Origin of the sequence: Planococcus salinus (assembly GCF_003719725.1) — a bacterium.
Taxonomy (GTDB): domain Bacteria; phylum Bacillota; class Bacilli; order Bacillales_A; family Planococcaceae; genus Planococcus; species Planococcus salinus.
In genome coordinates this window covers 57,672-115,342 of sequence record NZ_RIAX01000006.1, presented here as the reverse complement: position 1 = coordinate 115,342, position 57,671 = coordinate 57,672, and the positions used below count along the sequence as shown (strand labels likewise).

Here is a 57,671-nt window from a genome sequence, read left to right as displayed (position 1 = left end):
AACGTCTATGTGGATGAATGGCGAAAACGGAAACGCCGTCAGGCCATTCCACTGCTGAATTTACTGCATTCAAAAGAAGACATGATCAGTCCTTATGGGTTGCCGGAAGAAGCCGCGCTGAACCAGGAGTTATCGAGTGATTTAGCGGAACTGATCGGCTTTCTGCCGGAACATTACCGGACCATCCTCTATTTGAGGGAGTTTGAGCAATTCAGTTACAAGGAAATTCAGGAGACGCTGGACTTAACAGAAGACCAGGTAAAAGTGAATTTATACAGAGCCAGAAAGAAGTTGGAGGCATTGGCGGAAAAGAAAGGGTGGCATGACGATGGAGTGGAATAAAGAAATGGAAGAGAAAATCCTGAAAAAATCCCGTTTTACGTTAACTGTCCGGATTCTTCGGCTTTTGCTGATTGGCGTTCTGGTTTACGGAGCGTATATGGCAGTACTCAGCATCAGCTCGGAATGGCGGAATGTGGCAGAAGAAAATGATTTCTACACGAAGCTCGCTCTTGACTGGAAAATCCCGAACGTCCGCGGATCGTTTGATTTTGAGCAGGAAGAAATTACTGTTTTCGGTACGAAGAACTTGTCGTATCCGTTGGTGAAAAAAGTGGGGCGTGCGGATGTCGTGATCGGAGAAGCGGATGTCACAAAACATGTGTTCAATAGCCGTTCCTACGTGGACTATCAACTTCCGGGCAGGGAACAAATCAATGAATTTTCTTTTTCGTTGCCGGAAGATCCGCGGAGCGGCAATCAAATGACTGCCAACCCTTGGCCGAATGTATGGGAAACGCTCGAAATGCTCCATGAAGGAACCGTGGCGGAACTGGCATTTTCAACCGATCGCTTCCTTACGCCGGAAGAACTCATCGAGGCAATGCAGCCGTACGAAGTGGATGTTCTTTGGATGCCGCTTTATACAGGGGAATTTGTCGATTTTACACCGAACAGCTGGGGCGGCTCGGGGAATAACTTGACGCTCAACGGTGGCCTCGGTTTGGCGGGAGCCCGTACATCATCCGAAGATTTTCAGTCGAGTTCTTTGACGTATCGCCTGGATACGGCAACTATTGCTGATAGTGAAAAAGCAATGCTGCAAAATATGGGTGCGTTGCTGGCGGAAAAACCTTCTTCTTATTATGAAGGATTTTTGGGGCTGGGGCATCTGCCTGAACGTTATGAATACCTGCAGGAAAACGGCTTTACCGCTTACGGGGCGGTGGTGACAGGGCCGGTCAAGGAATTGTTGAAACTAGAAGGGGAAGAACTGGTCCACGGGGAACAGCTTGGAGAAGTGGAGCTTTGGGACTGGGAGTAGTTTTTTGATTTTGTACGGAAAATAGAGCAAGCTTTTCATGGGTTAGCTTCCATGATGATTCAGGTAAATATCTTATTCCTTTAAGAACGTTCGTGTTCTCCCGGTATATGTGGAAGCGGTTCGTAAAAGTATGTGTGAAATGTTGAACGTTCGTAAAGTGTTTTAGGACATTTACGAACGGTGTCTTTAGAGGCAAACTACAAAAGCTAATTTATAATAAGGGGTAAAGTAATTGAAGGGAAAGGATCGACTGTATGGAAAATAAATTTTCAATTGGCGAGATGGCGAGACTTCACAATACAACAATCAAGACGCTTCACTATTATCATAAAATTAATCTATTGAACCCTATCCATACGGATCAGAGCAATGGCTATCGCTATTATTCGACTGATCAATTCGAACAGCTAAATACCATCAATTATCTGAAAGAGTTAGGCTTCTCATTAGAAGAGATTAAGAAGCACTTAGAACGTAGAGATATAGATGGTTTTCTGCTTTTGTTGGAGGAACAAAAACGGTTTACAGAACAAAAAATAAAAGACCTTGAACGGATCAATCGAAGATTTCAAAATCGAATTTCGAATATTCGACTAGCAAGAAGATTAGAAGAGCGGATGATTCCATTTACTAAGAGCATGGAAAAGAGAAGAATTATCAGGCTTACTGAAAAAATCACTTCAGAACCGGACTTGGAAATAAACTTGCGGCAGTTGGAAAACCAGGCAAATTTACGTTCTTCCCTATTCATTGGAGGTGTAGGGCTTACGGTAAGTATGCACGATATTGTTAATCACAAATATGATGAATACAGCTCCATCTTTATTTTGGATGAAGATAACAGTGTCAATGTTCCTTTAGCTGATAGTTTACCGGAAGGCACATATGCTTGTATTTATTACAATGGCGGCCACAGCGATTCACTGCAACCTTATACACGGCTGCTCAACTACATTCATGAGAATGGCTTCAAAATCACTGGAGATTCCATAGAGAGAACCATCATCAATCAGTACATTTCCTCTCGAGAAGAAGACTACTTGACAGAGATCCAGATACCCATAAAAAGTTGACCCTCCTCTAGCAGGAGGGTCTATATTTTTAGTAAGAAAGCTAACTTAAAGGAGTAGTGCTTATGTTTGGAACCGTGTTTAATGCAGGGATGATTCTGATGGGATGTTTAATCGGAAGTATGTTGAAGAAGGGATTGAAGGAGGAGTACCATCAAATTCTCATGCAGGCCATGGGACTTGTAGCGCTTGGCTTGGGAATTGATGCGCTCGTCCAACACTTGCCCGATAGTAAATACCCCGTGCTGTTTATCGTGAGTTTAGCTGCAGGAGGGATAATTGGACAAAAACTGAGGCTGGAATCGAGGTTTAATAATTTAGTGAATAAATACTCAACAGGCAACTTAGCCGAAGGATTGGCTACAGCTATCTTGTTATTCTGTATTGGAACATTGTCCATTTTAGGCCCGATCGAGGCCGCTTTGAAAGGAGACTATACGTATCTTCTGGCAAACGGCATGCTGGACGGCATCACTTCCATTGTCTTAGCGTCCACATTTGGAATCGGCATTGCCATTTCAGCAATTATCTTATTTGCCTGGCAAGGGTCCATTTACGTTATGGCTACTATCATCGGGAATGCGCTCAATCCGGACCTCTTAAACGAAATCACCATTATCGGAGGGATGCTGATCATGGCATCGGGTTTAAGTATTCTAGGAATCAAAAAATTCAACACATTAAATCTTCTTCCCTCTCTGTTGATACCCGTTACGGTGTTTGGATTTATTCATGTATTTCACTTGTAGACAGGAAGTTAGACAAGCGTGCTTCAGAGAAAATAAGCTAGTTGACATATGAGGGCTTATCGGAAGCGAGAGTAGAAGTAGAAAAGAGTGGGAAAAATAAACTGCCCTTCAAATTATTAGAGCTGTGCCGTTGATTTACGGCACAGCTCTTCTCTGTATTCTTAAAAGAATTTCCAAGCTTTTTTATGGTTTTTATGCCTTCTTCGATCTGTTCGAAAGTCAAGTTGCTAAAGCATAATTGCAGCAACGGTTCTCTGGCGGAAGAGAAAAAGTAAGGGCTTGTGGGGTAAACTTTCACACCATTTCTAGCCGCTCCATCCATCAGCCATTGTTCAGTGTGCCTAGTGTAGACACGCACCAATACGTATAACCCGGATTGTTCTCCAATAATCGTGATTTTAGAGCCGATGATGGGCATGCAACAAGAAGAAATGCTTCACTTCTCTAAGTATTGGCAATAGTAGTGAACAGTGGGGTGTGGAAAGCATTTAACAGTAATGTTCTAATGAATTTTTACCGATAAAAATTTCAGAATTTTCAGTTGACTAGTTTTCATCTCCCTATTATGATAAAAGAAATGAACGAAGGAGGTGGGTATGATGAATCGAACTGGTAAACGCATGACAGAATGTCAGAAGTATCTTTATATTCTGCATGGCGTTACTTTCACTTCAGCAGCTGTACAGGATAAGTCTGTCTTTTTTCGGACAACTGCATCGAGTGAAATAAACCAGTGAGAGACATCTGCCTGCAATCGGATTTTGCAAAAAGGCATGCGTCTTCGCATGTCTTTTTGTGTTGTGTGCGTCTCTCGGAAGGAAAGGGAGAGAACGATGATTATCAGCCAGTTCCAACACATCATGTGCCACTTTGCGACACAAAAATTATTTAATCACATTAAAGGGGATATAGCGGAAGGCCAGCGGATCGGGTTGGTTGGACGAAACGGAGAAGGCAAAACCACTTTGTTAAATGTATTAGCCGGGGAGTTGCAGCCGACAGAGGGCACGGTGACGTGGAAAAAGGGCTGTCAGGTTGGCTTGTTAAAACAATCACCGGAAGAACAAAATGAATGGACGGTAGCCGAACTCTTAAAGACGGCTTTTTCCGAACTTGTGCTGATTCAGGAACAGCTGTCAGACATGGAAGAGAAAATGGCATCAGCTGCTCCGGAAGAGATGGAGCGTCTATTATCCCGTTATGGAGCGATGCAGGAAGATTTTATCCAACGCGGAGGGTATGAGATTGAATCACGCATCGACCAAGTTTTGAACGGGTTGAAAATCAAGTCTTTGAAATTTGAGGAATGGGGTCATTTAAGCGGAGGAGAACGTACAAAAGTCGGCCTGGCAAAATTATTGCTGCAAGAACCTGACCTTCTGCTGCTTGATGAGCCGACAAACCATTTGGATCTGGAAGCGATTGAATGGCTCGGTTCTTTTATTAGCCACTCCAAAGGGACAATTGTTCTGGTATCTCACGACCGGTATTTTTTGGATGAAGCGGTGACTCATATATGGGAGTTGGACCAAGGCGACTTGATTCAATACAAAGGGAATTATTCCACTTACGTCAAAGAGCGGGAAACCCGACTATTGATTGAGTTTCAGCAGTACCAGGACCAGCAGAAAAAGATAAAGAAAATGAAAGAAACGATCAAGCGGCTGAAGGAATGGGCCAACCGTGCCAATCCGCCGAATTCCGGCATGCACAGACAAGCCAAAAGCATTGAAAAAGCGGTAGCGCGAATTGAAATGCTCGACCGTCCTGTGCTGGCGAAAAAACAGATGGCGCTGGAATTTCAATTAGCTGAGAGAAGCGGCAAAGATGTGGTGCGCCTGCAAGAGGTATGGAAGGAATTCGGGGAAAGAACGCTTTTCCAAGACGTGAATATGCACGTCCGTTTTGGAGAAAGAGTGGCGATTGTCGGCTCAAATGGAACGGGGAAGACCACCTTATTGAACATGATTCTCGGAAATGAAGAACTGGATGCCGGTGAAATCAAGCTTGGCAGCAATGTGTCGATCGGCTACCTGTCACAGCAAACCCTTGAAATGGACAATAGCCGTACAGTGATCGAAGAGTTTCGAGATGCGATTGCCGTCTCTGAATATGATGCACGACCGATGCTGGCGAAGTTTTTGTTTTTCGGCAATATGGTCTTCCAGCCTGTCAGCCAATTGAGCGGCGGAGAAAAAATGCGGCTTAGACTGGCACAGCTTATGCACATGAACCATAATCTATTGATTTTGGATGAACCCACCAATCATTTAGACCTGGAAGCAAAAGAAGTAATGGAAGAAGCGCTGAAAGATTTTCCAGGGACCATCGTCTCGGTATCCCACGACCGCTATTTCCTGGATAAACTTTTCCCCATCACTTATTGGATCCATGATCTGACAATGGAGAGGTTTGACGGGAATTACTCATTTGCAAGGGAAAAAAGGAGTGCAGTGAGTATGTCCGGGAATAAAATGTAAAGCAAGCAAGTAACATTAAATAAAGCAGCTTATCCTTGCAGGGGATAATCTGCTTTATTCTGTTTCAATGCAATAACCGTGCCCTGTGCTGAAAGAAATTTAAGACTCTCAGAGAGAATTATTAAGTTACAATAGATGAAGGCAAGGAAAAAAGGAAATGGGAAGAGTTGTGTAATGTGAACCAGGGCTATAAAGCTATGAATGAAAACATACAGAGGCATGCCGTGAAAATAGATTGAACTGGAGATGAACAGTTCACTGACTGCGCGTATGAAAGAGCCAATTCAGGCAATCAAATTGTTTGTGCACAGTGGCAAGGTTTTGGTTAATTTATTCTGCTGAAGATGAAAAAGAAATTTGATACGAAAGGGATTGAGGATGTTGAAAATCGAACCGACATTTCCAAATACAGTAGAGACAGTGGAGGAACTTCGGGAAATTACCGGAAAGCCGAGCGAACTTGTGAATAATAAAGTCATTACATACTTGGATGAACATTGCAGGGATTTTATCACGAAGTCGCCGTTTCTGACGATATCAACAGCTGATGAATCCGGGTTTTGCGACGTGTCACCACGGGGAGATACTGCCGGTTTTGTGTATGTGAAAAATGAAAAGCAGTTGATCATTCCGGAGAGGCCCGGGAATAAGCGGATGGATTCCATGCGGAATATCTTATCGAATCCGAATATCGGGTTACTGTTCCTGATTCCGGGACTGGGCGAGACCTTACGTATTAACGGAAAAGCCAGCGTGATCCGCGACGAAGAATTGTTAGAGAAGATGGCGGTTAACGGAAAAAGGCCACTCCTTGGAATCGGCGTGGATGTGGAGGAATGCTTTATCCATTGCGCCAAGGCGTTCCGGCGGTCCGGACTGTGGAATCCTGAGACATGGACGGAGAAAGAGGAACTGCCGAAAGGTGCGAAGATCTTAGCAGCCCACGCGAAATTGCCGAATGTAGACGAAGAGGCGGTCGGAAAGCTTCTGGAAAAGAGTTACCGGGAAAAATTGTATTAAAAATGGTAGGGACAAGGGGAAGTTCAACAGTAAGTTAAATTCAATAGAAGTACAAAAAGAATTCAGAAAAGAAACTTGGCGGGAGTTTCTGTTTGCATATCGCGGCTTATCAGAAGCTGTTTTAATACGACGGGGGAGAAGAGGCTAACTAAAGCGCATCTTCTCCCCCGTTTTGTCTGCAAAACTGAATAAAAAGTAAAGATTTCTTTACATATTAGCTTTGTCCTTTTATAATTTATGTAAAGATATGTTTACATATTGATTTCCCAGAAAGAAGGGATAGGCATGCCGGTTAAGAACAATATTCAAAAAATCCGGAAAGAGAGAGGCATTAAGCAAATTACGATGGCTGAAGATCTGCAGGTTACACGGCAGACATTTACGGCCATCGAAAAAAACAAATACAACCCAAGTTTGGAATTGGCGTTGAAAATCATCAAGTATTTCGATCTGCCGATTGAGGAAGTATTTATACTCGAAGAGGAGGAGAAAGAGAAATGAAAAAGAAAAAATACGCACAGTGGAACATTACAATCGCATCTACAGGCGGGTTGGCCGGCGTAATCATCGGCACACTTATTTTCAGTGGGGTCGACTGGTCAGCTATTCTTGGGGCGCTCAGTGGTTTTTTACTTATTTTTATCGGAAACCTGATCTACGTTAAATCGAAGAAAGATAAAACGCCCGAAGTCGATGAACGGACCATCAATAATATGCGCAAGTATTATGCGATTATTGCCAATGTGTTCCTGGGCGTTCTCTTTCTGGCGCTGGCAGCAATTACATATATGGGACATGATCAGGTTTCAATTTCTTATCTTTGGATTTTTGTAATAGCTTATATGCTGATCAGTGGCGTTGGTGCGCTTATTGTCAGTCGGAGGTAAGGGCTTGAAGATATTGGTTTGACGATTGGCTTAAAGAATATATTTTGATGTGCTGGAATATGAAAGCAACTTAAAATGACCTATGGTACGTTCAAAAGCCTTCCATTGCTGGAAGGCTTTCTTGTGGGTTCCTGCTTTTTAAACCTTTAAAATCGAATCTTCGAATGAGTATAGATGCACATATCATGAGTTATAGAATTGAGAAGGAACTTCAGTTAAAGACCTTTCTCTTTTTGTTCGAAGAAGTGTACTTTTACGAACGTTTTATTTTTCCTTAAGAATAATAGACCCCTTAATTATTCCAACAAGTATTCTATGGCATTAGGTCTAAAAGGAAGGATAGAACGTAAAAAACTCTTTACATAAATTTTCAGTGTATTATAATTTAAATGTAAAAAACTTTTGACAAACAGAAAGGGTGAAAGCATTGGTATCTTGGTTAGTGGCGATAGGAGTATCTTTCTTGCTCTTTCTGGTATTGGGAAAAATAACTGGAAGTGAAGAGCATGGATATAAAACAAATGATGATGAACGAAAAAAGCACATGAAACAACAAGCAATCATAAGAAGTTGGATTATTCTTTTGGTGTTCTTCGCAGTTAACTTTATCAACGACTTTTTCAATTTAAGCGATATGCGATTAACTAATTCTCCCTTACTCTATCCGGAATTGCTGTACTTACTTATTGCAGGTATTAGTTACTGTATTTTTTATGTCATCTATCGCAAAAGACTGGGTGGTTGAAGCGAATGAAAAATCAGATTCAGGAATTGCGTAAACTGCAGGGGTTTTCGCAGGAAGAATTAGCCAAAAGGTGCTCGGTCACAAGACAAACCATCAACGCCATTGAAAACGATAAATACGACCCTACTTTATCGCTGGCATTCAAGTTGTCGAGAAATCTCAATACAACAGTCGATCAGTTGTTTAGCTTTGAGGAAGACAAAACGTGAGAGGGAAAATCAGGCGAGATGAAGAAAATACTTTTTGAAATTAGCCCAGAGTATTTTGTAATACAATGTGACATTTCTGTTGAATAGGCTTACACGAAAGCCGGCGGGAAGATTTTAAAGCATTTATTCTAAACATTTGAGGTGAACTGGCATGGAAAAAACCAAAAGATTTGCGATCGTTATTTCGATTGTAACTTTTTTAGCTATCTTGGGGAAATCTATATACGACTACGTTCGATATGAACAAATTGATGGTGCAGCTATCTTTTTTGGTTTTCTGGCATTGTCCTATATTTTCAATGCTCTTACCTGGGGAGATTTGGAGGGTAAAAAGGATAAGGATGAATTGGAACAGCATATTGAAACGCAGAGTTCTAAGATTGGTTACTATACATTAATGGCGCTGTCTGGATTAATACTCTTTGTATCGGAAGGTGTCGGTAACTTAAGTGAGATCGAGAATTTTCCCTTGCTTTTAGTTGTCGGTCTTACATTTATCGTTCAGCCGATCACTGCTTTTGTTTATTCGAAAAAGTATGTATAATCTGCTAGCTGATTGAAAGTTGCAGATAAGGGCACAATTTATCCTCTCCAGCGGTTAATGACTGATACAACTTTTTATAGAAAGTGAATAAAAAGACACAGGAAGATCAACATGGTCACAACCATTTGGTCTTCCTTTTTATTCCTCTTAACTTGTAATACGATGTACATCGTATTACACTAAATGAAAAGAATCCTAAAAAGAATGAGGCGGATATTATATGGACCGAGAAATGATGAAAGGCAGTATTGACCTGCTGTTGCTGACGCTGCTCGCCAAACGGGACCTGTACGGATACGAAATTACGAAAACGTTGAATCAGCTGAGTGACGGAAGTTATGAAATGAGCGAAGGAACTCTTTATCCCGCTTTAAAGCGCCTGGAGAGGAAACTTTGGCTGACTTCCTACTGGAGCGAAACGGCTGCCGGAAGACGCAAATACTACAAAATTACTGATTTAGGCAAAATGGAGCTTGAAAACAAACAGAAAAATTTCAATCTGATTCAGGACTTGGTCAAAAAAAGTTCGGAGGGATTGGGTGGAAACCAATTTTAGAAGTTATGTAGAGAACATTATGGACCAAACGGAATGCAACCAGCAGGAAAAAGAAGACATGCGGGAAGAGCTGCTGATTCATCTGGAAATGTCAAAAGAAGATCTGATGAGAAAGGGAATGAAAGAAAAAGAAGCGGAGCGGAAAGCAATGGAGCTGTTCGGCCCGGAAAAAGACATCGGCAGCCAAATGCAGCAATCGATTTTTCCGTTTCGCAAAGAGCTCATGCTGACCTTGTCCATTATTTCATTTTTGTACACCATCACCCTGTACTTGCTTCTATTATTTAATGAAGGAAATGCGCACATCGGCTGGCTGCTTTTTTCGATGACAACCAGCACCCTGCTTTTATGCATTGCATTAAATATAGTCGTCGCGTTAAACAGAAGACGGTGGATGAACAGTTTATTGATGGCACATCTCCTTATCTATCTATATGGGTATGCAATAATTTCCGGATTTGAACTTGCCGCTCAATTGCCCTTAACGATTTCGAATTGGATCATTCTTCTGTTATCACTTTTGCTCGTTTATCAGACGACCATTTACGAAATGAACTTCCAAAGCGGAGCCGTTAAAGAAGCGAAAAGGCTCCACCAAGTGAATTTCGTTTCAGGCGTCATCGTTATTGGAGTGTCCCTGTTTTTCCTGTGGGTCGGAATGATGCTGTTCGGCGGGTTTCATCCCGCGATGGCAGTCATGATGGTGCCTTTTGGTTTATGGCTGCTGTTATATGTCGGGCAAATGAAGCTGGTGAAAAAGCACAAACGTGCCGCTTTTGTATTGGCAGGCATCTCACTCCTGGGCACTGCTGTTCTGCTCGTTTTGTTGTTTTTTCCATCTTTATTAACTATATAAGTTGAACTAAAGAACGATCCTTTTACCCATCGCTTCGGTCGCTTTGGGCCTAAACCGGTGCTCCTGCATCGCTTCGCTGCTTCGTCGCAAAGGCATCGGCCAAACTACCTTTGGCCAATACCTTTCCCGCCATAAGCCGAGAAGAGCACTCGTCTTATAGCTCCGCCCAGCCCCTGGACGCGCCGGCGCTGGATAAGTACTCTGTGAGAAAAAGAATTATGCATTTAGCTTATTGATAATTGCCTGCTTCGATATGGAGCAAAACAGCTGCGAAGAAAGTACTGCTCCTGCATCGCTGCACTGCTTCGTCGCAAAGAATTGGCCTTGCAGGCTTCGGCCAATGTCTTTCCTGCGGATCAGCGAGACGGCCGAGACCCCGCAGGAAGCGAAGCGATCGAGGAGGCTTGGACGCGAGCCCGCGGAAAGCGCAGCTGTTTTGCGGAATATCAGCAAGTGCGCAGATCATTAGTTCAATACATATAGCCAGCAAAGGAGTTTTTACATGAAAAGAAAGAAAATCTTGTTGTGGATTGTGGCGATTGTAGCAGTAATAGTAAGTGGCTTGACCGTGCTGGGCATGGTGTTCAGCACAAGCGAAGAGGAAAAGCTGACGGGCATGTCCGGATTTTTTGACATTTCCGCGCAAGGAACCATTGCTTATGTCAGCTATACGGAAGGAAAGCCGGAAATTCAGTTGGTTCACCCTGGACAGTCCGTTCAATCGAAAGCGGTGGAACTGGAAAACGACCAGGTCATTTTAGACCCGACTTTTTCCACAGACGGCTCGTCCCTGGCTTATATTTCGACGAACAAAAACCCGGAAGAAGAACTGAAAAGCACCGTACATCAATTAAACCTACAAACAAAAGAAGATCAGGAGCTGTTTTCGGCCGGTTCTGCCATTACGGAAATCGAATTTTCACCAACAGACGGCTCATTGTTTTATTTGAATGCGGCTGTGTTTACCAACTATTCACCGATTACAGGCAAGCGACCGCATGACTTTGATATCCATGAATACAATTTTGAGCAAAATGAACATATGCAGCATACAGATTTGAAAAAGTATTCCATGGATTCCCTTACAATAGGCGAGGATGGCGAAGTGGTATACGTCCAAATGCCGGATGATGCGGCTGTGGAAACCGCGGAAGACAGTTTTGAAGTGGTCCAGCGGATATTTGAAATTCCGCTTGAAGATCCTGAAAGCCTTCGTCCGATCATCATTGAGCCGGAACGGGAGATGGGTGTATTTGATTTCGCGATTGTCCCAGGCGGAGATGAAATCATTTATCAAGCCGTCAGCAACGCCGATGAAGGCGGAACGTTCCAGTACGAGTTGTATAAATACGATAGAGAAACGCAGGAAGACCAGCAATTGACGGATTTACAGGAATACGCGGATCGTCCCGTGATCCATCCGGAAACAGGCGAGGTTTACTTCATAGTGGACATGAATTTTGCAGGGAGGGCGACTGATTATCATTTGTATAAGATGAATATGGAGGGTAGTGAAGTGGAGGAAGTATCTCTTCCGGAGCGCGGGAGTAGCCAATGATTACAGAGAGACTGGGAATAACGGATGACGGGAGAACCTGAATATAAAAGGAAGGGGGTAGTTGTTTTATGTATGAAGGCGATATGGGCCCGCTTTTATTAGGCGCAGGATCACTGATCATTGTGTATTTTACAATTGATCTCATAGTCTGGAGAACAGAACGAACAATAACATTTCACGCAGACATCCTGGCTCCGATTGCCGTGTTTACAATTGCCGTAATTGGGTCATTTGTAATCAGGGAAATTCAGGATTGGTCTCTTTTCCTGCCATTAATCATGCTGATAACAATTATTCCTACTTCTTTATTGTTAACATTAATTAAAACAGGCGTAGTATTGAATAATAAGAAGAGAAACAGCTCCTAATATAGAAGACAAAAAGAGTGTAAAGAAAATCTTGTTTCTTCAATATGACTCAATGTCATTACCCAACAAAAAGAAGGGGGCAAATGCTCTCATTTAATTTTCCGGTTACGTCGGAGTTCAATCATCCGATAAATACAGCAGGTTGTCAGGAGGGGTTTAGTTGCAACCATACACGTTTTTCTATGTTATGATAGCACTCATTTTTACCATCGTGATTTTCAACAAATACTTGCCTTGGTGGGGCAAGAGCTTGATACTGGCTTATTATGTGGGGGTTTCCTATTTCTTCATCACAGAAAAAAACAGAATCGATGGGGAGTATGAAGATGTTCTTCCCGTTCCGGAAGAGTATTGGGAGAAAAATACGGGGTGGGTTGTAACAATAAGTGATTTCTTGTTTTGGCCTTTGCTTGGGATCTTGCTTTTCATTTACATCCGCTGGTTCATCAGTGTTCAAACCAGGACGGCCAAGACATTCGTTTTGTTGAGCCTGATTCCCGCAGCTTTCCTCTTTCTCTTTTTTCTTTTCTTTTTTAACTTTGTATATGGGTACAGACCTTGATAATTAAGCTCATTGTTGATTTTCCGCTTAAGAGATATTTTGTTTCATACAGAAAAATGAAAAGAACACAAAGAAATTCAGAATGGCGGCTGCTTTGTTCAAAGCAGCCGCCATTCTTTTTGAAATATTAAAAACAAAGATAGGTTTAAGTAAGCGAAATTTCTAACAGCTAAATATAATGCCAGTGCGCAGAGCTTGCTTCAAAGTAAAAGAGAACATATCCTGATTTCCATTTAGCTTAATCTGTCTTCAGCCGTCTTATAAATCTTTTCTTTATCCCGTTTTCCAATGGCAACAATTTGAATCACTTGAATAGAGCCCTGAACTTCTCTGAAAATAATGCGCAATCCCATTTTCCTGTTTTTCAACTTATTGCATTGTGCCAAATTACCATGCAGAGGTTGGCCGGCTTTCATGCCTCTTAACTTGATCCGGTCAAGAGCTTTATTGACAAATATCTTTTGGCTTCCATCAAGATTATCGTAGTCTTCCTTTGAATACTGTGTCCATTCAATTTGATGCAACGGTTATTCCCACCCGTCTTCTTCGTCGATGACAGGTGGTTCGTCCGCGATGATTCCTCGCACTTCCCGGTCCGAAAAAACTGTGACGTTGTCGGCCGCTAAACGCTTTTCGGCCATCAAGTCAGCCAGTTGCCCGTAAAGGTCATCAATTTCTCGATTCAAGGACTCGTATTGCTCTTGCGTCAGCATAACGCCTGCGACTTTTTCACGGTTGAATACATAAACGCCAGCAGCTTCCTTGTCCGCTTTTTGAAAAACTTCCATAGGTGAGCGCTTCACTTCTGAGACAGAAGTTGTAGGAACGTCCAATATTTTCATTGCCATGTTTCATTCACTCCTTTTGTTAATCTCATTATATAATTTTTAAAAGACTTTTAAAAGTCTTTAGTGTTGGCGAAAAAGAAGAAGCTATTGTCTTCAGCAGGAAGTGCGCACTTGCTTAATATACACAAAAAACATACGTTCGCTTTTTGTTAGGGGATTTTTCGGGCATATGATAAAATAGAGGTATTGAAAAACGGGAGGACAACCAATATGAAACAGGAATTCAATCTTCAGGCGCCTTATGAGCCGGCCGGCGATCAGCCTCAGGCAATCTCGCAGCTGACAGAAGGCATCATCAACGGCAAACGTTTCCAGACGTTGCTTGGAGCAACAGGGACAGGGAAGACATATACGATGTCGAATGTCATCCAGCAAGTGAAAAAGCCGACGCTCGTCATGGCGCACAACAAGACATTGGCAGGGCAGTTATACAGCGAGTTCAAGGAATTTTTCCCTGATAACGCGGTCGAATACTTTGTCAGCTACTACGATTACTATCAGCCCGAAGCCTACGTGCCCCAATCGGATACGTACATTGAAAAAGACGCCAGCATCAATGATGAAATCGATAAACTGCGGCATTCCGCCACAAGTTCGCTGTTCGAACGGGACGATGTCATTGTCATCGCTTCTGTGTCGTGCATCTACGGTCTCGGTTCTCCGAAAGAATACCGGGAACTTGTTGTGTCGCTGCGAAAAGGAATGGAAATCGAACGCAATCAATTACTCAGAAAACTGGTCGACGTTCAATATGAACGTAACGACATCAATTTCATCCGCGGAACATTCCGTGTACGCGGGGATGTCGTGGAAATTTTCCCGGCCTCACGCGACGAGAAATGTCTGCGGGTCGAGTTTTTCGGGGATGAAATCGACCGGATCCGCGAAGTGGACGCGCTGACCGGCGAAATTATGGGTGAACGGGAACATGTCGCTATTTTCCCGGCTTCCCACTTTGTTACGCGTGAAGAAAAAATGGTCAAAGCGATTGAGAATATTGAAGCGGAACTGGAACAGCGGTTGAAGGAAATGCGTGCTGAGGATAAGTTGCTTGAAGCTCAGCGTCTGGAACAGCGGACGCGCTACGACCTGGAAATGATGCGGGAAATGGGCTTTTGTTCAGGAATTGAAAACTATTCGCGTCATCTGACACTGCGTCCAGCTGGTGCTCAGCCTTATACACTCATTGATTACTTCCCCGATGATTTTTTGTTGGTGGTGGATGAAAGCCACGTGACATTGCCGCAGGTACGCGGAATGTTCAACGGGGACCAGGCGCGTAAAAAAGTGCTGGTCGATCATGGTTTCCGTCTGCCGTCGGCGATGGATAACCGGCCACTGACATTTGAAGAGTTCGAAAACCACATTAATCAGGCCGTGTTCGTCTCTGCAACTCCAGGTCCATATGAACTTGAACATACACCGGAAATGGTTGAACAGATTATCCGTCCGACAGGTCTGCTCGATCCGGTCATCGAAGTTCGGCCGATCGAAGGGCAAATTGATGATTTGATGGATGAAATCCGACAGCGCACCGAACGCGATGAACGGGTACTGGTGACGACATTGACGAAGAAGATGTCGGAAGATTTGACGGCTTACCTAAAAGAAGCGGGCATCAAAGTCAATTATCTGCATTCGGAAATCAAAACGCTTGAACGGATTGAAATCATCCGGGAACTCCGGATGGGTGTTTACGATGTACTGGTCGGCATTAACCTGCTGAGAGAAGGTCTCGACATTCCTGAAGTGTCGCTCGTCGCCATTCTTGATGCGGATAAGGAAGGTTTCCTTCGTTCTGAGCGATCACTCATCCAGACGATGGGCCGGGCAGCGCGGAACGCCAATGGCCAAGTCGTTATGTATGCGGATAAGATGACCGATTCCATGCAAAAAGCGATTGATGAAACAACGCGCCGCCGTACGATTCAGGAAGAATATAACCGAAAGCATGGCATCACGCCGGTTACCATACAAAAGAAAATCCGCGATGTCATCCGTGCCACAGTGGCGGCGGAAGAAGCGGAAGAGTACGTCTCCAAAGCTGCGGCCGGAAAAAAACTCAACAAAGAAGACCGCATGAAGCTCATTACATTAATGGAGAAAGAAATGAAGGAAGCGGCAAAAGCACTCGATTTCGAACGGGCTGCGGAGCTGCGTGATACGGTTCTCGAATTGAAAGCGGAAGGATGAGATGAAGTGAAGAATCAGGAAATACGAATACAAGGCGCGCGGGCACACAATTTAAAAAACCTCGATGTCGTCATTCCGCGGGATCAGCTCGTCGTCATGACGGGGTTATCGGGCTCAGGAAAATCATCACTGGCATTCGATACGATTTATGCCGAAGGACAGCGCCGCTATATGGAATCGTTGTCGTCTTATGCCCGTCAGTTCCTTGGGCAAATGGATAAACCGGATGTCGATTTGATTGAAGGGTTGTCGCCGGCAATTTCCATCGACCAAAAAACAACGAGCAAAAACCCCCGGTCGACGGTTGCCACGGTAACGGAAATTTACGATTATATGCGTTTGATGTATGCGCGCATCGGAAAGCCGATTTGCCCGAATCACGGCATTGAAATTGCTTCACAGACCATCGAGCAGATGGTGGATCGCTTGCTTGTCTACCCTGAAAGAACAAGAATGCAGATTTTGGCTCCAATCGTTTCCGGCAGAAAAGGGACACACGCTAAAATGCTGGATGAGATCAAAAAGCAGGGGTACGTAAGGGTGCGTGTCAATGGAGAAATCTACGATTTGGATGATGACATCACGCTTGATAAAAATAAAAAACATTCGATTGAAGTGGTCATCGACCGGATCGTCATGAAAGAAGGAATTGCTCCGCGTCTCAGTGATTCACTTGAATCCGCGTTGAATCTCGGAGAAGGGCGTGTGCTTGTCGATGTTATGGAGCAGGAAGAGTTATTGTTCAGTGAGCACCATGCCTGTCCAATCTGTGGGTTTTCCATCGGTGAATTGGAACCCCGCATGTTTTCCTTTAACTCGCCATTCGGTGCCTGCCCGGATTGTGACGGCCTGGGGATGAAGCAGGAAGTGGACCCTGAACTCGTCATTCCGGATGCGACGCTATCACTGAAGGAAGGTGCAGTTGCTCCGTGGCGGCCCACAAGCTCGCAGTACTATCCGCAGCTTCTCGAAGCGGTGTGCAGGCATTACCAAATTGATATGGACATTCCGGTCAGTGAACTGCCGGAAGATCACCTTGATGTCATCATGAATGGATCAGGAACCGAAAAGATTCGTTTCCGTTATGAAAATGATTACGGTCAGCTTCGGGACAATCACATTTATTTTGAAGGGGTTTTGTCGAATGTCGACCGCCGGTTCCGTGACACGACGTCCGAATACATCCGTGAACAAATGGAAAAATATATGGGCGAACAGCCATGTCCGACATGCAAAGGATATCGGCTGAAACCGGAAACGCTCGCTGTCAAAGTAAATGGAGAGCATATCGGCAGTATTTCCGAATTTTCCATTTTTGAAGCGGTCGAGTTTTTTAACAATTTAACGCTGTCGGAAAAGGACGAACAGATTGCCCGTTTGATTTTACGGGAAATCCACGAGCGTTTGGGCTTTCTGATCAATGTTGGTTTGGATTACCTGACATTGAACCGCGCAGCCGGAACCTTGTCCGGGGGAGAAGCGCAGCGTATCCGCCTGGCTACACAAATCGGTTCCCGGCTGACGGGTGTGCTGTATATTTTGGACGAACCGTCCATCGGCCTGCACCAGCGGGACAATGACCGGCTCATTAATACATTGAAAGGTATGCGTGACATCGGCAATACGCTGATTGTGGTTGAACACGATGAAGATACCATGCTGGCAGCAGATTACCTGATTGATGTGGGGCCGGGAGCAGGAGTCCACGGCGGGGAAATCATTGCTGCAGGCCCGCCGGAAAAAGTGATGAAAAGCCGCAAGTCATTAACCGGTCAATATTTGAGCGGTAAAAAGTTTATTCCTTTGCCGGCCGAACGCCGGAAATCGGATGGCCGCAAAATCTCGATCAAAGGAGCAAATGAAAACAACTTGAAAAAAGTGGATGTCGATATTCCGCTTGGATTGTTCAATGCAGTAACAGGTGTATCGGGATCCGGAAAAAGTACGCTGATCAATGAGATCCTCTACAAGACACTGGCGCATAAATTGAACAGAGCCAAAGTAAAGCCTGGTCAGCATACATCGGTGGAAGGAGTCGAAGAACTGGAAAAAGTCATCGACATCGATCAGTCACCGATCGGCCGGACACCGCGTTCCAATCCGGCGACATACACGGGCGTCTTTGATGACATCCGTGATGTCTATGCAACGACAAACGAAGCGAAAGTGCGCGGTTATAAAAAAGGTCGCTTTAGCTTCAATGTCAAGGGCGGACGCTGTGAAGCGTGCCGTGGAGATGGTATTATAAAAATAGAAATGCATTTCCTGCCGGACGTGTATGTGCCTTGCGAAGTATGTCATGGCAAACGTTATAACCGGGAAACACTGGAAGTGAAGTATAAAAATAAAAACATTGCGGATGTCCTTGCGATGACAGTGGAAGACGCGTATGCATTTTTTGAAAACGTTCCAAAGATCAATCGCAAATTGAAGACCATCGTAGACGTTGGCCTGGGGTATATTACGCTTGGCCAACCAGCGACGACTTTGTCGGGCGGTGAAGCGCAGCGTGTCAAACTGGCTTCCGAGCTTCACAAACGCTCAAACGGCAAATCCTTCTATATATTGGATGAACCGACAACAGGACTTCATGCGGATGATATCTCACGTCTGCTGCGTGTATTGCAGCGGCTGGTGGACAACGGCGATACGGTGTTGACCATCGAGCACAACCTCGATGTCATTAAAACAGCGGATCATATCATCGATCTGGGTCCCGAAGGCGGGGACAAAGGCGGCACCATTATCGCCACGGGAACACCGGAAGACATTGCTGCGGTAGATGCGTCTTATACGGGCAACTACTTGAAACCGATTCTGGAGCGCGATCGCAGTCGAATGGAAGCGCTGGTCAACAAAGCATCCCGCAAGAAAAAAACGGCTAAGTGAAACTTTTTCTGACAGAAAACGTATCAAGTAGAAGAACATACCGTCCTGATAAGGGACGAAGAGGAGGCCGCTATACATGCAAAGCGAAAGAGAACGGATATTGGATATGCTGGAAAAAGGAACAATCTCGGCTCGTGAAGCTGTTGAATTGCTGAGAGCAATCGATGGAGGGGAATCTTCACAGGAACCGCCATATGGCCGCAATGAATACAGAGGAAGACGCGGCAAACGTGGATTGTTCAGACCGGAAGATGTCGTCAAGAAATTCTCCAAAGATTTTTCCCGTGATTTCTCAAAGGATTTCTCGAAAAACCTTTCCAAAGACTTTAACCAACTCAGCGATCGCATGATGAACTTTATGCAAAGTTCTGTTGGCAAGTTGAAGACAATGGAATTTGAATCGCCATTTGGCGAAGCTTTTCAGTTCCACCATACATTCACAGAAGATAACAATGAGATCCAGGATATCGTCGTGGATATCGCCAATGGACAATTGGAAATTTTCCCTTCTCAGGACGGTAATATCCGGGCGGAATGCAATGTCAAAGCTTACCGTGCAGAATCGGAAGAACAGGCGAAATTCGAATTCCTTGATAAATTCGTCTTTATCGCAGATGGCCGGAAATTGCGTGTCATCAGCGATTTGAAGACCACTCAAGTCAATGTGGTGTTGTATGTTCCTGAAAAAGACTATGAACAAATTACGACACGCTTATTCAATGGCGGATTTATCTTGAAACGGTTAAATGTGGCGCGCATCAAAGCCAAAACAGCAAACGGCAAAATCGATGTGAAAAACGTTGATTTTGACGATGCTGAGCTGGAAACAGCGAATGGAGCCATCCAGGTCATGGAAGCTGCCGGCAAAGTGCTGGAAACTGAAACGTTGAATGGCCGTATTTATGTGGACGGCGACATTCAGACGATCGAAGCGAAGTCACTGAACGGCAATGTGGTCGTTACGTCAAGATGCACAGAAGGCCGAAAGGTGGAAGCGAAAACTTTGGCGGGCAATGTGGAACTTTACATTCCTTCCCATCTGCCGTTAAAAGGCGAAGTTTCCTCGAATCTTGGCAAAATGGATGTGTTGTTGACTGATATTGACAGCACCCATGAACAAGGGCAGTTTATGCAAAAGTCGATCCGTTTCTCCAAAGAAGGAAAAGTGCCGGCTGCTGCGCCTTTACTGGTTTATGGTGAAACCAAAACAGGTTCTGTCCTGGTCCGTTACTTGACAGTGGAATAATGCAAGAGGAAGCCGGCACAATGTTGTGCCGGCTTTTTTGACTTGAAGTACAAAATACACGTGACTGGTATTTTGAGGCGCTTTATCATACGATTTATGCAGGGCAACGGTTTGAGAGAGCGGGGTGGAACATGGTATCTGCAGTATTGATTGGATTAACCACTATCTTCATGCTGGGACATCTCTATAACTTTTTTGCGAAAAAACAACAAAAAAAGAGTTATTTCCAGTCGTCCTTATTCACAAAACTGTTTTTTTCCATGGTCGCTCTCACATTTGGCTTTGCTTTGATTTATTTTCTCTTATCGATGGATGAACCTGTACTGAGAATCAACGATGAAACAGGGGAAGCAGCTGGTCAAAATTTTCTTGAATATCTTTATTTCAGCGGTGTCACCATGCTGTCAGTAGGATACGGGGATTTAGTGCCGGTAGGAGCGGCACGCTTTTTCTCCCTGATTCAAGCTGCCCTGGGACTCTTATTGCCATCCGCTTATTTCGTCAAAGCTTTCAACGAGAGAGATGACAAGGAGAAAGAAGGACAAGGAAACCGCAGTGATAAAAAGAGCGAAGAAGAGGAAGAGGAAGAGGAAGAGGAAACCCGGAAGAAGGACCGGACTGCCCAACAGACGGACAAAAACTAAGGAGGATGAATATGACGCCTGATACGAACGAAAATAAAGTGAAACAAGGGTTCAGTGATTTAATGAAGCAAGAATCTGTGACGAAAGCATTGGGGTTTATTGAAAAAGATCATGAACGCACTGTGAAAGAACAAATTGCGTTAACTGAAATTCCGGCACCTCCGTTTAAAGAGCAGAAACGCGCGGAAGATTATATGCGCCGACTGCGGGAATTAGGGCTTGAAGATGTACAGATGGATGATGAAGGCAATGTTTTCGGCGTGCGGCGGGGCAAAGGGCAAGGTCCGAAAATTTTCGTGTCGGCTCATTTGGATACCGTTTTTCCAGAAGGGACTGACACAACGGTCCGTGAAGACAAAGACATTCTGTATGCACCTGGAATCGGTGATGATACCCGCGGATTGGCGGAATTATTGGCAGTGGTCCGGGCGTTCAACGAAGCAGATATTCCAAATAGCGGAGACATCATTTTCGGTGGCACCGTCGGAGAAGAAGGGGCAGGAGACCTGCGGGGGGTAAAGGCGTTTTTTAACGAGCATGATGACATAGACGCTTTTATTTCAATGGATGGCCCTGGATTCGATCATATTACGTATTTGGCGACAGGGAGTTTCCGGTACACCATTACATACAACGGCCCTGGCGGCCACAGTTTCGGTGATTTTGGAACACCAAGCGCGACGCATGCACTCGGCAGAGCCATTGCGGACATTGCCGACCTGCAAACAGCCAAAGATCCGAAAACCACTTTCTCGGTAGGGGAAGTGACAGGCGGGACATCGGTCAATGCCATCGCTCAAGAAGCAAGCATGACGGTCGATTTGCGTTCGAACGATGCTGAAGCCTTGTCTGAATTGGAAAGCCGCTTCCTGGAGATTGTCCGCAAAGCGGCAGATGATGAAAACAAAAGGTGGGAAGATGACCGCCTGGTGGTGGAAATTGAACGCTTCGGGAATCGGGCTCCAGCCAGCCAGTCTCCGGATGCTCCTATTGTCCAGATAGCGGCTGCCGCAGTGGAAGCAATCGGTGGGAAGCCGAAACTGGGCGATCCGAGCAGCACAGATTCCAATTACCCAATGAGTCTGGGGATTCCTTCTGTCACAATCGGGCTGGGAGGCGAGTTCGGCGGAGCACACACGCTGGAAGAGTGGCATCATCCAAAAGATGGCCATTTGGCGATCCAAAAAAGTTTTATGACCATTCTGGGCTTATCCGGCATGGAAAATGTCAGCGGCAACCTGCTGAAAAAATAATGAAGAAAGGCCGAAAAGCGGATTGCGCTTTTCGGCCTTCGAATTTACGGCTTATGGCTGTGGATAACGATCCTGCAAAAACGTGATGGACTGTCGGATCAGTTCTTTTAATACTTCCACGTCGATGTCTTCCACTTTGTTGATATAAACACAAGCTTTGCCTGTGGTGTGTTTGCCGAATTTCGCAAGCAGGTTTTCACGGTCTGCATCGCCTGTCGCGAAATACAGGCTGATTTTCGCTTTGCGTGGAGAAAAACCGACGAGCGGTGCGTCCCCTTCATGGCCTGACTCATAGACGTAATGATAAGAACCAAAGCCGATGATGCTTCCGCCCCACATTTTTGGTGGATAGCCGCTTGCTTCTTCAAAGATTGTCAGGAGTCTGTAAGCATCCTGCCGTTTTTTCGGATGATCGACGCTTTCGAGAAACTCGGTTACATCCGCATCGTTTTCCTTGGTTTTTTGTTCGTACATACTGATTCCTCCTTTTAGGGGTTCAATCTGTGCCGGAATTTTGTAACTTCAGTATAGCAGAACCTTTAAGAAATCAGGGAGAATAAAAACCGCTGCAGTGGATTTCACTGCAGCGGTCTTTTATGTGTATGGGTCATAACAGTTGACGCCAAAAGCGATGGCTTTGGCGCACCTTTTTTGATAAGCCGCGGACTTCAACAGCTCTGATTCCTGCCGGTGGGTCATAAAACCGCATTCGACAAGGACAGCCGGCATAACCGTATCACGGAGTACAGCGAAGTTGGCTTGTTTTACACCACGGTCTTGCCGGCCGGTTGCCAGCAGCAGCGAGGAGTGGATGAAACCTGCCACCTTTTTTGTCGCTGCTTGCGGCTTCGTATAAGTAAAGGTTTCAATGCCATTGACTGAGTTGAAGGAAGTGCCGTAAGCATTGGCGTGGATCGACACAAACAGATCGGCTTTCAGGCGGTTTGCCAATCGGGTTCTTTCATGCAATGGAACATCCATTCTTGCCTGGTGGCTGAAGATGACCGTATGGCCGCTGAAAGCCAGTTGTTTTTTCACTTCTTCAGCGACACGTGAAGTGAAGTGGAATTCCTTCAACTTGCCGTCCGGTGATCGTTTGCCGGCTGTTTCCGGACCGTGCCCGGCATCAATTACAATTTTCAATGGGAAAATCCCTCCTTTATTGTCCATATAGTAAGAAGTGGACCGAAAGGCGACATGAAAACCTTCAAATTCCGATTTTCCATGTTAAAATAGGAGCAAACCGTTTCACGGACTAAAAAGAACTTTGGGAAAATTCGGGTATTCCTGCAGAGGGAAGAAATGAGGCGAGAAAATGGGACAAGTTACGACAAAACAAGTGATGGAAATGTTCGATCTAAAATTAATCAGCGGCCAGGAAGGAATTGGCCGTCATATTCCAACCAGTGATATCTCAAGACCGGGTCTTGAAATGGCGGGTTATTTCACACACTATCCGGCAAACCGCGTGCAGCTATTGGGCAAGACCGAGTTATCTTTTTTTGCCATGCTGAAGGCAGGGGAACGAAGAGACCGGATGATGAAATTATGCACGGACGATACGCCGGCAATCATCGTTTCACACGATGTGGAAGTGCCCGTCGAATTGATTGAGGCATCAAGTGAAAATCATGTGCCTGTCTTGAGCACGAAGATGACAACCACACGTTTCTCCAGTTTGTTGACCAATTATTTGGAAAGCAAGCTTGCGCCGACGACGGCTGTTCATGGTGTGCTGGTTGATATTTATGGCGTTGGTGTGCTGATTACTGGGAAAAGCGGCGTCGGGAAAAGTGAGACTGCGCTGGAACTGGTGAAAAAAGGCCATCGACTGGTGGCGGATGATTGCGTGGAAATCCATCAGGAAGGCGAGAATACGCTTGTTGGACATCCGCCGAAACTGATCGAACACTTGCTGGAGATCCGGGGAGTCGGCATTATCGATATCATGACTTTGTTCGGGGCAAGTGCTGTCCGTACATTCAAAAGGATTTCACTGGTCATCGATCTGGAGCTATGGGATGCAGATAAGACGTATGACCGTTTAGGTTTGGAAGAAGAGAAAATGAGAATTATCGACACAGACTTGACGAAATTGACCATTCCGGTGCGGCCTGGTCGAAACTTATCGGTTATCATTGAAGTGGCTGCGATGAATTACCGCTTAAAGCGGATGGGTGTCAATGCGGCTGAAGAGTTTTCAAAACGGCTCGATGACGTCATCGCTCAAGATGTAAATTAAGGAATGGAAGGTGCAGTACATGTATTCAGTAGTAGCTTCAATTGATCCGGTTGCGTTCCAGCTCGGGCCGATTTCCGTTCGCTGGTATGGCGTGATCATTGCGATGGGAATCGTTATCGCTTTTTTGGTCGGCCAACGGGAAATGGTGAAACGGGGTCTTCATCCGGATTTTTTAACAGATCTTCTTATCTGGGCCGTTCCATTATCGATCGTCGGTGCCAGGATTTATTACGTTATTTTTCAATGGGATCATTACCAGGACAATCCCGGGCAGATCATTCAGATATGGAATGGCGGCATTGCCATCCATGGTGCATTGATTGCCGCGGTGATTGTCGCTTATATTTTCACCAAAAGAAGGAACACGCCTTTCTTGAAAATTGCTGATATATTGGCTCCGAGTATTCTCATTGGCCAGGCAGTCGGGCGATGGGGGAATTTCATCAATCAGGAAGCTCATGGCGGTGAAGTATCGCGCGCATTTCTTGAAAACCTATTCATTCCGGAGTGGATCATCAATCAAATGTACATAGACGGGAGCTATTATCATCCCACGTTCTTATATGAGTCGCTATGGAGCCTTGTCGGAATCATCATTCTGCTCCTTCTTCGGCGCGTCAACCTGGTTCGTGGGGAAATGTTCTTTTTCTATATGATCTGGTATTCAATCGGCCGCTTTTTTATAGAGGGAATGCGGACGGACAGTTTATACGTAATTGGTGAACTTCGTGCGGCACAATTGGTTTCCGTGCTGGCGATTATCGTGGGGGTCGGATTGATCATTTATCGGCGTGTTTCGTTGAAGAATCCTCCACATTATAAAGATAAATAGAAAGAAGAGATTAAATGTCGACTTTAAAAAACGGCTTGAAAGCCGGCCTTCATACAACTTGGAGCTTAGGAAAAATCATTTTTCCGATCACATTGATTGTGACAATGCTCCAATATACACCGGTGCTGCCGTTTATCATCAAATTGGTAGCGCCGTTTATGGGGATTTTCGGACTTAGTGGAGATGCCGCAATTCCACTTGTACTTGGAAATGCCTTGAATTTATATGCGGCGATCGGCGGTATTCTGTCGTTGGAATTGACAGTCAAAGAAGTGTTCATCCTGGCAGTTATGCTGTCATTTTCCCACAATATTTTCATCGAAACAGGTGTGGCATTAAAAGTGGGCGTCAAACTGTGGGTGGTGCTGGTCGTCCGTTTCGGTTTGGCGGCTTTGTCGGCGATCATCATCAATCTGGTTTGGAAAGGCGGGGGAGAAATCGCCCAGTACGGTTTTGCGCCTGAAGCCGCTGCCGTTCCCGAAAGTTGGCTCGGTATCTTTTTGATCGGGATGGAAAAAGCTTCTTTCGGTATCCTGCAATTGGCCATGATTGTCATCCCGTTGATGTTGATGATTCAAATATTAAAAGACAAACAGTATTTGCAACGCATTTCAGACACATTGGGGCCATTGACACGTTTGCTTGGCGTTCAAAAAAACGCTTCTGTAACGCTCGCATCCGGACTCATCTTCGGCTTGGCAATGGGGGCAGGTGTCATGATCCAGGCAGTTCAGGAAGACGGCGTCAGCAAAAAAGACGCTACGCTGGTGTTTATTTTCCTGGTTGCCTGCCACGCCATCGTGGAAGATACACTGATATTTATCCCGCTCGGCATCCCGGTGTGGCCTTTGTTGATCATCAGAGTCGTGACCGCACTGGTGCTGACGGTCTTCGTGTCCTATCTCTGGCGTAAAGCGGAAGAAAATCGGAAGGAAGTGGTATCAACATGAATCAGGAAATCAATGCATTGTTATTCGATTTTGATGGGACGCTGCTCGATACGAACGAGTTGATCATCCAGACATTCCTTGCAGTGCTGGATGAACATTTCCCGGGACAATACGGCCGTGAAGAAGTGCTGCATTTCATCGGCCCTTCTCTGGAACAGACATTCCTGTCAATCGCTCCTGAACGTGCCGATGAACTGATAGAACAATACCGTTCATATAATAAAACCATGCACGATGAATTGGTGGAGGAATATGACGGCGTGACGGAAACTTTGCGCTTATTGAAAGCCCGAGGCCTGAAAATGGCGATTGTATCCACCAAAAGGAGAGCCACCATCATGCACGGATTGGAGCTGATGGGGGTTTCTGAGGTCTTTGATGTGATTGTCAGTCTTGATGAAGTGACAAATCCGAAACCTGATCCTGAACCTGTACTGCTTGCACTCGAGCAATTAGGGGCTCTAAAAGAAGAAGCACTGATGATTGGCGACAACTCCCATGACATTGAAGGCGGTCATAATGCAGGCATCCGCTCAGCAGGAGTTGCGTGGGCGGCAAAAGGGGAAGAATACCTGATGCAGTTCAATCCGGATTTTATGCTTCGGCATATCAGTGATTTGCTTGAACTGACGAAAGAAGGCATCAAATGAGAAAGACGGAGCGACATTTTGTCACTGGTGCAAATTCGCTTTGGCATATTTACAAGACCGTGCCGTTCTGGAAAGTGGTCAAAAATTTTGCTGTTATTCAGACGGCGCGTTATACACCATTTCTTCCGATGAAGAACTGGCTTTACCGAACTTTTCTTGGCATGAAAATTGGAGAACATTCGGCGTTTGCTTTGATGGTCATGCCGGATGTCATGTTTCCTGAAAAAATCTCAGTCGGAACCAATTCCGTAATCGGTTATAACACGACCATTCTTGCTCATGAATACTTGATTGATGAATACCGGCTGGGGAACGTCATCATTGGGAACGGTGTCATGATCGGAGCCAATTCGACCATTTTACCGGGAGTGACCATTGGTGACGGCGCCATCGTCTCTGCTGCCACACTTGTCCATAAAGATGTACCGCCTGGCGCTTTTGTAGGCGGCAATCCGATGGCATTGATTTATACAGCCGAACAAATGAAAGAACGGCAACTGGAATCCTGAAAGCATGCGTGCTTTCGGGATTTTTTCATACATATCCTTGACGCACCAGTCAATTATACGATAAAATTAAATTACTTCACCACATTAGCGAGATAAAGTAAAATAACCAGAAATAGGAAGTGTTAAAATTGACGATAGAGATGTTCGAGAAACCGTTGGGAATGCGGGATGATTTTCCTGCTGTAGCCAAAAAAAAGGCCGAACTCAAAGAAAAAGGTATTTCATTGATGGAACAGACGGGATACGAACTGCTTCAGACGCCGACCCTTGAATATTATGAAACCATCGGCAAGATCTCAGCGATTCCGGACAGCGCATTGTTCAAACTTCTGGACAGCCAGGGGGAAACGCTGGTGTTGCGTCCAGACATGACTTCGCCTATTGCGCGAGTAGCTGCGTCCAAGTTATTGAAAGAGAAAATGCCGGTAAGACTCGGTTACTATTCCAATGTATTCCGGGCTCAGAAACGGGAAGGTGGCCGCCCGGCAGAATTTGAACAGATGGGTGTCGAATTGATCGGTGACGATTCACTCTATGCCGATGCTGAAGTTATTTTACTGGCTTCTTCCATCCTGAAAAAGCTGGGTATTGAATCGGGGCGTATGGTAATTGGCCATGCCCGTTTGCTGCAACTGGTATTGAAAGACTTTGGTTTGGACGCTCACCAGATTGATAAAGTCCGTTCTGAGTTGGTGTCAAAAAACAGCGTAGGATTTGAGCGGCTGGCCGACACGTTGCCGATTAAAGAAGCAGATCTGGATTCTTTCAAAGCATTGACTACCTCCACGAGGCTGGAAGATTGGCAGCAATGGATTAATCCGGTGAACGAAGAACAAAAAAACTTGTATAATGAGATGCAGCAACTGGAAAAAATCATAAACAGAAGTGGTCTTGGCGAAGCGGTCATTTTTGACCTTTCCTTCAGCAGCCATATGACGTATTACACCGGCTTGGTTTTTGAGGTCTACGGATCCGGCAGTGGTTTTCCGCTTGGCAACGGGGGGCGCTATGATGGATTGATGCAACAATTCGGCCTCCAAATCGGAGCGACAGGATTTGGTTTGCGCGTCGACCGCCTCTTGGAAGTGATGGAAAAAGAACAGCTGCAAGAATCGCATACATTAATATTGTTTGGAAAAGAAAATGAGCAACAGGCATACGATAAAGCACTGGAGCTGCGTTCGGAAAATGAGCGCGTAACGCTCCAATACGCGCCGGCAGTCCATGCCATCGATGAATTCTGTGCCTTGTTCACGACTGTTATACGAATGGAAGGTGCATGAAATGGATGAATTGACGATTGCAATGCCGAAAGGGCGTATTTTTGAAGAAGCTTACGAATTGCTTGTGAAAGCCGGCTACGATCTGCCGAAAGAATTGGATGATTCCCGGAAGCTGATTGTGGAAGCACCCAATGAGAAATTTCGTTTTATCCTGGCAAAACCGATGGATGTGCCGGTTTATGTGGAACATGGTGTGGCGGACGTTGGAATTGCGGGGAAAGATGTCATGCTGGAGCACGAACGATCGGTCCATGAACTGCTTGACCTTGGCATCAGCCGCTGCTACATCGCGACAGCCGGTCTCCCAAATACTGCGATGAACGAAATGACGCCGCGCATCGCCACAAAGTATCCGAAAGTGGCTTCTCATTTCTATCGCAGCAAAGGGGAACAGGTGGAAATCATTGAATTGAACGGATCGATTGAACTGGCCCCGATGATCGGCCTGGCAGACCGCATTGTGGATATCGTATCAACAGGGAAAACCTTAAAAGAAAATGGCCTTGTGGAATATGAACAAATTGTGGGGATTACATCCCGTCTGATAGCCAATCCGGTCAGTTACCGTTTAAAACAGGAGCGCATCAGTGAATTGGTGGAAAAGTTAAGAAAGCAGGTAACGCTATGAAAATCACTCGCTTAGCAGAGGGAATTTCCATTCGAAGAACTGTGGCGGAAGGAACCGGTGAACAGCTTAAAGCTGTCCAGGAAATCATTCGGAAAGTTCGGCAGCAGGGCGACGAAGCGTTGTTTCAGTACACCGCAAAATGGGATGGGGCCGAATTGAAGGACCTGCGCGTCTCGCAACAGGAAATCGCTGACGCTGTTGCCAACTTTGATCCGCAGCTGCTGGAAGATTTGAAAGAAGCGGCCGAAAATATCCGTGGTTATCATGAAAGCCAGAAGCAGCAAGGTTATAAATTGGAGCATTCAAACGGCTCCTATGTTGCTCAACGTGTATCGGCCATCGAATCGGCAGGATTGTATGTGCCCGGTGGAACGGCGGCTTACCCTTCTTCCGTCCTGATGAACGTCATTCCTGCGCAGGTGGCAGGAGTACAGCGGATCGTTCTGGTGTCACCGCCTCAAAAAGACGGGCGGTTATCAGACGGCGTGCTGGCCGCTGCTCATATTCTTGGAATTCAGGAAGTTTATAAAGTAGGGGGTGCGCAAGCGATCGCGGCACTTGCCTACGGAACGGAATCGATTGCCCCGGTCGACAAGATCACCGGTCCTGGAAATGTTTTTGTGGCATTGGCCAAAAGGGAAGTCAATGGGGATGTGGCGATCGACATGATAGCGGGGCCGAGCGAAATCGCTGTGTTGGCGGATGACACAGCCTATGCTGACGAAGTGGCAGCTGATTTATTGTCACAGGCTGAGCATGATCCAATGGCCAGCGCGGTATTATTGACGGTCAGTGAAAAACTGGCGCGGGAGACAGCGGAAGAGGTCGAACGGCAGCTGGAAACCTTGCCGAGACACTCCATTGCCCGAGCGGCAATTGCCGATCATGGAGTGATTTATCTGGGGGAAACAGTTGATGAGCTGGTCAAATCAGCCAATCAATTGGCTCCTGAACATTTGGAAATCATGATGGAGGATGCGGAAGCTGTTGCTGAGAAAGTCGTACATGCCGGGGCTATTTTTATCGGCCGTTATTCTTCAGAGCCAGTCGGCGATTATTTCGCCGGAACGAATCATGTGCTGCCGACCAACAGCACGGCACGCTTTTCCAGCGCTTTATCGGTATACGATTTCATCAAACGAACCAGCGTCATTCATTACAGTGAACAGGCATGGAGTGAAAACGAAGCGAAAATTGCACGTCTGGCGCGGCTGGAAGGGCTGGAAGGCCACGCCCGCGCCGTTGAATCCCGTTCATGGAAAAAGGAGAATCAGCGATGAGAAAAGCACAATTGGAACGCAATACGAACGAAACAAAAGTGGCAGTCGAATTTTCTTTGGATGGGGAAGGCAACTCTTCCATTACTACCGGTGTCCCGTTCATGGACCATATGCTTGATTTGTTCATCAAGCATGGTTTGTTCGATGGGAAAATTACGGCAGATGGCGATACTCATATTGATGATCACCACACAACCGAAGATATCGGCATTGTCCTTGGACAAGCAGTCAAGGAAGCGCTTGGAGATAAAAAAGGAATCCGCCGCTATGGCAACGCCTTCGTGCCGATGGACGATGCGCTTGCCCAAGTGGTCATCGATTGCTCAAACCGGCCGCATCTGGAATTCAGAGGCGATATTCCAAACGCCAAAGTCGGCACTTTCGATACAGAGCTGGTGACAGAATTTTTATGGAAATTCGCTTTGGAATCCCGTATGAATGTCCATGTCATTATTCACTACGGACACAATACCCATCACATCATCGAAGCGGTCTTTAAGGCGCTGGCCCGTTCGCTGGACGAAGCGACCGGCATCGATCCGAGAGTGAAAGGCGTTCCGTCGACAAAGGGGCTGTTGACATGATCATTGGAATTATCGATTATGGCATGGGGAATCTGTTCAGTGTTGAACAGGCGCTGAAGAAAATGGATTGCACGGTAGTCATGTCGGATGATCCCGCGATTCTTGAAGAAGCGGAAGCCATCCTGCTGCCGGGAGTCGGTGCATTTCCGGATGCCATGGAGCTGCTGAATCGTAAAGGGCTGTCTTCTTTTATCCAGTCCCTGCCTTCAAAAGGGATCCCACTTCTTGGTATTTGCCTTGGCATGCAGCTGCTGTATGAAGACAGCTCGGAAGGAAAATCCACAAAAGGGTTGGGGCTGCTGCAAGGGCAGATCCGCCGTTTTGAAAAAGGGGCCCACCGCATTCCCCATATGGGTTGGAACCGCCTGCATTTTTCACGGCTGCCTTATTGGCTTGACTCCCTGAAAAGCGATACCCATGTCTATTTTGTCCATTCTTTTTTAGCGGTGAATACAGAGCAGGAAGAAGTGCTGGCAACCGCTGAATACGGCGGCATCGAAGTTCCTGGCGTAGTCGGGAAGGGACTCATCACCGGGATGCAGTTCCACCCGGAAAAATCAGGGGATTTCGGTCATTATTTATTGGAGCAATGGATTGCAAACGTCAGGAGGAACCAACATGAGCAGCTTTCAAATTTATCCCGCGATTGATCTAAGAGGCGGAAAATGTGTCCGCCTTTTTCAAGGGGATTATGCACAGGAAACAATTTACGGAGACTCTCCGGTGGATATGGCGAAAAAGTTTGCGGACGCAGGTGCCGCATGGATTCACATGGTCGACCTGGACGGCGCCAAAGACGGTGCGAAGATCAACGACAAAGTGGTGATTGAAGCGGCCAAGCTGCCGGTCAATGTCCAGGTTGGCGGCGGCATCCGGACGCGTGAAGACATCGAACATTATTTGTCCAACGGTGTCAGCCGTGTCATCATCGGCAGCCTGGCGATCCGCGAACCGGAAACAGTCGTGTCATTCATCGAAGAATTTGGAGCGGAACAAATTGTCATCGGCATCGATGCGAAAGACGGGATGGCGGCGACAGAAGGATGGACCATCACATCCGGCCAATCAGCGGCTGATGTGGCCAGCTTCTTTGTATCGAAAGGAGCCAAGCACTTCATTTACACGGACATCGCAACAGATGGCACGTTGTCCGGCCCGAACATTGATGCCAATAAAGCATTGGTCGATTCAAAACAGGCGGAAATTATTGTGTCAGGCGGTATTGGCTCGCTGGATGATGTCAAAAATGTCAAACAGGCCAGTGAAGACAGCAATATTGCCGGCGTCATTATCGGTAAGGCCCTTTATGAAGAGCGCTTTACGCTTGAGGAGGCGCTGTCATGCTGACAAAGCGAATCATTCCCTGCCTTGATGTCAAAGAAGGACGCGTCGTCAAAGGCGTCAGTTTCGTATCACTCCGGGACGCCGGAGATCCGGTGGAACTTGCCCGTTTTTATGACGAGCAGGGCGCTGACGAATTGGTGTTTCTGGATATTTCGGCTTCCCATGAAGGCAAAGAAACGATGGTCGAAGTGGTGAAAATCGTAGCCACTGAATTGTCGATTCCATTCACTGTGGGCGGCGGCATCCGGACGCTGGAAGACATGAAGCGCATGCTGCGTGCAGGAGCCGACAAAGTTTCTTTGAACACGTCGGCACTTGACCGGCCGGAACTCATCAAAGAAGGAGCTGATTATTTCGGTTCCCAGTGCATCGTTGTGGCAATTGATGCCAAACGAAACAACGGTGGATGGAGTGTCTATACACACGGCGGCCGCAACAAAACCGAATGGGACGCTGTGGAATGGGCGAAAAAAAGTGTCGAACTCGGAGCAGGAGAGTTATTATTAACCAGTATGGACAAAGATGGCTCGAAAGACGGCTTCGATCTGGAATTGACCAAAGCGGTGAGAGATGCGGTGGAAGTGCCTGTTATTGCCAGTGGCGGAGCCGGCAGCCGTGAACATTTTGAAGATGTCTTCAAAAAAGTGGATGCCGATGCAGCGTTGGCGGCATCGATTTTCCATTACAAAGAAACCAGTGTGGCAGAAGTGAAAGAGTATTTACGGAAAGAGGGAGTGAATGTCCGATGAACAAAGTAACGTACGACGAAAACGGGCTGATTCCCGTCGTCATCCAGGACGCCGGCACAAAAGAAGTGCTGACACTGGCATACGCCAATGAAGAAGCGGTAACAAAAACGATTGAAACAAACGAGACATGGCTGTATTCCAGAAGCCGCCAGGAACTGTGGAACAAAGGCGCGACAAGCGGCAATACACAGCAGGTGACGGCTGTCCGTCTGGATTGTGACGGAGACGCCTTGATCTATGAAGTGATTCCAAACGGTCCGGCCTGTCATACCGGAGAAAACAGCTGTTTCCATCAGACGCTGTCCGGCACACCTGCTGAGTCCAAATCAGATATGCTGGGTCAACTGGCTGAATTGATCGGCAAACGGGAAGAGGAAATGCCGGAAGGCGCGTATACGACGTATTTGTTTACTGAAGGAGTCGATAAGATCTGCAAAAAAGTCGGTGAAGAATCTGCAGAAGTGATCATCGCTGCGAAAAATCGTGATACCAAAGAGCTGGCAATGGAAACAGCGGATTTGTTCTATCACGTGCTTGTGCTGCTGCAGGAACAAAAAACGCCGCTTAATGATGTCATCGATGTATTAAAAGAACGGCACTCGACAAAAACTACAAGTAAATAACAAGGAAATATGCTATAATTACAGCACATTTTAAGTATGGGACGATGAGTATCGTTCCTTTTACTTTTCGGAGGCATATTTTGGAGAATAAAAAACAGAACAATCATGAGAATGTGCTGTCGTTCATTCCGACGGGAGAATATTATTACAAGAAAGCGCTGGCAGCACTGCAGCGCGATCAATACCAAAAGGCCCATAAATATATGCAGCGCGCTACAGAGCTGAGCCCGAACGATCCTCACATTTTGCTGCAGTACGGTGTTGTACTGATTGAAATGCAGGAGTTCGAACAAGCGATGGACATTTTATGGCGGTCCCATAAGTTGGATCCCCATAAAACGGATACCTTGTTTTTTCTGGCTGAAGTGCATGCGCATATGGGCCTGTTTTGGGATGCCCGGAAATATGCAAAAAAATATGTTGAAGCGGATGTTCATGGCACCTATGCGGCGGAAGCCCTTGAAATCATCGACTTTGCCGAACAGGAAGACTGGCAGTTGTTTGATGACGAAGGGGAAGCGCAGGACAGCGAATCTTTTTATCAACAGGAAAGGGCACGCCGGCTGATGGAAAAAGGTGAGTTTCCGGAAGCGATTGAAATGCTCGAGAAACTGATTGATGAAAAGCCGGATTTCTGGGGAGCTTACAACAATCTGGCTTTGGCTTACTTCTATGTAGGCGAAACCGAAATGGCGAAAGCGCTGCTCCATGAAGTACTCAGAAAGAACAGAGGCAATCTGCACGCTTTATGCAACTTGGCTGTTTTCCATTACTATGAGAAAAATGATGAATTGGAAGATGTGCTGGAGCTGCTGAAGAAAATACAGCCATACGTATTTGAGCACCGTTACAAGCTGGGCGCCACATTCGCCTTGGTGGGTAAATACAAAGAAGCGTATCGTTGGCTGAAGAGCCTTCAAAAAAGAGGATTTGATGGGGATCCGGCATTTTACTTCTGGCTTTCCCACGCGGCTTACCATTCAGGACACGAAGAAGCAGCCAAGCAGGCGTGGAAGCAATTGACCAAAATGGATCCGGATAAAGCCGGCTATGAACCTTGGGCGGAAACTGAGTCGATGCCTCATGCGGATGCCCTCGAGCATGACCGTGACTATTTAATCGGGAAATTGGATCATCCGCTGAAAAGCGAGCGCTTATTCGGGTTGTTCCTGCTTGGAAAATCCTCCCATAAGCAGGAAATTGTCTCTCATCCAAATTGGCTGAAGACTGACCATATTTCCGTCCTGGAAACGTACATGCTGGGGTATGCCCTTGGTCATAAATTTAAAAAGTCGATTCCGGAAGAACATGCATTCATGCGTGCGATGGAAGTGACGGAAATCTTGTACGCCGAAAAAGGAATGGTGACCAAGCCGGGTTCTTATGCGTTTCAAATGTGGTTTATGTTGTTTGAAAAAGCATTTGAGCAAAGCTATCCTTTTAAAAACCCCAAAGCGTTGGCGGCAGCAGCAGACTATCTGTTTCGCTCTTCGCAGGATTCAACAGTGACGAAAAAGGCGGTAGCTGACCATTTTGGCGTTTCGCCTGTTACCTTGACGAAGTATGTCAACGAACTTATTCGGTATTTGCCGCTTTATGAGTCTTAAGCAAATAAGTTGCTGCATTCCGGTGAATCTTATACGATTTATGTATTGAGAGCGAGGAGGACGTACTATGACTGAAAACACGACGATCTATGACGTAATAATTATTGGGGCAGGTCCCGCAGGAATGACTGCCGCGGTCTATACATCCCGGGCAAACCTATCCACTTTAATGCTGGAGCGCGGGATTCCAGGAGGCCAGATGGCCAATACGGAAGAAATCGAAAACTATCCAGGATTCGATCATATTCTTGGACCGGACCTCTCCACAAAAATGTTCGACCATGCGAAAAAATTCGGCGCGGAATACGCGTATGGCGACGTCAAAGAAATTATCGACGGAGAAGAATACAAAACGATTAAAGCGGGATCAAAAGAATACAAAGCCCGTGCCATCATCATCACTACAGGAGCCGAATACAAAAAGATGGGTATTCCCGGCGAATCTGAGCTGGGCGGCCGTGGAGTCAGTTATTGTGCAGTTTGTGACGGTGCATTCTTTAAGCAAAAAGAGCTGGTCGTTGTCGGAGGCGGAGATTCAGCCGTTGAAGAAGGCGTATATTTGACGCGTTTTGCAGACAAAGTGACGATCGTTCACCGCCGCGATGAACTTCGTGCACAAAAAATCCTTCAGGACCGTGCTTTTGCCAATGATAAGATTGATTTTATCTGGAGCCATACAGTGAAAGAAATTCACGAAGAAAATGGCAAAGTGGGCAGCGTGACGCTGGTCTCCGCTAAAGATGGTGAAGAAAGAGAATTCAAGGCTGACGGCGTTTTTATCTATATCGGCATGCTGCCACTGACAAAACCGTTCGCCGATCTGGGCATCTTGAATGATGAAGGTTATATTGTGACGAATGAAAAAATGGAAACAGCAGTTCCAGGTATATATGCAGCGGGAGATGTTCGTGAGAAAAAACTGCGTCAAGTGGTCACAGCAACTGGTGACGGCAGCCTTGCGGCAGACACAGCGCAGCATTATATTGAAGAACTGGCAGAAAAGTTAAGCATCAAAGCATAACTTAATGCTTTCTTAACGAGTCTGTAACACTCCTGTCATGATAAAGAGGTATAGTAGGAATAGTAAATTGACCCCCTTTTTATAGAGAAACTTTGACAGGCCGTTCGCCGGGACATCCCGGTGAGCGGCCTATTTTTTTGATGGCTGCGAGCTGAACAGGCGCTTTGCTTTTCTTTTTGTCCAGCTCCAACGCCTAGCCCCTCGAGGTCGCTTCAGTCTTGCCCGCGATGGCAAAGAGCGCCATCACAGGCAAGCCCTCCAGCGCTTGTCGGGGCTAAACAAGCGCTTCCGCTTTTCTTTTTGTCTAGCTCCAACGGCCAGGTTCTCGGGTCATAAGTCAACCCAGCTGTGTGGCAAAGAACGCCACTTCGCTGGTCTGTCTTATGCCTGTCAAACCTGAGCGGCCGTTTCCGCTTTTCTTTTTTTGCATGACACACCTGGATAGATGTATAATGGAATAAGTTTATAATAGATGCGGAGTGTCGAAAGTGCAGCGAATCGCAAATTTGTTAGTTGTTCAAAACAACCAAGTATTGTTATTGAAAAAGCCCCGCCGCGGCTGGTATGTGGCACCCGGCGGTAAAATGGAGCCTGGAGAATCCATTTATGAAGCAGCCATCCGTGAATTTAAGGAAGAAACAAATGCCAGCCCGATTGGCACCCATTTAAAAGGTATCTATACAATGATGATCCAGGAAGAGAAAGAAATTGTGGATGAATGGATGCTTTTTACTTTTGTGGCCAAGGGATTGAGCGGCACGCCTTTTACAGAAACAAGAGAAGGTGTATTGGAATGGCATCCGGTTGAAAGTCTGGCTTTCCTGCCGATGGCAGAAGGGGACCGCACCAACCTCCAATTTGCAGTCAGCCAGACAGGAATGCAATACGGAACCTTCCATTATACGCAAGACTTCCAATTGATCAGCGAAACCATTCAAACTTCTGTGGAAGAGGAAGGTCTCATTAATGAACAATAAAACCGATCAAACCGAATTGATTATTATCACCGGCATGTCGGGGGCCGGTAAGACAGTAGCTATCCAAAGCTTTGAAGATTTAGGGTTTTTTACCATAGACAACCTGCCCCCTGAATTATTGCTCACGTTTATCAAATTAATGCGCGATTCAGGAAAATCGATGAAGCGGGTGGCAGCAGTCATGGATCTGCGAGGTGGCGATTTTTTTGACAGCCTGGTAGATGCAATAGATGAATTATCGAAAGAACCCCATGTTTCCATCACCATCCTGTTCCTTGATGCAGACAACCAGTCACTGGTCAGCCGCTACAAAGAATCCAGGCGTTCACATCCTTTGTCACCTGGAGGATTAGTGCTCGGAGGCATTAAGAAAGAGCGGGATATGCTGGTGGATCTGCAGGGAAGAGCGCAATATATCTACAACACTTCCAACATGACACCACGCCAGCTGAAAGAGAAAATCGCAACCGATTTTTCGACCAACACCAGCAATGTGTTTACAGTGAACGTGGTTTCATTTGGCTTTAAGCACAGCATGCCGATTGATGCAGACATCGTGTTTGATGTACGCTTTTTGCCGAACCCCTATTATATAGAAGAACTGAAACCCATGTCGGGACTGGATCAACCGGTATCAGATTATGTCCTGCAGTGGAATGAAACACAAACATTGATTGAGAAATTGACAGATCTTTTTGAGTTCATTATTCCCCAGTACAAAAACGAAGGAAAAGCACAGCTGGTCATCGCCTTTGGTTGTACCGGTGGTCAGCATCGTTCTGTCACGCTGGCTGAATATTACGGCAAGCTCCTGGCAAAGGATAACAAAACAATCATTACACACCGGGACGTTAAAACAAGAAAGGGCTGAGTGAATGGAAAGTAAATTGGACCGGAAGCGAGTGGTAATCATAGGTGGCGGTACAGGCCTTTCTACATTGCTCAGAGGGTTGAAGATGTTTCCGCTTGATTTGACCGCGATTGTAACAGTGGCTGATGACGGGGGCAGTTCCGGACGCTTGCGTGATGATTTGGATATCCCACCACCAGGCGATATCCGGAACGTGATGGCTGCTTTATCGGACGCTGAGCCGCTCGTGGCTGAAATGTTCCAATATCGATTTAAACAATCATTGGATTTGGATGGTCATTCACTTGGCAACTTAATGCTGGCAGCGTTGACGGAAATTACCGGGGATTTTTCCACCGCGGTAAGGGAAATGAGCCGTGTATTGAATGTGAACGGCACAGTGCTCCCGGCAGCCAATCAATTGGTGACATTGCTGGCAGAGCTGGAAGATGGCACGACAGTAAGAGGGGAATCGAAAATCCCCGCTTATCTGCAGCCAATCAAACGGGTGTTTTTGGAACCGGATGATGTACAGACATTACCCGATACGATTAAAGCTATCCACAGGGCGGACACCATAATTGTCGGACCAGGTTCTTTATACACCAGTATCTTGCCGAACCTGCTCGTGAAAGACATAAAAAAAGCATTATTGGCTTCAAAAGCGAAAAAAATCTATATCTGCAATTTGATGACTCAGGCAGGGGAGACATATAAGTACACAGCTTCCGACCATGTCAAAGCGCTTTATGATCATATCGGCGAACCATTTTTGGATGCCATTCTGCTTCACAAAGAACACGTACCCCCGGTTGTAGTGGAACGCTACAAAAAAGAAAAAGCGCGGCCGGTCAAATACGATGCAGACCAGTTGAAGGAAATGGGCCTTGAAGTTTACCGCGAAGATATAGCGAATATTTTAGGTGAAACCATACGTCATGAACCTATTAAAGTGGCGGAATGGTTATTTGAATATGCGGGCGGCTTATTGGATGAAGAATCCAGGCATATGTTTTTTTGAGCCCATTGAAAGGGGGAGCAAGCTTTGTCTTTTGCTTCTGAAACAAAAAAGGAACTGACACAGTTCGAATCGGATGATTGTTGTGGAAAAGCGGAATTATCCGCGATGATTCAGATGAACGGAACATTATCTTTTTCCAATAAGCAGTTGAGTCTGGATATCCAAACTGAAAATGCGGCGATTGCCAGACGTATCTATACGTTCTTAAAACGTTTTTATACAGCCTATCCAGTAGAGCTGCTTGTTCGGAAGAAAATGCGTCTGAAAAAAAATAATATTTATATTTGCAGAATTCGGGAAGGTTCAAAACACGTCCTGGAAGATTTGCGGATCATTTCGGAAGGTTTTCAGTTTCATCATGAAATTGATAAGCAATTGGTGGAAAAAAACTGCTGCAAACGCGCTTATTTGAGAGGGGCTTTCCTGGCTGGGGGGTCTGTGAACAATCCAGAGACTTCCTCATACCACTTGGAAATCTACTCGCTGTACAAAGACCATGCGGATTCTCTCGTGGAATTGATGAACGGATTCCATTTGAACAGCAAAACGATTGAGCGTAAAAAAGGATTTGTTACGTATTTAAAAGAAGCGGAGAAAATTTCTGATTTTCTGAGCATCGCTGGAGCACATGCTGCGTTGTTGAAATTTGAAGACGTTCGGATTATCCGGGATATGCGCAACAGTGTCAACCGGCTTGTCAATTGCGAAACCGCCAATTTAAACAAAACCATCGATGCAGCATTGCGGCAAGTGGAAAATATCCGATTTATCGATGAAGTCATCGGCATTGACCAATTGCCGGATCGGCTGCGGGAAATTGCACGTCTTCGAGTCGAATATCAGGATGTCACCTTAAAAGAGTTGGGTGAAATGGTGTCGACTGGAAATGTCAGCAAATCCGGTGTCAATCACCGCCTGCGAAAAATCGATGAAATTGCAGAATCATTGAGAAAAGGAGAAACGATCGGCCGGTAATTCAGGCGGTTCTTTCATAAATATTTCATGTAAGATGTAGTTTAGTTTCCAGAGGAGGATTAGCATGGTTGAAAAACAAGTGAATGTACAATTGAAAACAGGGCTTCAGGCAAGGCAGGCAGCATTATTCGTTCAAGAGGCAAATCGTTATAACGCGGATGTATACCTGGAAAAAGACAATAAAAAAGTAAATGCGAAGAGCATTATGGGGATCATGAGCCTGGCCATCAGTAAAGGGACAGATGTAATTATCTCTGCCGATGGATCGGATGATGAAGCTGCTGTAGCTGCGCTTTCTGCCATTATTGAAAAAGAATAGAAAAAGCTCACAGTCGTTCGACTGTGAGCCTTTTTTTGTCAGATCTTATTTTTATTTTTGGTCTTCGTTCAATTTGTTGCGCGTGATGACTTGGTCGATCAAACCATATTCAAGCGCACGTTCGGCAGTCATGAAATTGTCGCGGTCTGTATCTTTAGAAATGACTTCCAATGGCTGGCCTGTACGGTCAGACAGAATTTGGTTCAATTTTTCACGAAGCTGCAAAATGCGTTTCGCTGCGATTTCAATCTCGGTCGCCTGCCCTTGAGCACCACCAAGTGGTTGGTGAATCATTACTTCGGCATTTGGAAGCGCATAGCGTTTGCCTTTTGTTCCGGCAGCCAGCAAGAATGCACCCATAGACGCGGCCATGCCGATGCAGATGGTTTGAACATCCGGACGGATAAACTGCATGGTGTCGTAAATCGCCATTCCGGCAGTGATGCTGCCGCCTGGGCTGTTGATGTAAATGGAAATGTCTTTTTCCGGATCTTCTGCCTCCAGGAACAGAAGCTGTGCCACGATGGAATTTGCCACATTATCGTCAATGCCGCTTCCGAGCATGATCACACGGTCTTTCAACAAACGTGAGTAAATGTCATACGCGCGTTCGCCCCGGCTGGTTTGTTCAATTACTGTTGGAATTAAATTCATAAAGATCCTCCTCGTAAAGTAATATGCAATCCTGCTGAAACAATGTTCAGCTGTACTATTATCATACACTCAAAGGTCAATGAAGGTCAAATCTAACGAATTGCAAAATATAGCTTGAAATTTTTCTCAGTGTTTTATATAATAGAAAAGTCGCTAAGGCAACAAAGCCCTCGTGGTGTAATGGATAACACGTAAGATTCCGGTTCTTGAGATAGGGGTTCGATTCCCTTCGAGGGCATCACAACACAAAAGCTGGTCCTTCTCACCGTTTGTTCGGGAGAAGGGCCAGTTTTTTTCTTTAATAAGCTTAATTTATTTCTTCACCTGCCGCTATTCCGCAGAACAGCTTCGCTATCCCGCGGGAGTCTCCACTGTTTTACTCCATATCTTTATGAAAGAGTTAATATTTTTAGTGCAATTTATATAGCGGCAAATATAGTCAGTTGGGGAAGAAGGGTTTAGTGCCTCTGTAGGAAAGGGAACTGAGTTATATTCCGTATGAATTTTAGAAGAAAGAGCGAAAGGCGGCGACTCCTGCGGGAAAGCGGAGTGATGAGACCCTGCAGGAAGCGAGTTGGGCAAATGTTAATTTGTCCAGCTCGTTTGCGACGAAGCTAGCGAAGCGATGCAGGAGCACCGGTTTTCGAGGCGACGAGGAGGCTCAGCGCTTCGCCCGCGGAAAGCGTCCGTCTGGAGCGATTTCTTCAGTGAAATATGCATAATTATTAATACCATTGTTGAGAACTTCTAACTTCAGTGCAGCAAATAATAGAAAGAAGGAAAAACATGATCAACTTTTACACACGCCAGAATTGTCCGTTGTGCGAAGAAGCAAAACTGATGATCGAGCTGGTGCAGGAAGATTTTCCGCTTGAGTACAATGAAATCGACATTGAAAGCGACGATGCTCTGCATGAAAAATACATGCTGATGATTCCTGTCATCGAAAAAGACGGAGAAGTTCTGGTGTATGGAAACGTCGGCTATGTGGAATTACTGGAAGCGTTAGGATACTAACGCTTCTTTTTGTTTGCATTTATTCTCCTGTAAGACTAAAATGAAACTAGTGGGACAAAATATTTAGCGGCGGGATAAAAGTCGTCCAGCCAAAAGGAGTGGAAAGATGGATAAAGTAACGGAAGCCCAATTAAAGCTGGTCCCCGAAATGTCCGAGCTCCTGAAAAAAAGATATCGAATTTTACAGGCGATCATGCTGGAACAGCCGATCGGTCGAAGAACGGTCAGTGAATCGGTCAAGTTGACCGAGCGGGAAGTCCGCAAAGAAACGGATTTGATGCGGGAGCAGCAATTGATTGAGATGAAAACAGCAGGAATGATTGTCACGGATTTGGGAGAAGAAGTTCTGTCTTCTTTGATGGAATTCATTCATGAAATTTCCGGTTTGGGGCAAATGGAGAAACAGCTCCAGCAAGCATTAGGGATATCGAAAGTCATCATTGTGCCTCAAAACAGTGACGACATGCCAGCTGTGAAATACCAGATCGGAAAAGAAGCGGCAAAGCTGCTGGAAGCGCAGTTTGCCAAGTTCAAAAAAATTGCCGTTACAGGCGGCAGCACCATGGCAGCCATTGCTAAAGGGCTGAATATGGAAAAGACTGATAAAAAACTGCAATTTATCGCTGCCCGTGGCGGCTTGGGCGAAGATGTTCTTCATCAAGCGAACACAATTGCTTCTGCTTTTGCAGGACAGGCAGGCGGATCTTTTAAAACGCTGTATTTACCGGACCACCTTTCCCAGGAAGCTTTTGAAACGATGATGAAAGAACCGATGATCAAAGACATGATGGATTTGTACAACCAAACGGAAGTAGTGGTCCATGGAATCGGCAATGCGGAAGAAATGGCGAAACGCCGGAACTCTTCACAGGAAGAAGTCGAGAAAATCCGTTCAGGAGGCGCAGTCAGCGAAGCTTTCGGCTACTACTTCGACAAAGACGGCAAGGTAGTTTATCGAATCCGCACAGCGGGAATTCAATTGGAACAAGTGCAAAGAGCTCCGGCCATTCTGGCAGTTGCCGGCGGGCGGTCCAAAGGGAAAGCCATCTTATCTTATTTCAAGAATGCACCTGAACGGACAGTGCTGGTAACAGATGAAGGAGCCGCCCGGGAAATTATTGAGACTACTGAAAAACAGGAGGAACTATAAAATGACTTTAAAAATGGCAATTAACGGATTTGGACGTATCGGACGCATCGTGTTTCGTCAAGCGATGGCAATAGACGACATAGAAATAGTAGCGGTAAACGATTTGACGGACGCACCGATGCTGGCCCATTTATTGAAATATGATTCTGTCCACGGCATATTGGATGCTGAAGTATCTGCTGAAGGCGACGATATTATTGTCAACGGCAAAAAAATCCGCGTATTTTCCGAAAAAGATCCGGCAAACCTTCCATGGAAAGACCTGAATGTGGACATTGTGCTGGAGTCGACAGGAATTTTCCGTGACGAAAAGTCAGCGTCCAAACACATCGAAGCGGGAGCTAAAAAAGTTATCGTCTCAGCTCCTGGTAAAAATGGAATGAAAACATTAGTAATGGGCGTTAACCACGAAAGTTACGACCCGGAAGTGGATCATGTCGTATCGAATGCTTCCTGCACCACAAATGGTCTGGCTGGAATGTCCAAAGTATTGAACGATACATTTGGCATTAAAAAAGCGGTTATGACGACGATCCACTCCTATACCAATGACCAGATCCTGTTAGATTCACCTCATTCCGATTACCGGCGTGCACGGGCAGCGGCTGAGTCAATGATTCCGACAACAACCGGCGCGGCAGCTGCTGTTGCCAAAGTATTGCCGGAGTTGAAAGGCAAAATTGACGGAATGGCCATCCGCGTTCCGACGCCGAATGTATCACTGATCGACTTGGTTGCGGAACTTGAGTCTCCAGCGACTGTTGAAGAAGTGAATGCAGCCTTGAAAAAAGCGACTGAAAACGAGTTGAAAGGAACGTTGGAATACAGCGATCTTCCATTGGTATCAAGCGATTACAATGGCAATACGGCCTCTTCCACTGTTGATGGTTTATCAACGATGGCGGTGGGCGACAATATGGTGAAAGTCCTTGCCTGGTATGATAACGAAACCGGCTATTCTGCCCGCTGCATCGATATTGCGTTACACATGTACAAAAAAGGCTTGTAAGCTAAAAATCATAGCTTAATTTTCTGTGAACCTCTATAATAAAAGAGGGTAAATGGGGCGGAGGTTTACCTCCGTCCCATATTTTTTTCAAGACAATGGGAGGTATTTCATGATGCAAAAAATGACCATGAAAGATTTGGATTTGAAAGGAAAGCGCGTCTTTTGCAGAGTGGATTTTAATGTGCCAATGGAGGGAGGCAAAGTTACAGATGATACACGTATCCGAGCAGCCATTCCCACCATCCGTTATTTGATGGACAACGGTGCAAAAGTGATTCTGGCCAGCCACTTGGGCCGTCCGAAAGGCGAAGTGAACGAAGAGATGCGACTTTCGGCAGCTGGAGCCAGACTCAGTGAATTAGTACATAAAGAGGTAAAAAGCCTCGACGAATCGATTGGAGAAAAAGTGGAACAGGCCATTGCAGCGATGAACGAAGGCGAGATCGTGTTATTGGAAAATGTCCGCTTCCATCCGGGAGAAGAAAAGAACGATGAAGAATTGGCAAAGGCATTTGCTTCTTTAGCCGACGTATATGTAAATGATGCCTTCGGGGCAGCACATCGTGCGCATGCCTCGACAGCTGGGATTGCGAATTATCTTCCTGCAGTATCCGGTCTTCTGTTGGAGAAGGAACTGGATGTTCTGGGGAAAGCATTATCGGATCCTGAACGTCCCTTTACAGCAATCATCGGCGGAGCCAAAGTGAAGGATAAAATCGGTGTCATCGATCATTTATTGGACAAAGTCGACCATTTATTGATCGGCGGCGGTCTTTCCTACACATTCAGCAAAGCGCAAGGGCATGAAATCGGAAAATCCTTGGTGGAGGAAGACAAATTGGAGTTGGCAAAATCCTTCATTCAAAAGGCGGAAGAAAAAGGGGTTCGGCTGTATTTGCCGATTGATGCCGTGGTGGCAAGCGAATTTTCAAAAGACGCAGATACAAAAGCGGTCAAAATTGAAGAGATCCCGGCGGATTGGATGGGGCTTGATATCGGGCCGGAGACAGCTGAGCTGTACGCAGAAGTGATCAACAAATCCAAGCTGGTCATTTGGAATGGACCGATGGGTGTGTTTGAAATGCCGCCTTTCGCAAACGGGACGAAGGCCGTGGCAGAAGCGATGGCAGAAACATCAGCTTACACCGTAATAGGTGGCGGAGATTCAGCTGCAGCAGTTGAAAAATTCAACGTTGCTGATCAAATGGACCATATTTCAACAGGCGGCGGCGCTTCCCTTGAGTTTATGGAAGGGAAAGACCTGCCGGGTGTGACAGCGTTATCAGACAAGTAAAGGAGTGTGTTTTGTGAGAAAACCGATTATTGCAGGAAACTGGAAGATGTACAAAACTGCTTCGGAGGCCAAGCAATTCGTAGAACAAGTGAGTGGGTTGGTCCCTGATGCAAGCAAGATGGATTCTGTCATTTGTGCTCCTTCTCTGTTTTTGCCACAGCTTGTCGTTTCAGCAGAGAACAGTCCTTTGCGAATTGGCGCGCAGACCATGCACGAGGCTGTGGAAGGTGCTTTCACTGGTGAAATCAGTCCTGTTCAATTAGCGGATATCGGTGTGGACTATGTCATTATTGGCCATTCGGAACGCCGCCAATACTTCAATGAAACAGACGACTCTGTCAACAAAAAAGTACACGCTGCATTCGAACACGGGTTAACGCCGATCGTCTGTGTCGGAGAAACATTGGCACAGCGGCAGGATGGCAACACAGGATCAGTAGTGGAAAAACAAGTGGCTCATGCGCTGAACGGTTTGTCTGGGCAACAAGTGGAAAAGCTGGTGTTGGCATATGAACCTATATGGGCGATCGGAACCGGCAAAACGGCCACAGCTGAAGATGCCAATGAAGTATGCGGCATCATCCGCGGGAAAGTTGCCGATTTGTACAGCGAACAAACAGCAGATCAGCTGCGCATTCAATATGGCGGCAGTGTGAAGCCTTCGAATATTGAAGAGCTGCTGGGCATGCAGCATATTGACGGAGCCTTGGTGGGCGGAGCCAGCCTGGAAGCCGAGTCGTTTCTTCAGTTATTGGAGGCCGGTAACGATGCGTAAAACAGAAGGCCCGGTAGCACTCATTATTTTAGACGGCTTCGGCTGTCGGAAAGAAACTTTCGGTAACGCTGTAGCAATGGCGAAAAAACCGAATTTTGATGCCCTGTGGAACAGTTATCCTCATGAACTGCTGACTGCCTCAGGCGAAGCGGTAGGCTTGCCGGATGGCCAGATGGGCAATTCGGAAGTGGGCCATTTGAATATCGGAGCGGGACGTATTGTTTATCAGAATTTAACGCGGATCAACAAGTCCATTAAAGAAGGCGATTTTTATCAAAACCCGCCTTTTGTGGAAGCGATTGCCGGAGCGAAAGCAAGAGGAAAAGCACTTCATGTAATGGGCTTGCTGTCGGACGGTGGTGTTCACAGCCATTATGAACATTTATTCGCCTTATTGGAGATGGCAAAAGAGCATGGCCTCGAGCAGGTATACGTCCACGGTTTTTTGGATGGCAGGGATGTCGGTCCAAGAACGGCGCTTACCTATATTGAAGACGCCGAACGGCGAATGAAAGAAATCGGGATCGGTAAGTTTGCTTCAATCAGCGGCCGCTATTATGCCATGGACCGTGACCAGCGCTGGGACCGTGTCGAATTGGCATACCGGGTTTTAGTGGATGGCATCGGCAAGACAGCCACTTCAGCTGCGGCAGGGGTCATCGAATCATATGAGCTTGAAGTGGTCGATGAATTCATTGATCCGTTTGTGATTGTTGAAGGGGATCGGCCGGTGGCCACGATCGAATCGGGGGATTCAGTCGTCTTTTTCAATTTCCGTCCGGACCGTGCCATTCAATTGACGTCTGCTCTTATCCGCAGAGACTTTGCCGGTTTCCCGTTGAGTGCCAACCATCCGCTGGATTTGACTTTTGTGTCATTCACTTCCTACAGTGATGATTTGAAAACACGCGTCGCTTTTGAAACGCTGAATCTTTCGCAGACATTGGGGGAAGTGGTTTCCGCAAATGGGCTGAAGCAGTTGCGGATTGCTGAAACGGAAAAATACCCTCATGTCACCTTTTTCATGAGCGGAGGGCGCGAAGATGTCTTCCCTGGTGAGGAGCGCATTCTGGTCGATTCGCCGAAAGTCGCCACGTATGACTTGAAGCCGGAAATGAGTGCGTACGAAGTGACAGAACGTTTGGTGGATCGGATAGAAGAAGGGGCGCATGACGTCATCATCCTGAATTTTGCCAACCCGGATATGGTTGGCCACAGCGGTATGCTGGAACCGACAATCCGTGCTGTGGAAGCAGTGGACGATTGCTTGGGGAAAATTATCGAAGCTCTGCACGAAAAAGGCGGATCCGCGATCGTGACAGCGGATCATGGCAATGCCGATGAAGTCCTGACGCCGGAGGGCAAACCGATGACGGCTCATACGACGAACCTGGTGCCGGTCATTGTGACAAAATCAGGAGTGGTTTTGCGAAGTGATGGAATCCTTGCTGATTTAGCACCGACAGTTTTAAAATTGCTCGATGTAGAGCAACCGATAGAGATGACAGGAAGACCATTATACTAACCAAAGGAGCTGTTTCAATTGCCAATTATTACAGGTGTTCAAGCACGAGAAGTACTCGATTCACGGGGGAACCCGACAGTGGAAGTGGAAGTGTTTACGGAAAGCGGAGCGTTTGGCCGTGCCATTGTCCCTTCCGGCGCTTCTACGGGAGAGCATGAAGCTGTCGAATTGCGTGATGGCGACAAAAGCCGCTATTTAGGAAAAGGTGTATTAAAAGCGGTGGAGCACGTCAACAATGAAATCGCTGAAGAAATCGAAGAGATTTTTTCTGTGCTGGATCAAGTGTCAATTGACAAAGCGTTGATCGAACTCGATGGCACAGACAACAAAGGGCGTCTGGGAGCCAACGCGATTCTGGGCGTTTCAATGGCTGTGGCGCATGCAGCGGCTGACTATTTGGACATGCCGCTTTATCAGTACCTGGGCGGTTTCAATGCCAAGCAATTACCCGTGCCGATGATGAACATCCTGAACGGTGGGGAACATGCCGATAATAATGTCGATATCCAGGAATTTATGGTCATGCCGGTAGGAGCGGAATCTTTTCGTCATGCACTCCGCATGGGAGCTGAAATCTTCCATAACCTGAAATCCGTGTTGAAAGAAAAAGGCTATAACACGGCAGTCGGCGATGAAGGTGGATTTGCACCGAACCTGAAATCCAATGAAGAAGCGCTGACAACGATTCTGGAAGCCATTGAAAAATCCGGTTACCAGCCTGGACAAGATGTCCTGTTGGCGATGGACGTAGCGTCTTCCGAAATTTATGACAAAGAAAAAGGCGTCTACAATTTACCGGGCGACAATACAGTGAAAACGTCGGAAGAAATGGTTGACTGGTACGAAGAGCTTTGCAATAAATATCCGATCGTTTCGATTGAAGACGGCTTGGATGAAAACGACTGGGATGGCCATAAGTTGCTGACAGAACGCATCGGCAGCAAAGTGCAGCTGGTCGGAGATGATTTGTTTGTGACCAATACAACGAAATTGGCACAGGGCATCGAACAGGGAGTCGGCAATTCCATTTTGATCAAAGTCAACCAAATCGGTACGTTGACTGAAACATTCGATGCAATCGAAATGGCCAAACGCGCTGGCTACACAGCGGTCATCAGCCACCGTTCAGGAGAGTCGGAAGACGTGACAATCGCGGACATCGCCGTGGCGACAAATGCCGGACAGATCAAAACTGGCGCACCGTCCCGTACAGACCGTGTAGCGAAATACAACCAGCTTTTGCGCATTGAAGACCAGCTTCATGAAACGGCGGAATATCTTGGAGCGAAGACTTTCTATAATCTGAAAAAATAATTGACTCGGCCAGAGGAAGAGCGGAATTCCGCTTTTCTTCGCCGCTATTGTCACAGGTCTCAATTTTTGGTAAACTAGTTCTTGTTGTGCAAGTTCTTTTCAGGAGGTGGAATAAATGCATACGTTGTTAATGACATTACTCGTCATCGTATCGCTCGCATTGATCGTCGTCGTTTTATTGCAATCAGGAAAAAGTGCAGGTCTTTCGGGAGCCATCTCCGGTGGAGCAGAGCAACTTTTCGGCAAGCAAAAAGCTCGTGGACTGGACCTTGTCCTTCACCGGGTAACAATCGTTCTTGCTGCCTTATTCTTTATACTGGCTATTGCCATTACGAAAGTCTAACGTAGATGACTACATCGCCTGACCACTTCCATGGTTAGGCGTTTTCTTTTATACGGAGTGCCGATATTTCGCAAAATAGCTGTGTTTTCGCGCTCACAGGATGTCGCGCCAGCTGCCGCGGGCTTGCGGTGTCTCTGCTGTTTTGTTCTATTTCTTACAATGAGCAGTGATAAATAATGAAGTAATACATAACCTTAAAACAACGGAGGGATTTTTTATGCGTATTTCACAGCCGAAGCCATTCTTTTTTAAGGCCGGTCCACGGGCAGTGCTGCTGCTGCACGGGTTTACTGGGAATTCAGCCGATGTTCGGATGCTCGGCCGTTTTCTGGAGAAAAAAGGATATACATCGTTGGCGCCCCATTATGCGGGACACGGTGTGGAACCGGAAAAACTGGTAGTCACCGGTCCTGACGACTGGTGGAGAGATGTAGAGCAGGCGTATGAGACTTTGAAACAGGAAGGATATGAAGAGATAGCTGTGATCGGGCTTTCTTTGGGGGGCGTATTTACGTTGAAAATCGGGTATACCTATCCTGTAAAGGGTCTGGTTACGATGTGTGCACCCATGTATATGAAGACAACGGATCTAATGTATGAAGGGGTAGTGAATTATGCCCGTGAGTACAAGAAGTATGAAGGAAAAGAAGAGTCTGTTATCGAAGAAGAAATGGAAAGGTTCAAAGAAAAGCCGATGGAGTCGCTGGCTGATCTCCGGAAACTGATCGGGGAAGTCCGAAACCAGGTTGACCATGTATACGCGCCTTTATTGGTAGTGCAGGGTTCTCTGGATGATGTCATTAATCCGGATTCCGCCAATGTAATTTATGAAAAGGCGGAGTCGTTTGATAAAAAATTGAAATGGTACGAGAAATCGGGTCATGTTATCACACTTGATCAGGAAAAAGAGCAATTGCACGAAGATATTTTAGCATTTCTCGAATCACTCGACTGGAGTGAGTGAGACCGTCAAAAGGAGGAGTTTGGATTGGGGAAAAACGAACTGTCACTCGATCAAAGGTTACTGGCATTTATGCGTGAAGACGCTTATAAGCCGTTGACAGTCCAGGAAATTGAAGAACAATTCGGTTTTGAAGATGCCGAAGAGTTCAAGGAACTGGTCAAAACGTTAGTGAAGTTAGAAGAAAAAGGGTTGTTGATCCGTTCAAGAGCCAATCGTTATGGAGTACCGGAGCGAATGAACCTGATGCGGGGGAAATTTATCGGACACCCGAAAGGCTTCGGTTTTGTAGCGCCGGAAGAAGCAGGAATGGATGATATTTTCATACCGCCTACCGAAGTGAACAGTGCAGTCAACGGAGACAAAGTGATGATCCGAATTTCTGAGTCTTCTTCTGGGGACCGCCGCGAAGGAACCGTCATCCGTATTCTGGAGCGCGGGACCACAAAAGTGGTCGGTACGTTCCAGGACAACAAAGGTTTTGGCTTTGTGGTGACTGACGATAAAAAAATGAATATGGACATCTTTATCGCCAAAGACGATACGTTGGGGGCCGTTGACGGCCATAAAGTGGTGGTTGAGATTACCGGCTGGCCCGAAGGAAGATTATCCGCGACGGGCATGGTGACACAAATTCTCGGTCATAAAAATGACCCGGGAGTGGATATCTTATCGATCATCCACAAGCATGGAATTGAAACAGAGTTTCCACCGGACGTCTTGGAACAGGCCAATAATGTACCGGAAGAAATCGATCCTCAGGATTTGACAGGACGCCGTGATCTGCGCGACGAAAAAATTGTGACAATTGATGGAGCAGACGCCAAAGATCTGGATGATGCGGTGCAGGTGGTGAAACTGGAAGACGGCACATACAAATTGGGCGTCCACATTGCGGACGTCAGCCATTATGTCACGGAAGGTTCTCCGATTGACCGGGAAGCCTATGACCGGGCTACAAGCATTTACCTGACAGACCGCGTGATTCCAATGATTCCCCACCGGCTGTCGAATGGCATCTGTTCGTTGAATCCAAAGGTGGACCGTTTGACGCTGTCATGCGAAATGATTTTCAATGATAAAGGAGAAGTGCTGTCACACGACATTTTCCAGAGTGTCATTAAGACTTCAGCACGGATGACCTATACAGACGTTTATGAAATTTTGGAAAAAGACAACCAGGCCTTGAAAGAACAGTATGCCGACCTTGTCCCGATGTTCGAGCTGATGAAAGAACTTGCTGAAATTTTGCGTACAAAACGGATGAGAAGAGGCGCCATTGATTTCGATTTCAAGGAATCGAAAGTGATTGTCGATGAAGAAGGATATCCAGTGGATATTGTGCTGCGTGAGCGCACCGTGGCCGAGCGGCTGATCGAAGAATTCATGCTGGCTGCAAACGAAACAGTGGCTGAGCATTTCCACCATATGGATGTGCCTGCATTGTACCGGATACACGAAGACCCGAAGCCTGAAAAGCTGCAGCGTTTCTTTGAATTTGTGACCAACTTCGGTATCGTTGTAAAAGGGTCCGGAAATCAGATCCATCCACGGGCTTTACAGGAAATCGTGGAATCGATTGAAGGGACGCCGGAAGAACCTGTTATTTCGACGATGATGCTCCGTTCGATGCAGCAGGCGAAGTATTCAGCAGAAAGCTTGGGACATTTCGGCTTGTCGACGGAATATTATACACATTTCACATCGCCAATCCGCCGTTATCCCGATTTGATCGTTCACCGGTTGATTCGCACGTATTTAATCGAGAAAGATTTATCACAGGCGACTCTCAGACACTGGGAAGCCGAAATGGACGATATTGCAGAGCATACTTCTGAACGCGAACGGCGGGCGGTGGATGCAGAACGCGATACCGATGCCTTGAAAAAAACCCAGTACATGGCTGATAAAATTGGTGAAGAATTTGAAGGGATTGTTTCTTCCGTGACGAATTTCGGCATGTTCATCGAATTGCCGAACACCATCGAAGGGCTGGTGCACGTTTCCAACCTGACCGATGATTTTTATCGCTTTGACGAGCGTCAAATGATGATGATTGGAGAGCGGACCAAACGTCAATTCCGCATCGGTGATGAGGTTTCGGTTCGTGTCATCGGCGTGAAGCCGGAAGAATCATCCATCGATTTTGAAATTGTCGGCATGAAGCAAAACCTGCGCCGCACACGCAAAGAATCACCGCGTGTCATCAGTACTTCAAAGAAAGACAGCGAAGGAAAAGGTGGAAAAAGGCGGGAAGGCGGACCGACGCGCAAGCCGAAAAACAAAAAGAAAAAATTCTATGAAGGCGTCGCCAAAAAGCAGGGACGCAAGAAGAAAAAATAAAAGTGCGGCTCAAGGGCCGCCTTTTTTGAATCTATCAGAGGTGAAGCAGTATGGCAAAAGGAGAAGGAAAAGTAATTGCCCAAAACAAGAAAGCAAAATTTGATTACTTTATTGAAGAAACAATCGAAGCGGGCATCGTCTTACAGGGTACAGAAATCAAATCTGCTCGAAACGGCAAAGTGCAGCTGGTGGACGCGTTCGTTCGGGTCCGTAACGGGGAAGCATGGATTTCTAATATGCATATTGCTCCGTATGAGCAGGGCAATATTTTCAATCACGAACCGACCCGCTCACGGAAGTTGCTGTTGCATAAGAAGCAGATCAATGAGCTTGCCGGAGTTTCAAAAGTGCAGGGAGCGGCCATCATTCCTTTGAAGATGTATCTGAAGGATGGTTATGCAAAAGTACTTCTTGGCGTTGGTAAAGGGAAGAAGAATTATGACAAGCGCCAGGATTTGAAAAAGAAAGACGCCAAACGGGAAATCGATCGGGCAATAAAGGACCGCAGCCGGTACTGATCACATTTCTTGAATTTTGATCACTATTACCCTATAATGAATTTATAACACCGAAGCTAACATCTTCCGTGTCTCTTTTTTAATGAGGGGACGTTACGGATTCGACAGGGATGATCTGGGCTTGGGTTGCGCGTCGGAGGATCGGCTCCGTCATCAACGTATCTATAACAACTGGCAAAACTAACAACAACCTAGCATTCGCAGCGTAAGCTCGAATCTGCTCTATGTATCCATCGCCCATGTGGCTATGTAGAGCTCACTAATAGTGGGATACGGTAACCGGTGCCGTTTGAGCCGGTTGCAGGAGATTTTCAAACTAGTCCATAGGACGCCTGCTTATCGGCAGAATATGCGACGAACTTCCAATAGGTAAGCTACACGCGTAGATGCTCAAGTAGCGGAGTCTCTGGACGCGGGTTCGACTCCCGCCGTCTCCATACATGTTGCTAAGAGAGCCTTCAATGGTCTGCAGCAGCATTATGGTAATAAAAAGCGCCAAAACCTTTAATTGGGTTTTGGCGTTTTTTCGTTGGTTAAACTAAAGAAACTAATAGGTTTTTCGATAAAGAAGAAGGAGAATAGCGAGTTGCAGTGAATGTAGTAACCCAAACACATTCGGTTAAAAAGGGGGAAGCAGAATGGCCAAAGTCTGTTTGGGGATGATCATGTCGGTTGATGGGTTCATTAATGACCGGCAAGGCAAATTGGATAAGCTGTATGCCAGTTTTGAACCGAACGAAGTAATTAATGAAGCGATGGCTAATACCGGCGCTGTAGTCATGGGGCGCAACAGTTTCGAGAGTGCCGAGGACACAGACGCCTATGCGGAGGATTATGAGTTTCAGGTGCCTTTGTTTATAGTGACTCACTATCCTCCGGCCAGACACCCCAGGGAAAATGACAACCTGACGATTACATTTGTGACAGACGGCGTTGAAAACGCCGTCCGGCAGGCAAAAGCAGCAGCCGGTGACAAAAATGTGGTGGTCCTCGGTGCGAGTACCGGACAGCAGGCATTGAAAGCGGGTCTGGTGGACGAACTCCAAGTTGCCATTGCTCCGATTCTTTTGGGCGAAGGACTGCGTTTTTTCGAGCATTTGGATGATCTTGAAATTCAGTTGGAAAAACTTCGGACCATCGAGACAAATCAGCAAGTTGAGATTTGGTATAAGGTGATCGGGCAACAGTAGACGGATGCGTTCCATGAGGGGGATGCCTGAAACTCTGTTATTAACTCTCCCTTCAGCAGAATTCACTCATATGAAAAGGCAGCCCATCAGGCTGCCTTTTTGAGGTCTGTTTTAATATTTTCCTTTCAATGCTCCCCGGCTGATCAGAAAAGCCGATTAAGAAGCGGAAGATTTGTTTTTGGAAGCCTGCCGTTTTCCCCATAAATTGATGAGGATGGCCGCTCTGTTTTTCCATTGGTTGACCAGTATCGTATTACCTCTGTCGTGGTCCACTCTTGAAGCAATATCGGTTGTGGTCGATCGAACCACCGAATTTAAATCGGTCACCGAATTTTTTGCACCTTTGGCTGCGTTGACCAGAACACTGACTTTTTCGGATTTCTGTTGCATATCTTCTTTCAGCTCTTCTGTGTGATGCTGCAATGCGGTTGTCTCCAGTTTAAGCTTATCCATCCGTTCTTTCAGGTTATTCATTGAACCTTTTATTTCTTTCATCGGCTCTTTCATCCCTGCCACCAGAAGACCTACACCGATTCCTGCCACGATTAGCCCCGCTACGATGATGGCGAGCGCTATGTACAGCCACATTGTCGAATCCATTTTGTTTCCTCCTTCGTATTGTTGATGTGTTAAATGTGCTATACCCGTTATGCGGTTCTGATTAACATATCGCACTGTCTTAATATCGGTTCTGCTTCATGGAGGGGAAATGTCTTCGGCCATTCAGGGTTTAGTCTCTCAAACGCAGGGTATTCAATAACTATTAAATAGGAAGAATTCAATAGGCAACAAAAAGCAAAGCTGCAGCATTCCTTATCTGAGTTCTGCTTTTCTCTGGAGGTGAAGTTTCTGTTTATCGAGCAAACGAGCGGTTTGACATGTCGAGCCGTATTCCGTATGCTTATAAATTGTGGCTAAAAGTTTAGGAGGGGACTATATGAAAAAAGTAACGAGTGTTTTTTGGATTGCGCTCGCGCTGACCATATTGGCAGTGGCATACGGTGCGACTGCACCAGATAACTTCTCGGAAGTTACAGGCAATATAGAATCATTCCTGACTACTTCGTTCGGATGGTATTATCTCTTAATCGTTTCAGTGATGGTGATATTTTGTCTGTTCTTCCTGGTCAGTCCGATGGGGCAGATCCGATTGGGGAAAGATAACGAAAAACCGGAATTCTCATTTGCTACATGGATTGCCATGCTGTTTTCAGCGGGTATGGGAATCGGGCTGGTGTTTTGGGGGGCTGCAGAGCCATTGTCCCATTTTGCGATCGATCCGGCGACAGCCGAACCCGGTTCTGCGGATGCGTTCCGCGAAGCAATGCGGTACACCTTTTTCCACTGGGGAATTCATGCATGGGCAATTTATGCGGTCGTCGCTCTTGCATTGGCCTATTTCCAGTTCCGCAAAGGGGAACCGGGGTTAATTTCGTCGACGTTGAAACCCATCTTTGGGAACAAGGTCAAGGGACCTTTAGGTGTTCTGATTGATGTAATTGCCGTTTTTGCTACGGTTGTAGGGGTGGCAACGACTCTCGGTTTCGGAGCCATTCAAATCAACGGTGGCCTGGCATTTTTGTTCACAGGTATTGAAGGGGACAGTTTCCCCACTCAAATTGTCATCATTGCGGTGGTAACGGTCTTATTCATGATTTCTTCCTGGACCGGTTTGAGCAAGGGTATCAAGTATTTATCGAACACCAATATGGTATTGGCAGTCACGTTATTGGTATTGGTTATCATTTTGGGACCGACTTTGCTCATTATGAATATGTTTACTGATTCGGTCGGCAGTTATCTGCAGAATTTGATACGGATGAGTTTCCGTGCTGCTCCAGTAGATGGAGACAATCGGGCATGGATCGATGGCTGGACGATTTTTTATTGGGCATGGTGGATTTCATGGTCTCCATTTGTCGGCATTTTCATTGCCCGCGTTTCCAGAGGGCGCACCATCCGCCAATTCCTGGCAGGAGTTTTGCTGATTCCTACAGTCATCAGCTTTATCTGGTTTGCTTCATTTGGTTCCACAGCCATTGATGTACAGAACAGCGGTGTGGATATGACCGGATTACTGACTGAGGAAACCTTGTTCGCTGTGTTTGGTGAAATACCGCTCGGAATGGTTTTATCGATTGTGGCAATCTTACTGATTTCGACGTTCTTCATCACTTCCGCCGACTCGGCAACGTTCGTTCTCGGTATGCAGACGACCAATGGTTCCATCAATCCTTATAACTCCGTCAAGTTGACTTGGGGGGTAGCCCAATCGTTGATTGCGGTTATTCTCCTGTCGACCGGGGGATTGGACTCCCTGCAAACGGCGTTGATCGTTTCAGCTTTCCCTTTCTCATTTATCATGCTTCTCATGATGGCTTCATTTTATAAAGCCTTGAGTGTGGAGTACAGTGCGATTAAACGAAAACGTTAAAACCGCCGCTTCGGCGGTTTTTTTCGTTGCAATGAAGTATAATGGAGGATGCGTTTTAAGATGAATGGAGGATTTTTTTATGGATAAACCACATGTGTTATTAGTGGATGGAATGGCGCTGCTGTTTCGCTCATTTTTTGCCACTTCGGCAGTGGGTCAATACTTCCGGACAGCAGAAGGCCTGGCGACAAACGGTGTACAGGGCTTTGCCCGCCATGTGCTGGCTGCGAAAACGATGATGAAGCCGACGCATATGGCTGTATGCTGGGATATGGGCGCGCATACTTTCCGGAATGACTTGTTTGAAGGATACAAATCAAATCGGCCGGCACCCCCGGAAGATATGCTGCACCAATTTGATTTGGCCAAGCGGACATCGGAGCAGCTTGGCTGGAAAAACTATGGGGAAGCGGGAATTGAAGCGGATGACTTCATCGGTTCTTTTACAAAGCAATGGAATGGCGAAGTGGATTTCACGATTATCACTGGAGACAAAGACATGCTTCAATTACTGAATCCATCGGTCAGCATTGCTTTTATGAAAAAAGGCTTTCACGTATACGATGTATATACGGAAAACCGATTCAAAGAAGAGTATGGGATTGAGCCATTTCAATTTGCGGATGTTAAAGCGTTCATGGGAGATGCCAGTGACGGTTATCCCGGAGTTAAAGGAATTGGTCCCAAAACCGCTTTGCA

The 57,671-nt window shown here is 46.2% G+C and carries 61 protein-coding genes, 1 tRNA gene and 1 other RNA gene (2 of these 63 cut by a window edge); 57 read left to right on the top strand and 6 right to left on the bottom strand.

Annotated features, from left to right (window positions below):
- From EEX84_RS09880 to EEX84_RS09800, 16 genes are all read left to right on the top strand, one after another.
- A protein-coding gene (locus tag EEX84_RS09880) for a sigma-70 family RNA polymerase sigma factor (RefSeq protein ID WP_123165475.1) crosses the window boundary here: on the top strand, positions 1–342 show its 3' portion. The gene continues 189 nt to the left of window position 1, outside the view; only the last 342 of its 531 coding nucleotides appear in the window; its start codon lies off the left edge, out of view; it ends in the stop codon at positions 340–342.
- Positions 329–1,324 carry an anti sigma factor C-terminal domain-containing protein gene (locus tag EEX84_RS09875; protein ID WP_158599108.1) on the top strand — a complete coding sequence of 332 codons (996 nt, stop codon included), beginning with the start codon at positions 329–331 and terminating at the stop codon, positions 1,322–1,324. The genes EEX84_RS09880 and EEX84_RS09875 overlap by 14 nt, the downstream gene beginning before the upstream one ends.
- Positions 1,325–1,578: 254 nt before the next feature.
- Positions 1,579–2,397 (top strand): MerR family transcriptional regulator, encoded by an 819-nt coding sequence (locus tag EEX84_RS09870; RefSeq protein ID WP_123165473.1) that lies wholly within the window; start codon positions 1,579–1,581, stop codon positions 2,395–2,397.
- A gap of 62 nt (positions 2,398–2,459) precedes the next feature.
- A complete protein-coding gene (locus tag EEX84_RS09865; protein WP_123165472.1) occupies positions 2,460–3,143 on the top strand; it encodes a DUF554 domain-containing protein in 684 nt (227 codons plus the stop codon).
- Between the two features lie 833 nt (positions 3,144–3,976).
- Positions 3,977–5,623 carry a ribosomal protection-like ABC-F family protein gene (gene abc-f / locus EEX84_RS09855; protein WP_123165470.1) on the top strand — a complete coding sequence of 549 codons (1,647 nt, stop codon included), beginning with the start codon at positions 3,977–3,979 and terminating at the stop codon, positions 5,621–5,623.
- Positions 5,624–6,001: 378 nt separating this feature from the next.
- Positions 6,002–6,643 (top strand): MSMEG_1061 family FMN-dependent PPOX-type flavoprotein, encoded by a 642-nt coding sequence (locus tag EEX84_RS09850; RefSeq protein WP_192892947.1) that lies wholly within the window; start codon positions 6,002–6,004, stop codon positions 6,641–6,643.
- Between the two features lie 285 nt (positions 6,644–6,928).
- The gene (locus EEX84_RS09845; protein WP_123165469.1) at positions 6,929–7,144 is read left to right on the top strand and encodes a helix-turn-helix transcriptional regulator; all 216 of its coding nucleotides are present in this window, start codon (positions 6,929–6,931) and stop codon (positions 7,142–7,144) included.
- Positions 7,141–7,530 (top strand): hypothetical protein, encoded by a 390-nt coding sequence (locus tag EEX84_RS09840; RefSeq protein WP_123165468.1) that lies wholly within the window; start codon positions 7,141–7,143, stop codon positions 7,528–7,530. The genes EEX84_RS09845 and EEX84_RS09840 overlap by 4 nt, the downstream gene beginning before the upstream one ends.
- Positions 7,531–7,957: 427 nt before the next feature.
- Positions 7,958–8,275, top strand: a complete 318-nt coding sequence (locus EEX84_RS09835) for a hypothetical protein (protein WP_123165467.1) — start codon at positions 7,958–7,960, stop codon at positions 8,273–8,275.
- A gap of 5 nt (positions 8,276–8,280) precedes the next feature.
- Positions 8,281–8,484: a helix-turn-helix transcriptional regulator gene (locus EEX84_RS09830; protein ID WP_123165466.1), complete on the top strand. Its 204-nt coding sequence runs from the start codon at positions 8,281–8,283 to the stop codon at positions 8,482–8,484.
- Positions 8,485–8,635: 151 nt separating this feature from the next.
- Complete coding sequence (locus tag EEX84_RS09825) at positions 8,636–9,028, top strand: DUF2178 domain-containing protein (RefSeq protein WP_123165465.1); 393 nt, start codon at positions 8,636–8,638, stop codon at positions 9,026–9,028.
- A gap of 220 nt (positions 9,029–9,248) precedes the next feature.
- On the top strand, positions 9,249–9,584 hold the full coding sequence (locus EEX84_RS09820; protein WP_123165464.1) for a PadR family transcriptional regulator: 336 nt from the start codon (positions 9,249–9,251) through the stop codon (positions 9,582–9,584).
- Positions 9,568–10,440: a permease prefix domain 1-containing protein gene (locus EEX84_RS09815; protein ID WP_123165463.1), complete on the top strand. Its 873-nt coding sequence runs from the start codon at positions 9,568–9,570 to the stop codon at positions 10,438–10,440. Before EEX84_RS09820 ends, EEX84_RS09815 begins: the two co-directional genes overlap by 17 nt.
- Before the next feature lie 502 nt (positions 10,441–10,942).
- A complete protein-coding gene (locus EEX84_RS09810; RefSeq protein ID WP_123165462.1) occupies positions 10,943–11,998 on the top strand; it encodes a TolB-like translocation protein in 1,056 nt (351 codons plus the stop codon).
- 68 nt (positions 11,999–12,066) lie between these two features.
- Entirely contained in the window at positions 12,067–12,366 is a 300-nt protein-coding gene (locus EEX84_RS09805; protein WP_123165461.1) for a hypothetical protein, read from the top strand.
- 160 nt (positions 12,367–12,526) lie between these two features.
- Complete coding sequence (locus EEX84_RS09800) at positions 12,527–12,928, top strand: hypothetical protein (RefSeq protein WP_123165460.1); 402 nt, start codon at positions 12,527–12,529, stop codon at positions 12,926–12,928.
- 233 nt (positions 12,929–13,161) lie between these two features.
- Here EEX84_RS09800 and EEX84_RS09795 read toward each other — a convergent pair whose 3' ends face one another.
- Together EEX84_RS09795 and EEX84_RS09790 are read right to left on the bottom strand one after the other, a co-directional pair.
- Positions 13,162–13,452 (bottom strand): type II toxin-antitoxin system RelE family toxin, encoded by a 291-nt coding sequence (locus EEX84_RS09795; RefSeq protein ID WP_123165459.1) that lies wholly within the window; start codon positions 13,450–13,452, stop codon positions 13,162–13,164.
- 3 nt (positions 13,453–13,455) lie between these two features.
- Positions 13,456–13,776, bottom strand: a complete 321-nt coding sequence (locus EEX84_RS09790) for a hypothetical protein (RefSeq protein ID WP_123165458.1) — start codon at positions 13,774–13,776, stop codon at positions 13,456–13,458.
- Positions 13,777–13,986: 210 nt separating this feature from the next.
- Between EEX84_RS09790 and uvrB the strand changes: the two genes are divergently transcribed.
- The 5 genes from uvrB (at position 13,987) to EEX84_RS09765 (ending at position 22,001) form a co-directional block, all read left to right on the top strand.
- Positions 13,987–15,969 (top strand): excinuclease ABC subunit UvrB, encoded by a 1,983-nt coding sequence (uvrB, locus tag EEX84_RS09785; protein ID WP_123165457.1) that lies wholly within the window; start codon positions 13,987–13,989, stop codon positions 15,967–15,969.
- Positions 15,970–15,975: 6 nt separating this feature from the next.
- Positions 15,976–18,858: an excinuclease ABC subunit UvrA gene (gene uvrA / locus EEX84_RS09780; protein ID WP_123165456.1), complete on the top strand. Its 2,883-nt coding sequence runs from the start codon at positions 15,976–15,978 to the stop codon at positions 18,856–18,858.
- Positions 18,859–18,934: 76 nt separating this feature from the next.
- A complete protein-coding gene (locus EEX84_RS09775; protein ID WP_123165455.1) occupies positions 18,935–20,104 on the top strand; it encodes a DUF4097 family beta strand repeat-containing protein in 1,170 nt (389 codons plus the stop codon).
- 131 nt (positions 20,105–20,235) lie between these two features.
- Positions 20,236–20,748 (top strand): potassium channel family protein, encoded by a 513-nt coding sequence (locus tag EEX84_RS09770; protein WP_123165454.1) that lies wholly within the window; start codon positions 20,236–20,238, stop codon positions 20,746–20,748.
- Positions 20,749–20,759: 11 nt separating this feature from the next.
- Positions 20,760–22,001: a M20/M25/M40 family metallo-hydrolase gene (locus EEX84_RS09765; RefSeq protein ID WP_192892946.1), complete on the top strand. Its 1,242-nt coding sequence runs from the start codon at positions 20,760–20,762 to the stop codon at positions 21,999–22,001.
- Between the two features lie 51 nt (positions 22,002–22,052).
- Here EEX84_RS09765 and EEX84_RS09760 read toward each other — a convergent pair whose 3' ends face one another.
- Complete coding sequence (locus tag EEX84_RS09760) at positions 22,053–22,475, bottom strand: DUF1801 domain-containing protein (RefSeq protein WP_123165453.1); 423 nt, start codon at positions 22,473–22,475, stop codon at positions 22,053–22,055.
- Between the two features lie 120 nt (positions 22,476–22,595).
- Positions 22,596–23,144 carry an N-acetylmuramoyl-L-alanine amidase gene (locus tag EEX84_RS09755; RefSeq protein WP_123165452.1) on the bottom strand — a complete coding sequence of 183 codons (549 nt, stop codon included), beginning with the start codon at positions 23,142–23,144 and terminating at the stop codon, positions 22,596–22,598.
- A 172-nt stretch (positions 23,145–23,316) separates the two neighbouring features.
- Between EEX84_RS09755 and hprK the strand changes: the two genes are divergently transcribed.
- The 20 genes from hprK (at position 23,317) to EEX84_RS09655 (ending at position 40,445) form a co-directional block, all read left to right on the top strand.
- Positions 23,317–24,243, top strand: a complete 927-nt coding sequence (hprK, locus tag EEX84_RS09750) for an HPr(Ser) kinase/phosphatase (RefSeq protein ID WP_123165451.1) — start codon at positions 23,317–23,319, stop codon at positions 24,241–24,243.
- A gap of 19 nt (positions 24,244–24,262) precedes the next feature.
- A complete protein-coding gene (gene lgt / locus EEX84_RS09745) occupies positions 24,263–25,075 on the top strand; it encodes a prolipoprotein diacylglyceryl transferase (protein WP_123165450.1) in 813 nt (270 codons plus the stop codon).
- Positions 25,076–25,089: 14 nt separating this feature from the next.
- The gene (locus EEX84_RS09740; protein WP_123165449.1) at positions 25,090–26,025 is read left to right on the top strand and encodes a nucleoside recognition domain-containing protein; all 936 of its coding nucleotides are present in this window, start codon (positions 25,090–25,092) and stop codon (positions 26,023–26,025) included.
- Entirely contained in the window at positions 26,022–26,675 is a 654-nt protein-coding gene (gene ppaX / locus EEX84_RS09735; protein ID WP_123165448.1) for a pyrophosphatase PpaX, read from the top strand. The genes EEX84_RS09740 and ppaX overlap by 4 nt, the downstream gene beginning before the upstream one ends.
- Positions 26,672–27,184 carry an acyltransferase gene (locus EEX84_RS09730; RefSeq protein WP_123165447.1) on the top strand — a complete coding sequence of 171 codons (513 nt, stop codon included), beginning with the start codon at positions 26,672–26,674 and terminating at the stop codon, positions 27,182–27,184. The genes ppaX and EEX84_RS09730 overlap by 4 nt, the downstream gene beginning before the upstream one ends.
- Positions 27,185–27,303: 119 nt before the next feature.
- Positions 27,304–28,467 (top strand): ATP phosphoribosyltransferase regulatory subunit, encoded by a 1,164-nt coding sequence (hisZ, locus tag EEX84_RS09725; RefSeq protein ID WP_240033955.1) that lies wholly within the window; start codon positions 27,304–27,306, stop codon positions 28,465–28,467.
- 1 nt (position 28,468) lies between these two features.
- Positions 28,469–29,095: an ATP phosphoribosyltransferase gene (gene hisG, locus EEX84_RS09720; protein WP_123165445.1), complete on the top strand. Its 627-nt coding sequence runs from the start codon at positions 28,469–28,471 to the stop codon at positions 29,093–29,095.
- On the top strand, positions 29,092–30,375 hold the full coding sequence (gene hisD / locus EEX84_RS09715; protein WP_123165444.1) for a histidinol dehydrogenase: 1,284 nt from the start codon (positions 29,092–29,094) through the stop codon (positions 30,373–30,375). Before hisG ends, hisD begins: the two co-directional genes overlap by 4 nt.
- Complete coding sequence (hisB, locus tag EEX84_RS09710; RefSeq protein ID WP_123165443.1) at positions 30,372–30,959, top strand: imidazoleglycerol-phosphate dehydratase HisB; 588 nt, start codon at positions 30,372–30,374, stop codon at positions 30,957–30,959. The genes hisD and hisB overlap by 4 nt, the downstream gene beginning before the upstream one ends.
- The gene (hisH, locus tag EEX84_RS09705; RefSeq protein ID WP_123165442.1) at positions 30,956–31,609 is read left to right on the top strand and encodes an imidazole glycerol phosphate synthase subunit HisH; all 654 of its coding nucleotides are present in this window, start codon (positions 30,956–30,958) and stop codon (positions 31,607–31,609) included. Before hisB ends, hisH begins: the two co-directional genes overlap by 4 nt.
- Entirely contained in the window at positions 31,578–32,306 is a 729-nt protein-coding gene (hisA, locus tag EEX84_RS09700; protein ID WP_123165441.1) for a 1-(5-phosphoribosyl)-5-[(5-phosphoribosylamino)methylideneamino]imidazole-4-carboxamide isomerase, read from the top strand. Before hisH ends, hisA begins: the two co-directional genes overlap by 32 nt.
- Complete coding sequence (gene hisF, locus EEX84_RS09695; RefSeq protein WP_123165440.1) at positions 32,300–33,052, top strand: imidazole glycerol phosphate synthase subunit HisF; 753 nt, start codon at positions 32,300–32,302, stop codon at positions 33,050–33,052. The genes hisA and hisF overlap by 7 nt, the downstream gene beginning before the upstream one ends.
- Positions 33,049–33,675, top strand: a complete 627-nt coding sequence (gene hisIE, locus EEX84_RS09690; protein WP_123165439.1) for a bifunctional phosphoribosyl-AMP cyclohydrolase/phosphoribosyl-ATP diphosphatase HisIE — start codon at positions 33,049–33,051, stop codon at positions 33,673–33,675. Before hisF ends, hisIE begins: the two co-directional genes overlap by 4 nt.
- Before the next feature lie 80 nt (positions 33,676–33,755).
- Complete coding sequence (locus EEX84_RS09685; protein WP_123165438.1) at positions 33,756–35,282, top strand: tetratricopeptide repeat protein; 1,527 nt, start codon at positions 33,756–33,758, stop codon at positions 35,280–35,282.
- 67 nt (positions 35,283–35,349) lie between these two features.
- Positions 35,350–36,303: a thioredoxin-disulfide reductase gene (gene trxB / locus EEX84_RS09680; protein WP_123165437.1), complete on the top strand. Its 954-nt coding sequence runs from the start codon at positions 35,350–35,352 to the stop codon at positions 36,301–36,303.
- Between the two features lie 488 nt (positions 36,304–36,791).
- Positions 36,792–37,280, top strand: coding sequence for an NUDIX domain-containing protein (locus EEX84_RS09675; protein WP_123165436.1), 489 nt, complete (start codon positions 36,792–36,794; stop codon positions 37,278–37,280).
- The gene (rapZ, locus tag EEX84_RS09670) at positions 37,270–38,151 is read left to right on the top strand and encodes an RNase adapter RapZ (protein WP_123165435.1); all 882 of its coding nucleotides are present in this window, start codon (positions 37,270–37,272) and stop codon (positions 38,149–38,151) included. Before EEX84_RS09675 ends, rapZ begins: the two co-directional genes overlap by 11 nt.
- A gap of 4 nt (positions 38,152–38,155) precedes the next feature.
- On the top strand, positions 38,156–39,151 hold the full coding sequence (locus EEX84_RS09665; protein ID WP_123165434.1) for a gluconeogenesis factor YvcK family protein: 996 nt from the start codon (positions 38,156–38,158) through the stop codon (positions 39,149–39,151).
- A 24-nt stretch (positions 39,152–39,175) separates the two neighbouring features.
- Positions 39,176–40,126, top strand: a complete 951-nt coding sequence (gene whiA, locus EEX84_RS09660) for a DNA-binding protein WhiA (RefSeq protein ID WP_123165433.1) — start codon at positions 39,176–39,178, stop codon at positions 40,124–40,126.
- A 64-nt stretch (positions 40,127–40,190) separates the two neighbouring features.
- Positions 40,191–40,445 (top strand): HPr family phosphocarrier protein, encoded by a 255-nt coding sequence (locus EEX84_RS09655; protein WP_123165432.1) that lies wholly within the window; start codon positions 40,191–40,193, stop codon positions 40,443–40,445.
- A gap of 51 nt (positions 40,446–40,496) precedes the next feature.
- Here the strand turns inward: EEX84_RS09655 and clpP are convergent, their stop codons facing one another.
- Positions 40,497–41,099 (bottom strand): ATP-dependent Clp endopeptidase proteolytic subunit ClpP, encoded by a 603-nt coding sequence (gene clpP, locus EEX84_RS09650; protein ID WP_123165431.1) that lies wholly within the window; start codon positions 41,097–41,099, stop codon positions 40,497–40,499.
- Between the two features lie 166 nt (positions 41,100–41,265).
- On the opposite strand from clpP, the gene EEX84_RS09645 reads away from it, so the two are divergent.
- The 14 genes from EEX84_RS09645 (at position 41,266) to EEX84_RS09580 (ending at position 54,538) form a co-directional block, all read left to right on the top strand.
- Positions 41,266–41,337: transfer RNA gene (locus tag EEX84_RS09645), tRNA-Arg, on the top strand.
- A 548-nt stretch (positions 41,338–41,885) separates the two neighbouring features.
- Positions 41,886–42,116, top strand: a complete 231-nt coding sequence (locus EEX84_RS09640; protein WP_123165430.1) for a glutaredoxin family protein — start codon at positions 41,886–41,888, stop codon at positions 42,114–42,116.
- 106 nt (positions 42,117–42,222) lie between these two features.
- Positions 42,223–43,266 (top strand): sugar-binding transcriptional regulator, encoded by a 1,044-nt coding sequence (locus tag EEX84_RS09635; protein WP_123165429.1) that lies wholly within the window; start codon positions 42,223–42,225, stop codon positions 43,264–43,266.
- 1 nt (position 43,267) lies between these two features.
- Positions 43,268–44,275 carry a type I glyceraldehyde-3-phosphate dehydrogenase gene (gene gap / locus EEX84_RS09630; protein WP_123165428.1) on the top strand — a complete coding sequence of 336 codons (1,008 nt, stop codon included), beginning with the start codon at positions 43,268–43,270 and terminating at the stop codon, positions 44,273–44,275.
- A 112-nt stretch (positions 44,276–44,387) separates the two neighbouring features.
- Complete coding sequence (locus EEX84_RS09625; RefSeq protein ID WP_192892952.1) at positions 44,388–45,569, top strand: phosphoglycerate kinase; 1,182 nt, start codon at positions 44,388–44,390, stop codon at positions 45,567–45,569.
- 13 nt (positions 45,570–45,582) lie between these two features.
- The gene (gene tpiA / locus EEX84_RS09620) at positions 45,583–46,344 is read left to right on the top strand and encodes a triose-phosphate isomerase (protein WP_123165426.1); all 762 of its coding nucleotides are present in this window, start codon (positions 45,583–45,585) and stop codon (positions 46,342–46,344) included.
- Positions 46,337–47,869, top strand: coding sequence for a 2,3-bisphosphoglycerate-independent phosphoglycerate mutase (gpmI, locus tag EEX84_RS09615; RefSeq protein WP_123165425.1), 1,533 nt, complete (start codon positions 46,337–46,339; stop codon positions 47,867–47,869). The genes tpiA and gpmI overlap by 8 nt, the downstream gene beginning before the upstream one ends.
- Positions 47,870–47,887: 18 nt before the next feature.
- The gene (gene eno / locus EEX84_RS09610; RefSeq protein WP_123165424.1) at positions 47,888–49,183 is read left to right on the top strand and encodes a phosphopyruvate hydratase; all 1,296 of its coding nucleotides are present in this window, start codon (positions 47,888–47,890) and stop codon (positions 49,181–49,183) included.
- 115 nt (positions 49,184–49,298) lie between these two features.
- Complete coding sequence (gene secG, locus EEX84_RS09605) at positions 49,299–49,526, top strand: preprotein translocase subunit SecG (RefSeq protein WP_123165423.1); 228 nt, start codon at positions 49,299–49,301, stop codon at positions 49,524–49,526.
- A gap of 217 nt (positions 49,527–49,743) precedes the next feature.
- A complete protein-coding gene (locus EEX84_RS09600) occupies positions 49,744–50,490 on the top strand; it encodes an alpha/beta hydrolase (RefSeq protein WP_123165422.1) in 747 nt (248 codons plus the stop codon).
- A gap of 24 nt (positions 50,491–50,514) precedes the next feature.
- A complete protein-coding gene (rnr, locus tag EEX84_RS09595; RefSeq protein ID WP_123165421.1) occupies positions 50,515–52,830 on the top strand; it encodes a ribonuclease R in 2,316 nt (771 codons plus the stop codon).
- Positions 52,831–52,880: 50 nt separating this feature from the next.
- Positions 52,881–53,348 carry an SsrA-binding protein SmpB gene (smpB, locus tag EEX84_RS09590; RefSeq protein ID WP_123165420.1) on the top strand — a complete coding sequence of 156 codons (468 nt, stop codon included), beginning with the start codon at positions 52,881–52,883 and terminating at the stop codon, positions 53,346–53,348.
- 86 nt (positions 53,349–53,434) lie between these two features.
- Positions 53,435–53,788, top strand: a transfer-messenger RNA (tmRNA) gene (gene ssrA / locus EEX84_RS09585).
- 198 nt (positions 53,789–53,986) lie between these two features.
- Entirely contained in the window at positions 53,987–54,538 is a 552-nt protein-coding gene (locus EEX84_RS09580; RefSeq protein WP_123165419.1) for a dihydrofolate reductase family protein, read from the top strand.
- Between the two features lie 156 nt (positions 54,539–54,694).
- Here the strand turns inward: EEX84_RS09580 and EEX84_RS09575 are convergent, their stop codons facing one another.
- A complete protein-coding gene (locus EEX84_RS09575) occupies positions 54,695–55,138 on the bottom strand; it encodes a DUF948 domain-containing protein (RefSeq protein WP_123165418.1) in 444 nt (147 codons plus the stop codon).
- 337 nt (positions 55,139–55,475) lie between these two features.
- Between EEX84_RS09575 and EEX84_RS09570 the strand changes: the two genes are divergently transcribed.
- Complete coding sequence (locus EEX84_RS09570; RefSeq protein ID WP_123165417.1) at positions 55,476–56,972, top strand: glycine betaine uptake BCCT transporter; 1,497 nt, start codon at positions 55,476–55,478, stop codon at positions 56,970–56,972.
- A 79-nt stretch (positions 56,973–57,051) separates the two neighbouring features.
- Positions 57,052–57,671, top strand: the 5' portion of a protein-coding gene (locus EEX84_RS09565; protein WP_123165416.1) for a 5'-3' exonuclease. 256 nt of this gene lie beyond the right edge of the window; only the first 620 of its 876 coding nucleotides appear in the window; its start codon is at positions 57,052–57,054; the stop codon falls past the right edge of the window.

What these genes read in the sequence shown, in the direction of transcription:
- EEX84_RS09845 (WP_123165469.1), top strand. Translation starts at nt 6,929, where the DNA reads ATGCCGGTTAAGAACAATATTCAAAAAATCCGGAAAGAGAGAGGCATT.
- hprK (WP_123165451.1), top strand. Translation starts at nt 23,317, where the DNA reads ATGGGACAAGTTACGACAAAACAAGTGATGGAAATGTTCGATCTAAAA.
- EEX84_RS09580 (WP_123165419.1), top strand. Translation starts at nt 53,987, where the DNA reads ATGGCCAAAGTCTGTTTGGGGATGATCATGTCGGTTGATGGGTTCATT.
- hisH (WP_123165442.1), top strand. Translation starts at nt 30,956, where the DNA reads ATGATCATTGGAATTATCGATTATGGCATGGGGAATCTGTTCAGTGTT.
- hisF (WP_123165440.1), top strand. Translation starts at nt 32,300, where the DNA reads ATGCTGACAAAGCGAATCATTCCCTGCCTTGATGTCAAAGAAGGACGC.
- EEX84_RS09770 (WP_123165454.1), top strand. Translation starts at nt 20,236, where the DNA reads ATGGTATCTGCAGTATTGATTGGATTAACCACTATCTTCATGCTGGGA.
- trxB (WP_123165437.1), top strand. Translation starts at nt 35,350, where the DNA reads ATGACTGAAAACACGACGATCTATGACGTAATAATTATTGGGGCAGGT.
- rapZ (WP_123165435.1), top strand. Translation starts at nt 37,270, where the DNA reads ATGAACAATAAAACCGATCAAACCGAATTGATTATTATCACCGGCATG.
- EEX84_RS09575 (WP_123165418.1), bottom strand. Translation starts at nt 55,138, where the DNA reads ATGGATTCGACAATGTGGCTGTACATAGCGCTCGCCATCATCGTAGCG.
- EEX84_RS09850 (WP_192892947.1), top strand. Translation starts at nt 6,002, where the DNA reads ATGTTGAAAATCGAACCGACATTTCCAAATACAGTAGAGACAGTGGAG.
- EEX84_RS09830 (WP_123165466.1), top strand. Translation starts at nt 8,281, where the DNA reads ATGAAAAATCAGATTCAGGAATTGCGTAAACTGCAGGGGTTTTCGCAG.
- EEX84_RS09765 (WP_192892946.1), top strand. Translation starts at nt 20,760, where the DNA reads ATGACGCCTGATACGAACGAAAATAAAGTGAAACAAGGGTTCAGTGAT.
- EEX84_RS09655 (WP_123165432.1), top strand. Translation starts at nt 40,191, where the DNA reads ATGGTTGAAAAACAAGTGAATGTACAATTGAAAACAGGGCTTCAGGCA.
- EEX84_RS09790 (WP_123165458.1), bottom strand. Translation starts at nt 13,776, where the DNA reads ATGGCAATGAAAATATTGGACGTTCCTACAACTTCTGTCTCAGAAGTG.
- hisB (WP_123165443.1), top strand. Translation starts at nt 30,372, where the DNA reads ATGAGAAAAGCACAATTGGAACGCAATACGAACGAAACAAAAGTGGCA.
- EEX84_RS09875 (WP_158599108.1), top strand. Translation starts at nt 329, where the DNA reads ATGGAGTGGAATAAAGAAATGGAAGAGAAAATCCTGAAAAAATCCCGT.
- EEX84_RS09820 (WP_123165464.1), top strand. Translation starts at nt 9,249, where the DNA reads ATGGACCGAGAAATGATGAAAGGCAGTATTGACCTGCTGTTGCTGACG.
- EEX84_RS09760 (WP_123165453.1), bottom strand. Translation starts at nt 22,475, where the DNA reads ATGTACGAACAAAAAACCAAGGAAAACGATGCGGATGTAACCGAGTTT.
- abc-f (WP_123165470.1), top strand. Translation starts at nt 3,977, where the DNA reads ATGATTATCAGCCAGTTCCAACACATCATGTGCCACTTTGCGACACAA.
- EEX84_RS09740 (WP_123165449.1), top strand. Translation starts at nt 25,090, where the DNA reads ATGTCGACTTTAAAAAACGGCTTGAAAGCCGGCCTTCATACAACTTGG.
- hisD (WP_123165444.1), top strand. Translation starts at nt 29,092, where the DNA reads ATGAAAATCACTCGCTTAGCAGAGGGAATTTCCATTCGAAGAACTGTG.
- EEX84_RS09635 (WP_123165429.1), top strand. Translation starts at nt 42,223, where the DNA reads ATGGATAAAGTAACGGAAGCCCAATTAAAGCTGGTCCCCGAAATGTCC.
- secG (WP_123165423.1), top strand. Translation starts at nt 49,299, where the DNA reads ATGCATACGTTGTTAATGACATTACTCGTCATCGTATCGCTCGCATTG.
- EEX84_RS09730 (WP_123165447.1), top strand. Translation starts at nt 26,672, where the DNA reads ATGAGAAAGACGGAGCGACATTTTGTCACTGGTGCAAATTCGCTTTGG.
- EEX84_RS09865 (WP_123165472.1), top strand. Translation starts at nt 2,460, where the DNA reads ATGTTTGGAACCGTGTTTAATGCAGGGATGATTCTGATGGGATGTTTA.
- EEX84_RS09640 (WP_123165430.1), top strand. Translation starts at nt 41,886, where the DNA reads ATGATCAACTTTTACACACGCCAGAATTGTCCGTTGTGCGAAGAAGCA.
- EEX84_RS09870 (WP_123165473.1), top strand. Translation starts at nt 1,579, where the DNA reads ATGGAAAATAAATTTTCAATTGGCGAGATGGCGAGACTTCACAATACA.
- EEX84_RS09570 (WP_123165417.1), top strand. Translation starts at nt 55,476, where the DNA reads ATGAAAAAAGTAACGAGTGTTTTTTGGATTGCGCTCGCGCTGACCATA.
- hisIE (WP_123165439.1), top strand. Translation starts at nt 33,049, where the DNA reads ATGAACAAAGTAACGTACGACGAAAACGGGCTGATTCCCGTCGTCATC.
- EEX84_RS09775 (WP_123165455.1), top strand. Translation starts at nt 18,935, where the DNA reads ATGCAAAGCGAAAGAGAACGGATATTGGATATGCTGGAAAAAGGAACA.
- uvrB (WP_123165457.1), top strand. Translation starts at nt 13,987, where the DNA reads ATGAAACAGGAATTCAATCTTCAGGCGCCTTATGAGCCGGCCGGCGAT.
- hisA (WP_123165441.1), top strand. Translation starts at nt 31,578, where the DNA reads ATGAGCAGCTTTCAAATTTATCCCGCGATTGATCTAAGAGGCGGAAAA.
- EEX84_RS09600 (WP_123165422.1), top strand. Translation starts at nt 49,744, where the DNA reads ATGCGTATTTCACAGCCGAAGCCATTCTTTTTTAAGGCCGGTCCACGG.
- lgt (WP_123165450.1), top strand. Translation starts at nt 24,263, where the DNA reads ATGTATTCAGTAGTAGCTTCAATTGATCCGGTTGCGTTCCAGCTCGGG.
- hisG (WP_123165445.1), top strand. Translation starts at nt 28,469, where the DNA reads ATGGATGAATTGACGATTGCAATGCCGAAAGGGCGTATTTTTGAAGAA.
- EEX84_RS09665 (WP_123165434.1), top strand. Translation starts at nt 38,156, where the DNA reads ATGGAAAGTAAATTGGACCGGAAGCGAGTGGTAATCATAGGTGGCGGT.
- EEX84_RS09840 (WP_123165468.1), top strand. Translation starts at nt 7,141, where the DNA reads ATGAAAAAGAAAAAATACGCACAGTGGAACATTACAATCGCATCTACA.
- EEX84_RS09825 (WP_123165465.1), top strand. Translation starts at nt 8,636, where the DNA reads ATGGAAAAAACCAAAAGATTTGCGATCGTTATTTCGATTGTAACTTTT.
- EEX84_RS09805 (WP_123165461.1), top strand. Translation starts at nt 12,067, where the DNA reads ATGTATGAAGGCGATATGGGCCCGCTTTTATTAGGCGCAGGATCACTG.
- gap (WP_123165428.1), top strand. Translation starts at nt 43,268, where the DNA reads ATGACTTTAAAAATGGCAATTAACGGATTTGGACGTATCGGACGCATC.
- EEX84_RS09625 (WP_192892952.1), top strand. Translation starts at nt 44,388, where the DNA reads ATGCAAAAAATGACCATGAAAGATTTGGATTTGAAAGGAAAGCGCGTC.
- gpmI (WP_123165425.1), top strand. Translation starts at nt 46,337, where the DNA reads ATGCGTAAAACAGAAGGCCCGGTAGCACTCATTATTTTAGACGGCTTC.
- ppaX (WP_123165448.1), top strand. Translation starts at nt 26,022, where the DNA reads ATGAATCAGGAAATCAATGCATTGTTATTCGATTTTGATGGGACGCTG.
- EEX84_RS09810 (WP_123165462.1), top strand. Translation starts at nt 10,943, where the DNA reads ATGAAAAGAAAGAAAATCTTGTTGTGGATTGTGGCGATTGTAGCAGTA.
- clpP (WP_123165431.1), bottom strand. Translation starts at nt 41,099, where the DNA reads ATGAATTTAATTCCAACAGTAATTGAACAAACCAGCCGGGGCGAACGC.
- smpB (WP_123165420.1), top strand. Translation starts at nt 52,881, where the DNA reads ATGGCAAAAGGAGAAGGAAAAGTAATTGCCCAAAACAAGAAAGCAAAA.